This window comes from Planococcus sp. ANT_H30, assembly GCF_008369335.1.
Taxonomy (GTDB): Bacteria; Bacillota; Bacilli; order Bacillales_A; family Planococcaceae; genus Planococcus; species Planococcus kocurii.
In genome coordinates this window covers 115,344-173,014 of sequence record NZ_VOBJ01000004.1, presented here as the reverse complement: position 1 = coordinate 173,014, position 57,671 = coordinate 115,344, and the positions used below count along the sequence as shown (strand labels likewise).

The window sequence follows — 57,671 nt, the reverse complement described above, 5'->3', positions numbered from 1 at the left end:
ATTCCCCATGACTTCCATCGTTTCGCTAATGCTCACGAATGCCTGTGGATCAATTTTCTTTATCAATGGTCTGACAAATGCTAATTCATGACGGCTAATCACACTATAAAGAACTTTTACTTTAGTTGCTGAATATGCACCTTCACCGTCCACTACCGTAATTCCTCGATATAAATTATCGAGCAGCTCTTTTTTTACTGCATCTCCTTGATTGGTCACGACCATTAAGCTCAGTTTAATATGACGCGTGTGAACACGGTCAAGTACTAGACCCGAGATATAGATAGAAGCCATTGTGTACATCGCCAATTCCCATGAAAAAATAAAGCCCGATACAAAAACGACGACACTATTAAGTCCAAAAACGAGTGCACCTAATGGAATATCGCGTTTTCTCGACAACAACAAGCCAATCACGTCAAATCCGCCAGTCGAACTATAAAAGCGAATAATGATTCCAATGGCTGCTCCTGCAATTACCCCCCCGAAAACAGTAGAAAGTAATGCATCCTCTGTCAATTTAACGACAGGAATATACAACATCGAAACCGAAGTCACGACAACAGAAAACAGACTGTTTGCGATAAACGTCTTGCCGAGCTTCATCCAGCCCACAACAAGAATCGGGATGTTCAAAATGATCATCCAAAGCCCCGCGTTCAAAGGGGTTACCAATCCTAGCATCATCGCAATACCCGTTACTCCGCCTGCTAATACTTCATGCGGCAGTAAGAACATATTAAACGCAAATCCAAGAACAATCGAAGAAACAAAAATCAGTAATAATCTCGTCCATTTATTCATAACTAAACTCCAATCCTAAGGTGACCCTTAGTCATTCTATTTTGTTCACTCCACAAAAAAAGGGCGTGCATCTGCACGTCACCTTAAGACTATTTATCGGAATGTATTTTTTTACTTTTCAATAAAAACTACGACAATGCGAATAAATTGTTCTTTTTTATAGTGAACCAATGTTTCATATTATAGTAGCTTTCGGTACAAGAATGCAAGCCTTTGTTCTTTTGTTCACGGACTGTCCGCAAATAGAAAAAAAGAGCCAGAATAAATTCATCCTGACTCCTTATATGGCTATTCCTCTTTTTCCAATTGTCGAATTGCTTTTTTCAGTTTTTCTTTTTCTTCTCCCGTAATTTTCGGGTACTGCGGGTCTATCCGCTGCAATGCTTCGACCATCACTTCCGAAACGATGTAACGCGAATACCACTCATCATCAGCAGGAAGAGCATACCAAGGCGCATATTCTGTTGATGTATTAGTTAGTAAATCTTCAAAAATTCCTTGATAGCCATCCCAATGCTCACGTTCTTTTACGTCATTAAATGAAAACTCCCAGTTTTTTTCTGGATTTTTCATACGTTCAAGCAATCGACGACGCTGTTCATCATAAGACATATTAAAAAAGAATTTTACTACTGGAAAGCCGTTTTCCACCATATAGCGCTCAAAGTCATTGATTTGACGATAACGGGCATTCCAAATATTTTCGTCAATCAATTCGTCTGGAAGTGGTGTCTCTTCAAGCAAGTTATGAACTCTTGGGGCAATCACTTCTTCATAATAAGAACGATTTAAAATGCCAATCTGTCCTCTTGCTGGCATTCCTTCACGAAAACGCCACAAATAATCATGAGCAAGTTCTGTTTCAGTTGGCTTTTTAAACGAAGTTGTCTTTAGCCCTTGAGCTGTTAAATTCGAAAAAATATAGGTGATCGCTTCATCTTTTCCCGCGGCATCCATCGCTTGAAGGACAACAACAATCCCTTTCTCTTCCTGAGCATGGAGTTTCATATGCAGCTCTTTAAGCTTTTTGATACTTTTAGGAATCAACTCGTCTTTCAGCTGTGTTTCACTGAATTTGTTTTCATCAGTCGTTGGGTAATCGGAAAGCTTTATTTTCTCATCTTTTTTAACTGCGTATTTATCGGTATTCATAGTCATCCTCCCACATGCTTGTTCAGTACTGTAGTAAATCTACTGATCTCTGTTTCTATACCCTTCATCTGAATAAATCTAACAGCAAAAAAAAATCGCAATCCTTTATAGGGATTACGATTTTTAAACTTAGTTAACTTGTTTCACCTTCAACCGAAATTTGCCAATCGATTCCAAATTTATCCGTTAAAGTTCCAAACAGGGGACTCCAGAATGTTTTGTGTAACTCCATAGAAATGGTACCTTCTTCAGCTAGTTTATGGAAAACGGTTCGTGCTTCTTCCATGTCATTAAAAAATAACGTAAGTGCCATATTTGTGCCATGTCGAAATGCTGTCCCCATCTCCGGCACCACATCTGAGATCATTAATAGATCTCCATTTTCCAAATCGACTTGTGCGTTCATTATCATATCTCTTGCCGCTTCCGGCACACCTTCCATGTCTCCTTCATTTGCCTCACCGTATGTCAGGATTCCTGCTATTTTCCCGCCCAATGCATCTGTGTAAAAATGTGTCGCTTCCTGACCTTTACCTTCAAAATATAAATAGGGAAATAGTTTGGTAATCACACTGATTCTCCTTCCAAAAGATGTACTTACATATCGATTGAATTTAATTCTTTCGCTCTAAAACTTGATAATAATTCGTGAAGAGTCGCCTTTTGCTAACAGATCAAAACCTTTATTGATGTCATCTAGTGTAATAAAATCGGTAATCAGTTTATCGACAGGTAACCGGTCTTTCTGAAACAAATCCATGTAACGTGGAATATCGCGGCTCGGTACACAGCTGCCCACATAGGACCCTTTGAGTGTTCGTTCTTCCGCAGTTAACGAGACGTACGGAAAAGAAAATTGATTTTCTGGATGAGGTAACCCGGTCGTGACCGTAGTTCCCCCACGCTTCGTGATGCCATAAGCGACATCCATCGCAGGTACGACTCCCGCGGTTTCAAAAGCATAGTCCAAACCGCCACCTGTCACTTTACGAATTTGTTCAACAACGTCCGCATCCTTTGAATTGAAGACGTCTGTTGCGCCCAACTCTTTTGCTTGCTTTAGTTTGGTTTCATTGATGTCCACTGCTACTATGCGACTCGCTCCTGCAGCGATTGCTCCGAGTAATGCACTGAGTCCAACACCCCCAAGTCCAACTACGGCAACGGTACTGCCCAGTTTGATACTTGCCGTATTAACGACGGCTCCAACACCGGTAATGACCGCACAGCCAAACAAGGCTGCTTTTTCAAACGGAATTTCTTTATTTACTTTGACGACTGAGTTCCTAGATACTACGGCATATTCCGAAAAAGCGGATACTCCTAAGTGATGATTGATGATTTCCGTTTCTGTGTGAAGTCGATTTCCGCCACCTAATAAGGTTCCTGCCGTATTGGCTGCAGCACCTGGTTCACACAAGGCAGGACGTCCTTCTCGGCATGGACCACAATGTCCACAGCTTGGTACGAACACACAAGCAACGTGATCGCCAAGCTCTAAGTCGATTACATCTTCGCCTATTTCTACAACGACACCCGCTGCTTCGTGACCAAGAGCCATTGGCACAGGACGTGGCCGACTTCCGTTCATTACTGACAAATCAGAATGACATAAACTGGCTGCCTTTATTTGAATCAGTACTTCTCCCTTTTGCGGCGAATCTAATTCTAAGGTTTCAATTTTAATCGGTTGGCTTTTTTCGTAAGGAGTTTTAGCTCCAATTTCTCTTAATACTGCTGACTTTATTTTCATATACTCACCCGTTTCTCTTGTATTTTCAACACTCACAATTCAGTACGAATTAATTTCACTTCGGTCATATCTTTGATTGCCGAGATAACTTCATCTTTAAGCACAGCCTTAGCATCAACGCTCTTGTCAGAACCATTGATAGGATGATCGCCTGCACCTTCGTTGATATAGACCTTTTTTGATGTCAAGACATTACCTAGGTGTATAACTCGTTTCATATCACATGTGAATACGACTGCTCGTGAGCAGCAGTTGGATTCATTAATAGGATTAATTATTTCTTTTTCAGCACTAAACGGAATAATTGTAATGACTGGGGCAAATCGATCGGTACTACGTTGCTTTATATTAATCGATACATCACTAATAATAGTAGGTTCCATGAAAGCCTCTTTACGGTATCCACCTGCTGATAAAGTTGCGCCTTGTTCAAGCGTTTCTCTTACCCATGTTGCTACTCTTTCGGCTGCTTGTTCAGTAATCATCGGCCCGACATCAATTGTCTCGTCTAGAGGATTTCCTATTTTAAGTGATTTTACTTTTTGAGTAAGCTTTTCAAGAAAAACTAAATAAATTTCTCTTTCTACATAAATTTGCTGAACTGATGTATAGCTTACGTCTGCGTGTGTAATGCCCCCAATTACTGCAGCGTAAACTGCTGTGTCCAAATTAGCATCTCTAAAAACAATATGCAGTGTCTTGTAATCATGTGAGAGAATGACTTTTTTCCGTATGGTCATTCCGTCTGTTTTCAAGTTGTGATTGTCAGTAAAGATCACATATTTAGTTTTAGGGTGGGTTGTTATTATTCTCGCTAGGTTCTCGTCAGTCCCCATAACAATATTCATTACCCCTTTGGGCAATCCGGATTTTTCAAATAGACGGTAGAGCAAAGCAAAAGAAAGTACTGCTTTTTCTGATGGTTGCAAGATGACTGTATTGCCCGCTGCAATCGCTGAAGCAAGTTGATCGATCAATAAATTAAATGGTAAGTTAATCGACGTAAAGACGCCTACTACCCCAAGAGAAATCCGCTTTGTCATACCCATCTGAGTCAATTTTTCACTCGCACGAGTTAGTGGCATTCTTTCCGCGTAGATTGTTTTTGCGCCTTCTGAAGCGTAACGCAACACAGCTATAGCGTGTGCCACTTCTAAACGGTTGGTCTTTAACGGCTTGACTGTTTCTAAAGACAAGAAATACGCAAGTTGATCGATTTCGCTTTCTATTCGATTAGCTGTTTCCCTTAGTATTTCTGATCGTTTCTGAGCCGGCATTTTCTTCATGATTTTTGTGTAGACACGATGCGAACAAATAACTGCCTGAGTTGCATCTTCTGTTGTCGCACATGAAAAATTTCCGATTACTTTATGAGTATAAGGATCGTTCACGCTAATTTCTCTAAGACCTGCTTTAATGACTTTGTTCCCTTCAATAATCGAACCGAAACGGCACGTCCCAATTTCAAGCATGTTGGATTCTCCTCCTTTCAATTGGACAATCCTCTTTTACTGTAAATGCAACTGTTTGTTTACATGTTGTTACTTAATATAGTATTCTCTTTTCTATTATTGTCAATATTCCGTCAATAAACATTAGAGTAATAACACACTTACTCTTTTTTTCTTTAGTTAGTCAAAAAAAGAATTTCTTCACGAAATATCCGTGAAAAAATCCTTTTGAGTGGGTATAACTTAATTAGACTGCCTTGAGATTGGCGAAACGTTGTTGTCGGTCATCAAATAGTCATGGCAATTCATTAGAACGTCTTTAAGCGAATCTGAGAGTCGAGGAGCATCGTAAGCACAAACAGAAATGGCTTTAAGCTGTGGTACAAGTTGCTCAATTGCTTGTTCATATTCTTTAATATCGCTAATGATTTCTGTTTCATCACGCCACTCGATATGTCCCCAAGTACGAAAGCTCAAATCTTTTTCGAGAAAAGGATTGATGATTCGAGAAAAATAATCTAAAATCGTTGGCGGATGAAAATTTCCATTCTTCCAATAAAACGTAAAGCTATTAATATAATGTACATTTTCTAATTGTTCTTTAGATAGAAGTTTCTCTAGATGTGTCAATATCTTTGGGTAAAGACGTTCATTTTCAACAAGTAGAATTTGGTCTCCTTGCTCCATACCGTCCATAACAAAGGAAACAGCATTATCAATGTAACGCTCCAGTTCTTCCACATAATAAAAAACGTGATCGCCTTTAGATAATTGAAATTTGTCCTGAACACTTACGATTTCTTTTCCCAAATGTTTTTTCCCCTTTAACGAGCAAGTTAATGAATATTCAAACCGTCTTTTTCACTATATCTAGTATATATAAAAATAGGAGTAAAAGATACTGCACAGCCTTTCCATTCTAAGTCTTTCGTAGGGATAGATGGGCGATAAGAGCTTAGCACTAGCCAAGTTAGCGTTAGTATTGGATATAATAAAGCTAGGTGTTCTCAACTAGAGCAGGGAGGTCAAGTATGTGAAAAAGATCATTCGGCAATTAGGATTGGACGATTTGCATTATTTAAAAGAAATGGAGACCGGTATAGAAGATGATTATATTCTTCGTGTCTACAGCAGAATTTCTAGCGGTTCTAGTCGTTTGTATGGTTTGTTTGTAGACGACCGTCTTGCAAGTATCGGTGGCTATACGATTTTTGCCAAGCAATACATTATGCTTGGCAGAATGCGCAGTGATTTACGCTTCCGCGGAAAAAATTTGTCCACACAATTAATGTCTTATATTATGGAGCAAGCCTTCTCGCTTCCTGCTATCCAATGGATCGGTGCAAATACGCAGCAAGAAAACACATCCGCCAGACGTGTTATGGATAAGCTCGGTCTTGCCGAAGTATCCACACTTTACAGCGCTATTTCCATTGACGCATCTTCACTTGAGACTGGTGGTGCTATTTGGAAAAGCCTAACAACGCTTTCCCAAAAACAGGCGTGGGTCGATCAATTGTATATTCAGACAGGTGCTGTTTTTCCTTATGAATGCTACTATACGTTTCCAGCTTCTGAAGAGTTGTTTGCCGATGCTAAATTAGCACAATGGTCTTTTTTTGAAAACCCTCAGAAAGACCGTGTGCTCATAGCGAAAAAGGATTACAAACGAGATTATTATCTTCACATCGTCTACCCATGGGATGATTTAATGGAACAAGCCGGATTATGGGAAACTGTTTCACTGGCTCAGCGCGAGTTAAGTGAAACAGTAAAAGCAAAAGCTTTGCTGTGGATCGACTTGTCGCCTTCTCAAGTCAGTGCATTACCAACCCATCACATGTTTAACTTGCCTTCTCCATGGCTATTGTATGGTGTTAATCGCTAATTCGTAATTTACCTAAAAAAGTAAGCTCTCTTTTGAATGTTCAAAAGAGAGCTTACTTTTTTAGTTATCAAACACGAGATCTTAAACATTTTCTGTCAATTCGTTTTCATTATCCATTCGCTGCTGTCTTAATTTTAAATTTTTCACTTCTTCTTTTGTCAAAAATTGAACTTTATACCCAACTAGACCCATAATAATGCCGATAATTGGAACTGTATAATTGAGCACCGCATAAGGAGCATAGGCAAATGGATGAACGGCCAAAGTTGCTAGAATAAATACCCCACATGTATTCCATGGAACAAAAGGAGACGTTAAAGTTCCTCCATCTTCGAGCGCACGTGAAAGGTTCTTTGAATGCAATCCTTTATCTTGATAAGCTGTCGCATACATTCTTCCAGGAATTAGAATCGAAATATACTGCTCTGATGCCGTTGCGTTCGTGAAAAAAGCAGAAACGATTGTCGCTGCGATTAAACTACCAGCTGATTTTGCGACCTTCAAAATTTGTGTAACGATTGCTTTTAGCATACCTGTTTGTTCAAGTATCCCGCCAAGAACCATCGCGAAAATGGTTAAGGAGACAGTGAACATCATTGAAGCGATCCCACCGCGGTTAAACAATTCATCAACCATTTCGTTACCAGAAGCAATGGCAAAGCCGTCATGCAGCGTGTTAACTGCATCCCCAACATTGCCTCCTTGTACAAAAATCTGGCACATAAAACCAAGGAATACACCCACGACTAAAGCTGGCAATGCTGGTACTTTTAGTGCGACTAATCCGATAATCGTTGCAGGTACTAATAACAACCAAGGTGAAATCAAAAAGTTACTGTCTAGCGCGGTTAAAATTCCTTGAATATTTTCTTGGTCAATCGCCGATCCAGCAAATTGGCGACCGAGGAAAAAGTAAACGATTAAAGCAATGACTAGTCCAGGAACTGTCGTATACAGCATATGCTTGATATGTTCAAATAAATTTGTATTCGTAATACCAGCTGCAAGATTCGTAGTGTCTGACAGTGGCGACATCTTGTCACCAAAATAAGAACCTGAAATAACAGCTCCGGCTACCATTGCCGCTGGAATTCCCATGCTAAGACCAATTCCCATACCGGCTACACCAATTGTTCCCATTGTCGACCACGAACTACCAATAGCGAGTGCAACAATTCCACAGATCATACAAATGGTCATCAAAAACAATGAAGGCGTAATAATTTGTAAGCCGTAATAAATCATCGTTGCAATAATACCGCCACCAATCCACGAAGCGATTATCATCCCAACAACAATAATAATCAAAATAGCTGGAAGCGCTAAACGAATTCCTTTGTACGCTCCTTCTTCGATTGTTTCCCATTTGTAACCGAGACGCCAAGCAATCAATGCCGCCACAATAGCGCCTATAGCTAGAGGTACATGTGGACTTCCTTCAAAAACAATAATGGTAATTGCCATTACTGAAATCATGACAATCAATGGAATAAGTGCTAATGCAAATGGTATTTTAATCTCTTGTTGCTGTGTTTTCATTGTATGTATCCCCTTACATTTAAAGTATGACTTCATATTACAGCAAAATTTCAAATAATCTATATTTTTTTTGCGTAATTGGTCTATAAAATCATTTATTTTAACAAAAGATTTCGGTAATCCTATATAGACAGCACAAAAACAGTTATTTTTTTGAAAAATAACTGTTTGCTTATAGAAAACATAGTAGAAAATCGCGTTGGTGATTTATTTATATCTATTAATTGAGTGGGTCCCCCCTCCGCTCAATCGATTCTACTGTTGTATTTACATCTCTTTTTTTAAAGCCAAGTAAATTTCCGCTTCAAAAAATTTGCGACGGTGATCAGCTGATTTTCGTTTAGACAATGTACCGTTATCAAAAACACGACCACAGAAATAAAATGGAGCTTCCTCATTGTCTATAATCTGCCATGTGCCATGGAGAGCTTGCTGACTGCCAAAATCCACGAAAAATTTTTGTCCGTTAGGCAACACAGGATACTTACATTCTGCTTTAGCTGATGTATTTCCATTAAATTTATCCACAGTCATCGCTCCTTTATACGAACTAACTTCTTGTTCCTTTATTTCCTAGATACCCACAGCTTATTTACTCAAACTTTTGCCATGTTTTCGCAGGACTTTAAAGTGGTATTTATAAAGAACTGTATCATTTTGCAAAAAAAAATTTTGATTTGCAAAATAGACTAATTTATTTGGAGGTCTGTCATGAAATTTCCCGAGTATTGGATTTACCTGTTACTGTCTATTTCGAAGCTGTTTTTGTTTAGCGTGTATGCAGGGACTAATTTCTCTTTCAGTTTCTTTGTTCTTAATCTTGCTTCGATAGTGGTGTTGTCTAGTTGGACTTTGTTACTAAGTAGCAAAAAAAGACGATGGATTTTATTGCTATTGCTGTTTTTACATAGCACTCTTCTCATTTCAGATCTTTGGTACTATCGTTATTTTGATGATTTGCTATCTGTCGTGCTAATCGCAGACCTTACACAGATGAGTGATGTTGGCGGTGGATTTCTGACTTTAATCGAAATGAAAGATTTCCTCTTTTTTGCTGACTTGCTAATTTTTTCTATTGTTCTCTTTGCTACTCGCAACACACAAGAAAAAGTAACACTGGAGAGAAAAAGGATAGTAGCAGGTGGTGGCTTTGCGCTTGGACTTGCGTTGTTTGTGATTCCTATCGTGATTAGCTACTCTAACGAAGAACAATGGCTTGTAGATGAACCGATTTCGAATATGCGTGAATATTACCAGCTTGGATTTTGGGGCTATCACGGGTTAGATTTTGCCCAAGGTATTGGCTCTTTTTTTAAAGACACGAATGTAACTGCTGAAGAAGAGTCACAGATTCGCCAATTGCATCCCAACCACTCTTCAACTAATCCCGATTTTGAAAAACCAAATGTGATCGTTGTTCAATTAGAGTCTTTTCAAACATCCGTCATTGAACAGCAAGTGAATGGCCAAGAACTAACCCCTCACTTAAATGCGTTAAAAGAAGAAGCATACTTTTTCTCATCGTTTTATCATCAAACGCATGAAGGTCGGACATCGGATGCTGAATTTATTACATTAACGTCTCTATACCCGTTAAAATCCGGTTCAGTTTATACGCAATACGCCGACCACGAATTTGATGGCTTACCCGAACTGCTTAGAAATGCAGGATATGACACAGCAGCTATGCATGCGTTTGAAAAAGATTTCTGGAATCGTGATGATTTTTACAAGAATATCGGTTTTAACCATTTCTTCAGCCAAACAGATTTCCCCGACAATCAGGATATCGGCATGGCTTTGAATGATGAAGACTTTTTCACTTCTTCTATCGATTTCGCTGAACAGTTAAAAGAGCCTTATTTTGCTTTTTTAGTCGCATTATCGAGTCATACACCCTATGAAATACCCGAAGAACTAGAGCAACTAGAGTTATCCGGTTACGAAGATCCCCTGTTAAAAGGCTATTACGAAACAATTCATTATGTCGATGGCGCTGTAGGCGTGATGATCGAAGAACTAAAGAAAAGGGACATGTGGGACGATTCACTCATCGTGTTCTATGGTGATCATGATAGTGGATTGACTCAGGCCACTAGTGAAATGGCACAAAAACTCGATGCCAAAACGAAGGTGGAATTATTTGAACTTGATCGACAAGTTCCACTGTTTATTAAAGCACCAAACATGACCCGTGGAGAAACGTTTACTAATAACGGTGGTCAAATTGATATTGCTCCGACTATCCTTGACCTAGTCGGAATTGAGTCGTCTTATATGCTGGGACAGTCGCTATTAAACGATACTAGCAATTTGACGCTGTTCCGTGACGGTGCTTTTCGTTATGAAAAATTTTATTTTGAGCCTGATTTGACTGTAGCTGCTGGAAGCGGCACTTGTTATGAAACCGATTCGGGCGAAAAAGTTGAAGTTGAGCAGTGTAGCGAGCAGATTGACTCTGTCAGTGAGCGGCTACGGTTATCTGATTTGATTATCCAAAAAAATGCGTTACAAAAAATAGAAGAGAGCAAAAGTGACAAAAAATAGACTGCGTATCAACTAACGGTGATTTCTCATAGAAAACGAAGAGACCAAAATTTCTTTTATTGAATTTTCACTATATGATGGAATTAGATAAATTCGAACTGCTCGTTTACAGAAAAGGATGATGGCTATGAGAATATTACGAAACACCCTATTACTGTCCGTCCTTTTAGTGGCACTAAGTGGATGCACAGGTACTTCACAACAAGATGGAGCAAATGCTGAACAACTGAACGATGGCAATCCAGCGCCTAGTTTTAACTTAGTGGATTTGGAAGGAAATCAGCAAAATCTTGCCGATTACGCCGGTCAAAAGGTATACGTAAAATTTTGGGCATCTTGGTGTTCCATTTGTCTTTCCGGTATGGAGGAATTGAATACATTAGCGGGTGAAGACACCGATTTTAAAGTGCTAACAATCGTATCGCCAGACTCTAATGCTGAGAAAAGCAGCGAATCATTCGCCAAATGGTTTAAAGGATTTCCTGATGCCGAGAATATTACTGTCCTATTAGATGAAGGTGGTACTTTCTTTGATGAATATGGCGTCATTGGTTATCCAACTTCTGTTTATATCGGATCAGATGGCACACTGGTTAAAAGTCAGACTGGTCATTTCAGCAATGAAGAAATTAAAGCAAGCTTTGAATCAATCCAATAAGCAGTAGGTACTGCAATCAAAAAATGAAACAAGCTGCCAACGTTTTTTTCGTTGGCAGCTTGTTTTTACAACAAATAAAACCCGATTCCCATGATGAGATAAGCCGCGAGTAGCGTTAAGCCTTCGAACCAGTTCGATTCTCCATCATTCATGACGTTGATTGCCAGAAAGACTGCAGTAATCATTGCGACTAGTTCTGAAACGGTAAAAACCAATGGCATTTGTTGCGGCATGAAAAGAGAAATAAGCACTAAAACAGGTGCTACAAACATGGCAATCTGGAGCGTGGAGCCGATGGCAATTTCTACCGCCACGTCCATTTTGTTCTTCATGGCCATGATGAGCGCAGAAGCGTGCTCAGCCGCATTCCCAACAATTGCGACGATGATCACACCAATAAACAATTCAGACCAGCCAAACTGCTTTCCTACTTCTTCAAATGTATGAACCAAGTTTTCTGAAACGTAAGCAACGATTAACGTGGCAACGAGCAGAATAATCAGTGCCTTCTTTTTCGACCACTCTGGTTCTTCGTGTTCGGAATCTTGTGCTACGTCTGCATGGTTATAAACACCGCGATGTGTAACGAGCTTGAAGAATAATCCTGCCAAGTACAAAACAATCATGATAACGGAAATACCGACACTCAATTGAATGGTCTCGGTTTCGTTCATTGTCATCGAAAAAATTTCTGGAATGACAAACGCTACAACAACTGCAAAAATTAGTAAACCTGAGTTGTGTGTAGCGTCATGAACGTTGAACATTTGTCGCTTAAATTTGATGCCTCCTAGGAAAAAGGACAATCCGCCGACCAACAGTAAATTTCCGAGCACCGAGCCGGTTAAGGAAGCTAATACGACGCCGATCAAACCTGCCTGCAAGGCGAAAATAGAAATGATCAATTCTACGGCGTTTCCAAATGTTGCATTCAGCAAACCACCGATACGTGGACCGCTGACGATTGCTAGGCTTTCTGTTGCTCTTCCCATAAAACTTGATAATGCCACAACACTTATTGAGCAGATAAAAAACATGGCGATGCTTGGCCAGTTCTGGAAAGATCCAAGTACCGTTAAGGGTACTCCTACCGCCACCAAAACTCCGAATATCCGATTCATAACGTCCCTTCTCTCCTTTTTAATAATATTGGATACCCATTCCCCTAAATTTCCTAACACAAAAACGACATCCTTCTGTTATAAATAGGAGGTCGTTTCTGATTACTTTTTCTACTTTATTTATTAAAGAAAGGCAATTTTGTTCGCACGGTTCTATATAGCGGCCCTAATAGTTTGCGTAGTGCATAAACTGGCGGTACCGGACTTCTGCTATGCCATTGAATCCATTCAAGTGCAACCAAACTCAATATCAACCAAATCAATCCCGCAATGTAGCCACCCAGAACATCACTTGGGAAATGTGCACCGAGATAGATTCGACTGCTGCCAATCATAATAATGAGCATACCCAAAATGGCGACAAACAACCACCGAATCCAAGACCGTTGTCGTGTTCGGATGACCAAATATATGACAAAGCCGTAAAAAATTAACGACCCCATCGAATGACCACTTGGAAAACTGTAGCCGATCGCATCAATACCCGGATTAATACTCGGACGTTCCCGGACATATAGATTTTTTAATACGGTCGTTAATAGTGAGCCACCCCCCACTGCAATAACAAAAAACAACATGCCCCACTTGTCTTTCATTTTAACTCCAAGTACGACCAGTACGACGAGTGACAACACCGTTAAAAACCATACTGAACCCATTTCGGTAAAGATGAACATTACCTGATCCCACGTTTTGCTTGCTCCTGCTTCCATTCCATTAATAATAAAGTTATCAAACTGGGCAACTTCTTTTTCCACGACTTCTTCAGCTAATTCTGCAAATAATACAATAAACAGCACAGCTAGACCCAGTCCACCGATCAACAGCAAAAAAGCCAAGCCTGCTAGTTTTTCATTTTTCTCCATCTAATCGCTCCCGCCTATCGCTAATAGTGTACTTCTACCCTTTTTGAGTAGAACATATGTAACAGCAAAAAGTTCTTTAATCCTATCATTTGTTCCGTGAGCTATGGCGTGGTATTTTTATCGTACGACAAATAACATGACTCAGGAGCTGATTGTTTGAAACAGTTAACCGGAAAGACAGCCATTGTTACAGGAGCCAACAGCGGTATCGGATTAGAAGCTTCAAAAGTCTTTTCCGGTCTTGGCGCACAAATTATTATGGCCGTGCGGGACCTTGAAAAAGGCAAGGCGGCTCGTGAATTGATTCTTGATGTAGATAAAGACGCGCTCGTTACCGTCATGAAACTTGATCTAGCAGATCTTGCAAGCGTTCATGCATTCGTAGAAAGCTTCAAAAACAAGCACGATTCACTTGATTTGTTAATCAACAACGCTGGCGTTATGACACCCCCCTATTCAAAAACCAAAGACGGTTTTGAATTGCAGTTCGGCAGCAATCATCTCGGACATTTTGCATTAACCGGCCTTTTGATGCCGTTACTGAAAAATACGCCAGATTCACGTGTCGTGTCTCTCAGCAGTTTGGCTCATAAAGGGGCGAAAATCGATTTTGATAACCTTGATGGTGCCAAAGGTTATAAAGCGATGAAATTTTATGGCCAAAGCAAACTAGCGAATTTGCTGTTTGCTCAGGAATTAGACAAGCGCTTTAAAGCGTACGATTTGCAAACCGTCAGTATTGCTTGTCATCCAGGAATTTCCGCCACCAATCTTTTTAAATTTGGCAAGCGGGACGCACCGAAACTGATGAAGTCGCTCATGCATAACTTCTTGCAGCCGCCTGCTATGGGTGCTTTACCGACCATTTATGCAGCTACCGATTCACGACTGACAGGCGGCGAATATATTGGTCCAGATGGCAAAGGTCAACGTAAAGGCTATCCAACGCTAGACACGCCTCACGCATCAGCTGGTGACCAGGCAGTTGCTCAAAAACTCTGGGACGTGTCAGAAAAGCTGACCGGCGTCCAATTTGATTTCAGCAAAGTCTGATGACACTAGAAGCCACTTTCATTTTAATAATGAAAGTGGCTTTATTCATTACTTCCCGGCTGTTATCCCGGCTGGTTGGTTAGGTGGTTAAGATAGTCCTCGATTACTACACGGTGACTACCGACCATCCTGTCCGGCAAATCGGCTGGAGCAAAAAACTTAAAGCTTAGTGATTCTTTTTGATCAACAATCAATTCGCCATGAAATTTATTTGAATAATAACCCGTCGTGACCACATAAAATTCATCGCCATTTTTGGCCACTACAAAATGTTTCGGTCCGGAGTAGACATTGATCAATTTCAACTCGGCAATCGTCAAACCAGTCTCCTCCATAACTTCTCGTTTCGCTGTATCTTCTGTGGATTCGCCGAGTTCCATCAGTCCACCCGGAAGCCCCCACAAACCTTCTGGGAATTTCCTTTCTTCTAGCAGCAAACGCCCTTCTTCATCAACAATTACGACGACCGAACCAACAAGAATTAACGGTCTATGCCCCACAACCGCTCGCAATTCTTCTACATACCCCATCTACCTAACCTCATTTCTTCAGTATACGAATCGAAACTTCCATAGATCTCTCTCCATTCTACCGCTCAGCTCAAGGAATAAATAACAAAAACCACATACTTTTTTATTAGCAAAGATTCCAAATCGTTCATAAAACGGCTAAAATAATAAAGAGCAACTCCAGTCTTAGAAACAAAGGAAGTGTTACTTTGCTCACAGGGAAAACAGCTATCATCACAGGTGGCAATAGCGGTATCGGCTTTGAAACGGCAAAAGCTCTGCTAGCACTAGAGGCAGAGGTTATTCTGGCTGTCCGCAATACGAAAAAAGGAGCTCAAGCGCGCGCTACTTTATTGGCGCTTTATCCTTCTGCTCAAATCGATGTCATGAAGTTGGATTTGGCTAACCTTGAAACGATTCGGAAGTTTGCTGAACAATTCAGCAAAGCCTTCGATAAACTTGATCTGTTAATTAACAATGCAGGAATTATGGCACCCCCTCTTTCAAAAACGACAGACGGCTTTGAACTGCAGTTTGGCAGCAATCATCTTGGCCACTTTGCTTTAACGGGTCTGCTTTTGCCTTTACTAACAAACACTTCTGGTTCACGTGTCGTGACTGTTAGCAGCCGGGCACATAGCCGTGGCACAATCGACTTTGATAATCTCGAAGGAACCAAAGGTTATCAGGCAAAAAAATTCTATAACCAAAGCAAGTTAGCTAATTTATATTTTGCGTTAGAGTTAGATAAGCGCTTTAAAGAACATGGCTGTCAGACAATTAGCGTAGCTTGTCATCCAGGTGTTTCTGCCACCAACATTTTAAAGCTTGGCAGTCAAGAAATTCCAGCTGCTGTTAAACGTGTTGCTAACCTTTTTCTTCAACCACCTAGTATGGGAGCATTGTCGGCAATTTATGCTGCGACCGAACCCAGTCTTATGGGTGGGGAATACATTGGTCCAGTTGCCCAGTTTCAACGAAGAGGCTATCCTGCGCTAGGAACCCCTCACACCAATGCAACTGATCCTGAAATTTCTTGCAAGCTTTGGGACGTGTCGGAAAAACTGACGACTGTTGTGTATCCCTTTAAACGACTAGATTAAAAGCTGACAGTACGTATGGCCGATTTTTTGTACTTTTTTTGGGTGAGACATATTGTTTGTTATCCAGGGAATACTTAAAGAGAGTTTGTGATTTTTATTCTCTATCCCCACTTTTACCATAATGGAGGAATTTATAGCATGAGCAAAAAAAATATAGTTGTCGGCGGTATTGAATTGCAATGGGATTTGGAAACAGGAGAAACACTTTTTGAAGGTGGAGATGTTGTTTTCTTTTGGATTTCTGCCATGGAAACTTTTTTTGACACGATCAAAGACATTTCAGGTATTGAAGCAACACAACTCGTATTAGAAACAACTGGATTTCGTCAAGGCGTTATTGTCGGTGAAGGATTTAAAAACTTAAAGCAAATCGATACGTCCAACATTGTCGAGTGGATTTCCAATACTTATGCCCCTGCTGGTTGGGGAAGAGTTGAAATCATCAAAATGGACACTGAACACAACACCTTTACATTACATATCCAAAATGATTGGGAATATAAAATGAACTTACTAAAAAACAAAGGCACAGAAGGTATATTCGTCCCTTCTCATTATGCAGGTGTATTGACAGGTCTGTTTGGTATTAACTTCTGGTATAAAACCATTCAGTATCAAAACGATAGCACCCCTTATAGCATCGTCGAATATTTCCCTTCTGAAGTAACCGTCCAGCAAAATATTCGTGAGCTGTCTCGGAAACAAGAAGCCGATCAAATTCAAAAACTTGAAGCACTCGTAGATGAGCATACAAAATCGCTGCAAAATTTAGTCCGAGAGCTTTCTTCTCCGATTATTCCTGTACTTGAAGGCATTATTGTCGTACCGATGATTGGCAGTTACGATGAACAACGGACAGAAGATTTAATCGTTAAAACTTTAAGTGAACTTCCAAAACACAAAGCCCAATACCTATTAGTTGATTTGACTGGTTTAAATCAGCATATTACAGAACATACAGCTTCCTTAATCGATAAACTTGGGGCTTCTGCAAGACTTTTAGGAACGGAAGTCATTTTAGTCGGCATTTCTCCTGAACTGGCAATCATTATTGCTCAGTCACAAAATAGCTTGAAAACCTTCGAATCCCTACAAAGCCTTCAGCACGGCATTTATTATGCGTTAGGCCGCAGCGGTCGAAAAATCGTTTGACATGTTTAGTTACAAAAAAAACAGCGCGACCCGGATAAATTCCAGGGCGTGCTGTTTTTTTGCGAAGCGCACACCAAATTTCCCGCTTACATTTGGGTTACTCCTCGACTCGGAACCAGCCAGGTGCATTCGTTACCATATTCCACAGATTTTCAGGAATATCTAGCTGCTGTTTTCTAGTCAAATGGATTGCTTGGTAAATTTCCTCATCTCGACTTTCTTGAACTTTCGCGAGCCAGTCCGGATCCATAATTAATGCATGACCGAGAGACACGAGCGGAGTAACTTGTAATGCCTCTTTTACATGATCTAAGGTCTGCAAGCCACCTACTCCAATAACAGGTACACGACTCCCAATATGCTGTTGAATGATTTCCACACGCGAGCGGCTATCCTCTTCGCGAATCGAACCACCAAAAAATCGTCCGACTGATACATGAATATAGTCGATGCCCTGATCAGCAATAGCGGTTAAGAAAGTCAATGTATCGTCCATTGTAATACCAGGCTCCTCTTTTTCTTCTGGGCTAACACGATAACCGACCACAAATGGTTGACTGGCATGCTTGTTAACTGCTTGCTGGATCGATTTGATTACTGCCAGCGGAAAGTTCATACGTGAATCGACGTCGCCTCCCCATTTATCCGTACGTCTATTAGAATGCGGCGAGAAAAATTGCTGAATCAAATACGTATTAGCCCCGTGAATCTCCACCCCATCAAATCCTGCTTCAATTGCACGTCTTGTCGCTTCACCGAATGCCTCGATTGTTTTCTCAATTTCTTCAGAACTCATTTCTCGCGGTATAACGGCATTTGAACGTAGTGCTGCTACGGCACTTGCTGAAACTGGCTGATTGCCTTTTAATAAGTCTTCATTTGACATACGTCCTGCGTGATAAATCTGCAAAATGGCTTTGGCTCCGCCTTCTCGAATAGCTGTAGCCAGTCGTCTGAGGCTCTCGATACGGTCATCGCTGTCTGCCCCGAATGGACCTGGAAAGCCTACACCGAGTGGTTCGACATGTGCGCAGGCAGTAATAACTGCACCTAGTCCACTTTCAGCACGGCGTTTATAATAAGTCAGTTCTTCTTCTGTGACGTCACCACTGGGATCCGAAGATGAGGTAGTCATCGGTGCCATCAAGATTCGATTCTTAACGGTTAGTCCAGATGTAAAAGTAAATGGTTCGAATAGATATTGAGTTGTTATCGTCATCTAAATCCCTCCTTATCTAGTTCTTTACCCATCTGAAGACGCTTGCAAGCCTAGTTTCTCTTGCTCCATCCACTAAATAAGGAAGCGGTGATTTGCTTCACACCTGTATAAATTTATCTTTTTGTTGAAATGCTAAAACCGGCTAGTAGACTGCAAGTCTACTAGCCGGTTGATAGCGTTCTCGCTCTATTTAACAATGCTGTAATAAACTCGAGAAGTTAAGCGATAAATAATCCAGTAGCTAGCTGCAAAAGCAAACACTACTCCAATAAATGAGAGCAACCATGTAATCTCGTTTGTCACACCGAAAATCAGTAAAAGCTTTCGGACGATTGGATAGGCAAAACTAACATGGATTGTGGCAATAACAATCGGCAACAAGAACATCCAGACAATTTGCGCCCGTGTAGATTCTTCAATCAGTTCTTTATCTAGCCCAACTTTCTGCATAATCTGGAATTTCTCTCGATCATCAAAACCTTCAGATATTTGCTTAAAGTAGGTAATTAACACCGTACCCATCGTAAATAGCAGTCCCAAGAATACTCCGAGGAACAAGAAGCCCCCGTTCAAGCTGTACCATTCCTCGCGTTGAAGTAACCGAGATTCGTAAAGACTATTCTCGCCTGCATTCCACCCGTATTGGTTTTCTAGTTGTTTAGCTAGCACTTCTTTTTTCTCTTCAGTGCCAGAGGTGTTCCAACCAATGTGCGCATCTATTGTCAAATAGTTACTTTCTGGAAATTGTTCTTTAAGTTTTTTTGAGATTTCCAATAAATGCGAGACTTCTGGTACAACCAGTGCCAGTGATTCAGTTAACTCCATATTTCCATCGAATTCATTTTCTACTTGGGTGAGTTGATACGTTTCTGCTCCAATTGTGAGGCTTTCTTTTTTATCAGTAGTTGTCGAGTGGTAGTACAATGCTTCGCCATCTTCAAGTGTGATTGATTTCCCAGTCATTTCATTAAAATCTTCTAGCGGTAAAACCATAAGCAAGATTGATTTTTCCGGTTCTGCCAGATTTCCATCGAATACAAATTCGTTCTCTTGAAGACGACCGAATAAAGACAGCTGTCGATAACTTTTGTTTTCTGTGATTTCTAAACCATTCGCTTCTACGGTCTTCCACAAATCATCTTGAAACTCAAAAAAACGCTTGTTCATTTTTTCCAAATTTTCTACTTCACCAAACAAAGTCACATTGTTTTCAAAAGGATATCGGTTTTCCAAAGTTTCTTCTGAACCAATAAAAATTGTAACTGTTGTTGAAACCGCGATAATGACCATCGATGCCAAAATACAGATGTTTGCGAGTCCCACTGCATTTTGCTTCATACGGTAAAGCATCCCGGAGATGGAAATAAAAGCGCCAGGTTGGTAATAGATTCGTTTGTTTTTCTTTAAAGCTTTTAAGATAAAAATCGAACCCGAAATAAACAGTAGATAAGTACCCACAATAACAAGCAGCACCGCTAAGAAAAAATTTGAAATAGCGGCGAGCGGATCTGGAATTGTCACAGAGATGCTATAGCCCCATCCAAGAAAAACAAGTGACAAGACAAACAGAATCATTGATCCTTTTGGTTCTTTCTCTCCTTCTTGTTTGCCTTTCAGCAATTTGATTGGATTAGCAAATGTAAACTGACTAACGTTGTAGAGAAACATAATACCGAATATTCCACTAAATAATGCGATTGTTGCCAACATCGTTACACCTGAGGTTGAATAAGTAATATCTATTGGTAGTCTTAACAAGTAGTTCAATAGCATAAAAAACAGTCGTCCGAATATAAATCCGCTCAACAGTCCTGCCGCAATGCTCAACAAGCTAGTAAAGACCGTTTCGAAAAACAAAATTTTTGCAACATGCTTTTTTTCCAATCCTAAAATACCGTAAAGGCCGATTTCCTTTTTCCTTCTCTTGATCAGAAAACTATTCGTGTAGAGAATGAAAATAACCGAAAAAATTCCGATCACTACAGTACCGTACAGAAACAGTGTAGCCAATGAACTCGAACGTTCCTGTACGAATTTATTGGTCAACAAAGAAGCCATTAAGTAAAACATCATGATGATAATGGTCGAAGACAACAAATATGGAATGTACAATTGTTTGTTGGACTTGATATTGCGCAACGCTAATGACGAAAAAAAACGATTATTCATTCGGCTCACCTCGACTAGCCAAGACCTTCAATGATTTTGTAATACGATCCATAAATTGTTCATCAGGAGCATCGCCACGATAAATTTCATGATAAACCGAACCATCTCGAATAAATAAGATACGATTTGAAAAACTCGCCGCGCGGGCACTATGCGTTACCATAAGAATGGTTTGACCACTTTCATTGATGGCTTTGAGAATTTCCATCAAGTTTTGGGAAGCTTTGGAATCGAGTGCCCCTGTTGGTTCATCTGCCAAAATTATTTTCGGCTGTGTGATCAATGCGCGGGCTATCGCAACTCGCTGCTTTTGACCACCTGATACTTCGTAAGGAAATTTATCGATATGTGCTTCAATTCCGAGATTCCGCACAATCGGCATAAGCCGTGCTTCCATTTCAACGATAGGTGTTTTCGATAACACCAGTGGCAATAAAATATTATCTCGAATAGAAAAGTTATCTAATAGATTAAAATCCTGAAAAACAAAACCAAGTGTATTTCTTCGAAAAGCGGAAATTTCTTTATCTTTGATTTTCGATAATGGATGACCATCCAAGTAAACTTCCCCTGAAGTGGCATCGTCTAACGTAGAGATAATGTTCAAAAGCGTCGTTTTGCCCGAACCCGATTCTCCCATGATGGAAACAAATTCGCCTTCCTTTATTGAAAAATTGACGGTTGTCAACGCTTCTGTTTGCTGGTTTGAAAATCGTGCTGTATATACTTTCTTTAAATTCTTGATTTCTAATAAAGTCATTACTAACCCCTCCTTGCTTTTAATCATACGACAGGATAGAGCAAGTTGCCTGTACCTATTCTTACAAATAGAAAAGCAATCTTACGGTTTCGTAAGATTGCTCAGATTGTAGAAAAAGTCTAACCAAAAGGAATAACGGTATATAAACCTACCCGTTCTGCTCACTTCACCTTCCATGGACTTAAAATCTATAAACACCTCATCTACTGTACACCAGCAATCACTCAAGGAATCCGAGCGTCATCCGGCGAAGTGACTCCTGTGATGTCCAGTCGCAGGAGTTGCGTAACCCCTTTGCATTGAATACCTTTCGAACTAGTAATATTTATTTATCAGCTACTGTTAGTCAAAAACCTGCAAATCCGCACGCGACATGTCGATGGCGACACAGGTTCCTTTACCAGGTTGCGAGTCAATTGAAAATTGGTGACCAAGACGCTTACAGATTTTCTTACTAAGAAACAAGCCTAGTCCTGTCGACTTTTCTTGAAGGCGTCCATTCATGCCCGAATAGCCTTTGTTGAAAATCTTTGGCAAATCCTCAGAACCGATTCCAATACCCGTGTCCTTAATGATCACTGTCTCTGCATTTACTGGGTCTAGGTAAATAGAAATTGTTCCTTCCAGCGTGTATTTTAAGCTATTCGACAAGATTTGCTCCAATAAGTTCTGTAGCCATTTGCCATCCGATAATACTCGTATGCCAAGCGGTTTGTAATCGAGCTTAATACCTTTGTAGATGAACAAAATAGAATATTTTTTGATTGCTTTTTTGATAATGTCATCCAAATCGACCATTGCTAAATCCATATCAGCTCCAGGTTCTTCAAGCTTGATGTAATTGAGTACCATATGTGTATAATCCTCGAGGCGCACCAACTCTTGCGAAATCTGTTTAGCTTCTTTGGCACGAGAGCTTTGTGTCAAGAGACTGATAGCAGAGATGGGCGTCTTAATTTGATGAAGCCATAGTGTAAAGTAATCCAGTTGATCGGTTTGTCGCTCGGCATGCAAATTTTCTGATTCTCGCAGCTGTTCGAGTAAAGCAGCCATCTTTTCGATGTACAATTGATCTACAGAGTCGGTATGTTGCTGGAGTTCCTCCAGGCTTGAGGCATTCAACAACTCAAGCCTACTGATGAGCTTATATCGTTTAACATACCGAAAATAGGAGATAACCAAATAAATTAGCAGCAGAAATCCTGCTAACTCAAGGCTATAGAAAAATAAAGTTATCGGTTGTCTTCCTAAAATGTACACTACTCCAAAAATCACTGCCATTGCTACAAAAAGAAACAATTGATGACGAACAGATAGCAAGAAGCTTTTAAAAAGGATCCCCCTAGATACTTTAAGCATGTAATGTCTCCTTATTCAATGCATAACCCACATTCTTTTTAGTCAAAATAAAATCAGATAGCCCTACTTTTACTAGTTTTTTTCGTAGCCTCGCGATGTTGACGGCTAGTGTATTGTCGTCGATGAACGATTCATCTTCCCACAGATTAACCATGATTTCCTCTCTGGTGACGTAATTACCTTTCTGAAGAAACAAGAGTTCCATAATTTTCAGTTCTGTACGTGTTAAGTTGACTTCTTGACCTTTCGCAAACAGCTTCGATTCTCCAGATTTTAACAAGACTTGATTGAAACTTAAAAAATGATCCGATTCTTTAAAGTCATAAGTTCTTCTTAGAAGTGCCTGGGTTTTAGCGACTGCTACCGTCAAATCAAAAGGCTTAGAGATGAAATCGTCGGCGCCCATTTGAATGGCCATCACAATGTCCATATTTTCGTTTCGCGACGAAATAAAAATGATCGGCACTTGTGAAAATTTACGAATCTCCTGACACCAGTAATAACCATTAAAAGAAGGAAGCTGGATATCTAATAACACTAGTTGAGGAGTCTTATCTTTGAATTCTTTGAGTACTTGGTTAAAATCATCTATTAAAAATGCTTGGTAATTCCACTTCTCAAGTTCTTTTTTTAAAATGTTAGCAATCGTTAAATCATCTTCCACAATCATGATTTTGAACATTCTCTCATTCCATTCTTGTTCACTAATAACTTCTATTCGATCTATTTTTTACAATAGCTCATTTCAGTTTAGCGAAGTTCCTTATAGCCCACCATCAAAAATCACCTCTCCTTATAAAAGTACTCTCACAATGACAGCTGGTTTATTCAACTCGATCTATTGGTTCGTGTTCATGTTTTCGTGATAGCCTTGTTTGAAAAAACGATACCATTCGTCAATTTCAGCTTGCGGTGCCGCATTCAGCGCCTCAAGCACTTGTTTTCCAAACTCCAGAAATGCCGAACCGTTGGCAGTGATGATTTGTCCACTCCGAACGGCCTGCTGATGGAGATAGCCTGCCTCATTGCTGTAGTTCTCTCCAGCTGCCTCCTTCAAATCTTCTAGGTGATTGCTAGTATGTCGAATGTTGTTCAGGATTCCATTGTTCCCCAAAAATACAGTTGCGTCACAAATCGCACCAAGAACGACTCGTTTTTCGAGAGCTTTATCGACTAACTTCATGACCTGTTTGCTGTCTTTCTTTCTCCAAGAGTTTCCACCGATTAACATCAGTCCCACAAAATCCTTTGGTGCATCAGTCAATCCGTAATCCGGCAACACCGTAAAGCCCCCAATTGATTGAATCGGATTTGTCGTCAACGACACCGTCTTGACATTAAACCGTTGTCCTTTACCTTCTGGCTCTTCATTCAGCGCAGCTGCTAATGAACCCGCTTCCCAATCCGCATAGTCATCTAACAACACAAATAAAACGGTGTTATTGCTCATATAATCTTCTCCCTTTCGTTCGAATATTCACTTTCTCATTTACCGAATTATAGCACACGTAAATCACTCGAACAGCGGAGACATGTTCCTCTGTTCGAGAGGGTATAATGAAAGTAAATCCTACTTAAAGAAGGAGAATCGATAATGAATAAAAAAGAACTTACACATACCGGATGGCAACTGGATAATAGCTATTCACGTTTGCCTGAAATTTTTTTTAGCAGGTTTTCTGTTAATCCAGTGCCGGCACCTAAACTCGTGATGTTCAATGAACAATTAGCGGCAACACTGGGATTAGATTCTGAGGAATTAACAAGTGAAGACGGCATTGCCATTCTTGCAGGAAATGCCGTTCCAAAAGGCACGATCCCCCTTGCTCAAGCTTATGCTGGACATCAATTTGGTCATTTTACGATGCTTGGCGATGGCCGTGCTTTATTAATTGGCGAACAACTAACGCCTACTGGCAAACGCTTAGACATTCAGTTAAAAGGTTCTGGTAGAACGCCTTATTCAAGAGGTGGTGATGGTCGTGCTGCACTTAAACCTATGCTACGCGAATACCTCATCAGTGAAGCGATGCACGGGCTCGGCATTCCAACAACACGTAGCCTAGCTGTCGTCGAAACTGGCGAAACCGTTCGTCGTGAAACTATACTTCCCGGTGCAATTATGACGCGCATCGCCGATAGCCATCTGCGCGTTGGCACGTTTCAATACGCAGCCAGGTTCGGATCGACAGAAGATGTGAAGGCGTTAGCTGACTATGCATTAGAACGCCATTTCCCTCATATACAAGATGTTCCAAATCGGTATTTGGCATTGTTTCAAGAAGTGATCAAACGCCAGGCCGCGTTACTTGCCAAATGGCAAGTAGCCGGTTTTATTCACGGCGTAATGAACACCGACAACATGGCAATTAGTGGTGAAACAATCGACTACGGTCCTTGTGCATTTATGAATAGCTATGATCCGAAAACTGTTTTCAGTTCGATTGACGCTCAAGGTCGCTATGCTTACGGCAACCAACCGATGATTGCTGGTTGGAATTTGGCTCGCTTTGGTGAAAGTTTACTGCCTTTGCTGCACGACATACCGGGAGAGGCCGTCGAAATGGCACAGAGACAACTCTCTAACTACATCGAACTGTTCGAAAGTCACTGGCTTAACGGCATGCGCCGAAAACTTGGGCTCTTCAATGAAGAAGCAACTGATAAGATCTTAGTCGAAGAATTGCTCAATCTAATGCATGCCAACGTTGCAGATTATACCAATACCTTTCGCGCATTAACTTTCGATAAACTGCAAGGCAACAATTTTTTCACAACACCCGAATTCTCGGAATGGCATCGCTCATGGCAGACACGTCTCCACCGGCAAGAGGAATCCATAGAAGCCATTCAGCAATTGATGCGCGACAGTAATCCGGCTGTCATCGCGCGCAATCACCGAGTGGAGGAAGCTTTGGAAGCAGCTGAAGCACGAGGAGATTACCGTGTTCTCCACCAACTTCTGGCAGTATTGGCTAATCCGTATGCTCACTCACCCGAACAAGAAATCTATGCGCAGCCGCCGGGTCCTACGAGTGGACTTTACCAGACTTTTTGTGGAACTTGATAGCTAAGGGAAGTTTGCAACCGTTTATACAGGGAAACCCTTACGTATAGATCGATTAGTAAAAAATTTCTTTTTGTAGTTTCTTGTATATATTGTTACAATATTCAGTGAAAGAGTTTCTTTATAGTAAATTTTTTACGCATACTGATCGACTTTCTAAAAACTTATCTAAGGAGCTGGGATGATGAATCAGGAACAAATGGAATTCGTGAAAAACGGCAAAGGCTTTATTGCAGCACTTGATCAAAGTGGCGGCAGCACACCGAAAGCTTTAGCGCTATACGGCGTTTCGGAAGACCAATACTCGACAGAAGAAGAAATGTATGACTTGATCCATAAAATGCGGACACGCGTCATGACAGCACCTTCTTTCAGTTCTGATTCGATTATCGGGGCAATCCTTTTTGAACAAACGATGGACCGCAAAGTGGAAGGTCATTATACCCCTGATTATTTATGGCAGAAAAAAGGCGTCGTGCCTTTCCTAAAAGTCGACAAAGGACTAGCCGATGAAGAAAACGGCGTTCAGGTCATGAAGCTTATTTCAGACTTAGAAGATGTCTTAAAACGTGCCAACGAACGAAATGTTTTTGGTACGAAAATGCGTTCCGTTATTAAAGAAGCCAATTCTGAAGGCATCAAAAAAGTAATCGAACAGCAGTTTGACGTTGGCAAACAAATTCTTGCAGCTGGTTTAGTGCCCATTCTTGAACCTGAAGTAGATATCAATAGCAAAGACAAAGAACAATCCGAAACAATACTTAAAGAAGAAATGTTAAAGCAGTTAGACCAGTTAAAGGAAGACCAAAACGTCATGATCAAAATCACTATTCCTAACGTAGATAATTTCTTTAAGGAAATGATTGATCACCCACGTGTACTTCGAGTGGTCGCATTGTCAGGCGGCTATAAGCGAGACGATGCTAATAAGAAATTAGCTGCGAACGAAGGACTGATTGCTAGCTTCTCGCGTGCTTTATCTGAAGGTGTCAGCGCCAGTCAGTCAGATGAGGAATTTAATGCCCTGTTGGAAAACTCCATTAAGAGCATTTACGAAGCTTCTATTACTTAAACAAACAACACAAAAATGCCTAGCAGCTTAACTTGCTGCGAGGCATTTTTGTGTTGCCAAAACCTAATAACGACTCTCTGGAATTTTACGGAACCATTCAAATTCGCTAATATGCAATTCACGCAATTTATACTTCACAATTTTCCCAGCTCCACTGCGTGGCAGTGAATCCGCGATTCTGTATTTGCGTGGAATTTTGTATCCCGGAAGATGCTCTAAAAAATAATCCATTAATTTCTCTTCATCAATAGTTTCTCCTTGTTTAGGTACGATAACCACGCCTACGATCTCGCCCCACTCTTCTTCCGGCAAACCAACCGTTGCAGCTTCAGCCACTTGCGGATGGCTGTTAATAACCTGCTCTACTTCAATCGAATAGATATTTTCTCCGGCTGAAATGATTCGATCTGCTTTACGATCGACAAGTGAGATAAATCCGTCTTCATCAATTGTTGCTAAATCTCCTGTTAATAACCAGCCATTTTGAAAAGCTTCTTCTGTTTCCTGCGGTTTTTTGAAATATTCTTTCATGACGGTCGCACCTTTTATGACAAACTCTCCAATAGTTCCAGGCTGAACATCCCGAAACTCTTCGTCAACTACTCGTACTTCTGTGAAGTACATCGGCTTTCCACCAGAGCCTACTTTGTATTCATGCTGAGCTGGCAATAAAAAGACGCCTCCAGGACCACCTTCCGTTAATAGGCATAGATTGTAAAATTGTTGGTGTCCAAAAAAGGTCATTGCTTGCTTGACTAGATCCGCTTCGATTGGATCTGCACCATACATGCATTTGGTGACAGAAGATACATCAACTGTATCTGCATCTGGCATTTGCAGCAATGCACTGTACATATCCGGTAAACCAAAGAAAACAGAAACTTGGAATTCATTGATTGCTTGAATGGCTTTGACTGGCTCGAAGTCGCGAACAATAACATTAGAGGTCCCTAGTAAAATGCCGGTCACTAAATATAGATTTAATTGAACCGAATGGAAAAGCGGAACAGCATGAAGAATCCGATCTTCAGCTTTTAACTCCACTCCAAAAACAAAAGAAGCACTGACATTAGCGAGACGCTGATGATCAAACAACGCGCCTTTTGGTTTTCCGGTAGTACCAGACGTATACAGAATTTCGGCGTCATCGGTACTGAATACTTCAACGGAAGGTTCTAATGCATTTTCGCTTACCACGCTTTCCCAGCTAAGATAATCGTTATTGTCAGGTGCAGGATGAACGATAATTTGCTGAAGTGAGCTTGCTTGTGCTTTTTCTTCAGCTACGACAAGTTCAAATTCCGCATCACAAAAGATAAATCTACTATCAGATTGACCGAAAATATAGCCACTTTCATCTGAACTTAGCTGGTAGTTCACAGGTACAGCAACACCGCCGGCTTTTAGCACAGCAAAAAAAGCCAGGACGTAATAATCGGAATTTTTCATAAACAACGATACTTTATCGCCTTTTTGCAACCCGGTTTCCAACAGTCCATTGGCTAATCTATTTACTTCTTCATTAAGCTCTTGGTACGTATAGGATCTTCCTTCGCACGTAATGGCCATCTTATCTGAAAAGCGTTTCGCATTTTGTCTGAGTGATGTTGTAATATTCATTTGAATTCCTCCTCGTGTAATCGACTTATTATGCTTATAGTCGTTCCTCCTATATTGAAGATTTCTAGTATCTTCATACTCATTAGAAATTTCCATACGTCCTTAAATAGTCTATTTAACTTTACAGTATTCTGAAAACATAGTCAATTTGATTTATACAGAGCTAAGGCTAACAACGACGTCAAACAATAAAACCGTGCTCCATCTTTGTATAGATGTGCACGGTGTGGCGTATTTTCACACGATATATCATGTAATTAATCGAGTTAGTAGATGAATATACTTAATTTATGGTGGAATATTACGCTGTTGAGAGGTACTAGTGGTTTTCAGCTACTACTATATTTTTGCCAATTACTTGTCCTAGTAATTCCACGCCTTTGACAATTTCTTCTTCAGTAGCATAGCTAAATGATAAGCGCATATACTCAAGACCTTCTTGCTGCTCTAAGAAAAAGTATTTACCCGGCACAAAAGAAACTCCCGCGTCAAATGCTTCCGCAAGAATTTTTGACGTATCAACACCTGGAACTTTAACCCAAACGAAATAGCCGCCTTTCGGCACGAACCACGAGACTTCAGATGGCAAAAACTTTTCTAGCGCTAACAACATGGTCTGACATTTAGATGCGTAGACGTTTGTTAAAGCGTGGAGGTGCTGATCAAAATCAGTAACTTCTAGGAAAGAAGCCATTGTTGCTTGATCGAATGGATGATCAAGATCTTTCTTAAACCAGCTTAATGGTTCGATTAGTAGCTTATCGGCAACTACCCAACCAATTCGCATACCCGGTGCTACCACTTTCGATAATGAACCTACGTAAAGTACACGGTTAGTGGGATCCATCGCTTTTAGTAAATGCGGCACGTCTTGAAAGCCAAGCTCCCCATAAGCATCATCTTCTAAAATGACAAAATCGTATTGTTCCGCAAGTTCGAGCAAGTGTTGACGACGCTCAAGCGACAAAGTCGTACCGGTCGGATTTTGATAAGTCGGGATGGTATAGAGCAAACGCGGCAACGGTTGTCCTTTTTCTTTTCGGTCTTTCAACATGTCCGCAAACAGCTCTGTCTGCAATCCGTTCTCATCAATTGGAATGGTCATGTAATGCGGTGTATAATTCTGGAATATTTCCAAAGCTTCCATATAACTTGGTGATTCAATAGCCACGACAGCTTCATTATCTAGTAGTACGCGAGCAATCAAATCAATGGCCTGACAAGCACCCGAAGTGATGAGCAGCTCATTAAATGCTAATTCAACTCCGCGCTGTGCCATTCGTTTTTGAAGAAATTTCTTTAACTGCGGTATTCGTGGACTGCCCATATAATGAAGTGGCAAATCCCCTTCCTCTTCTAACAAGCGCGTTACCGCTAATTTTATTTCTTTTGATGGAACCAATACAGGGTCCGGATAACCCGAACTCAGACGCAAGCATCCTGGAGGTAAAGTAGAAAGCCACTGGCCAGGCGGATCATTTTTAAAAGCCATTTCAATATCTTTTGAAAAATGGAAAGCTGTTTTCACGTAGATTGTTCTCCTTTCGTGTAGCTAATGGCATAATATAAAATCTCTTAATGCTTATTCTACAGTGTGCAACACCTAATGTGTAGAACGTCGTGGAAATCCTCTTTGTATTCGATGTATTTATACCGGAAAATTGTAACTTTTCCAGCACTTTAACGTTCTTATGCTAAAGCGATTTACTTGTCTTTAAACCCATTAGGAGGAATCCACCATGAAAAAAATGATTTGGTTGGGCGCCTTTCTGATTCTGTTTGCTGTTTTCGTGTTAACAGCTTGCGGAACGAGAGAGAGTAACGATACAGAAAAAGATCCGGCAACTGAAGAAATCGATACTAACGGTGAAGCAGCAGAAAAGGTAGAACCTACTATCGAGCAAGTTAACGACAATACCTATCGTTACACTTTGGTCAATCAAACAGAAAAAGCACAGCTTTTTGAATTCACCAGTAGCCAGCGCTTTGATTTTTCGTTAACAAATGACAGTGGAGAAGTAGCTTTCCTCTTTTCATCAGTCAGTTTGTACCTACAAGCTTTAGGCGAAGAAACGATAAATCAAGGGGATGAGCTAAGTTATGATTTTGAAATTCCCGCACTTGAGCTTGAACCCGGAACATATAAACTGGCTGCTTGGTTAACGCCGAAACAAGGAAAAATGTATGAAGTGACCATGGACTACGTTGTAAAATAAGAATCGGTTATAGAAAAAGCATTCACACCGTATTGAGTTGGTGGGAATGCTTTTTCTATTTTATGCTATTTTTCTAACGCAGCAATATACTCTTGCACAAATTTGTAAACATATTCTTGGTTCGCTGCAGCTGTTTCGGGGTTATATGCACCCTCATTTGTTTTGTTATTCGACAAAATACGGATTGCCAAAAACGGTACATCGTACGCCTTTGAAATCATAGCGGACGATGCGGATTCCATTTCTTCGACTGACGTGCCATAGTTTTCATGAAACCAATGAATGCGATCAACTTCGTTATTCCATACGTCAGCTGAACCAATTGTTCCTTCAACCACTTTGCCTTGCGTGTAGCTATCTTTCACTCGGTTAGTTGCGGCCAATAGTTCTGTGTCACCTTCGTAATAACGTGCTTTTTCAGCATTTGGATCTTCCCCAGCGCTTCCTTCAGAAGCCATAACGTCCATCGGTTTCTATTCAGTTGCTTCGATGCCTTCACCTTCAGCACGGTCTCCAGTTTTCATAGAACCGATATTCACTGTTCGCTCGCCCAAAACAATGTCGAAAACATTAAGTGCAGGATCATGCCCCCCTGATGTTCCTTGGTTAATGATAGCTTTTCCACAAAAAATTAATTAGGTTCTTCGGGATCAAAAATATTTTACGCCACACACCCGGAGAGCGATAGCCAAATATGGTGTAAGAAAGCACGTTTTCATCGTTTTCATTTTTTACACAAATTCCGCTCGTTAGAAACACACTTATTTCCAATAATTCATTTGCTTTAATACCGTTTGCATAAATTCATCAAAAGAAGAGGCGTAGCGGTTCCAGTGATGATACCATTTCCTAATCGTATCCAGCAGCCAGAACGGCATCGGTCTGCCGTCAATAATCGCGTAATACTCTTCATATGCTTTTTTCAAGTGCTCCCATCTGAAATCATTGCCCGGCTTTATATACTCAGAAACGTCAAGCAGCTTCGCTCGACCGTTTTGTAATAAAATATTTTTCAAGTGAATATCTCGTGGATTTAACCCGATTTGACGGATGTATTCCCTTGCCGCTTCAACATCTTGTATAACTTGATCCGGGACATGAATTCCTTGCAAAAGACAATCAAATAAAGTTACTCCTTCTTCATATTTAATCACTAACAATCGATTGGTCACTCCATAGCAACTGGAGAAATAAGGAGACAACCCGATTTGTGCGTAAACCTTTGCCTCAGCTTCAAGTTTATCCTTTTTGTCTTTTGCGTATATTTTGAAGGCATATTCTGGTGCCTCTAAAAATTGAAATACTGCCGCATCCGTTCCTACTCCGATGCAGCGAAATCCATCCACATTTCCGTCAATACTGACGGGTTCGTTATTCGGATGGGCTACGACTTTAACTGCTGTCAGTAATTCTGCTAACTCTTGCCAAGATTGCTTCATATCAACTCTCCTTCATATTAAAATATCCTTACTGTAATAATAATCTGGACTTGACACATGATTCAAATGCCAAGGTCCTGTTTTGTAAATATGCATAAACACGAAGAAAACAAGTACTATTTCCCGCTAAAATATTGACAGTTTGTAGATTATCGACTAGTATTAACTACGCGATGAGCTCGTTTGCATAAGACGGACAAGCATTCCTTTTAGGAACACGTTGTGGAACGTGGCTTGAAACGCCGCAAACTATCAAAACCATCTTGCCCTCGGGCAAGGTGGTTTTTTTCTGTTTAAGTAGAGGATTTGTATAAGTCTCCTTGACTTTAAAGGGATTTATTTGAATAAACCTTGATTACTTAAGGATATGGTTTTTTGTGAAGCTTGTTTGCGTAAATAGGCTCGTTGTTTGCGGAATATCGCAGTTTTTTTGCACGATCTCACCCGTTGTTTGCGTAATCCAACTGGTTGTTTGCAAAATGACCGATTGGATCAAATAAAAAAGCCATGCCCTCAAGTAAATCACTTGAGGGCATGGCTTTAGCTTCACAATTCGTAAACGCGTGCTTCAAAAGGTAATAATTGTTTTGGGTCGCATTGCTGATAATTATGCAACAAGCAATGTGCTGTTTCCGGTTCGTCCCAGTAACAAGAATACTCGGTTAAATTAGTGATAACCAATATTGTCTTGTTTTTATTTGTACGTGTATAAGCGTAAATTGATTCATGACCGACGTCCTGCAACTCGTAATTTCCGTAAACGAGCACATCTTGCTGCTTACGTAACCAAATCATCTTCCGGTAAAACCACAGAACCGAATGTGGATCGCGAAGCTGTGCTGCTACATTAATTTTCTCATAATTCGGATTGACGCGCAGCCAAGGTTCTCCGCTTGAGAACCCCGCGTTCGGACTGGCATCCCATTGCATCGGCGTTCGTGAATGATCACGACTTTGTGCTTTGATGATGGTCATCACCGCATCGTGCTCCATGCCTTCCGAACGATTATTATGATACAAATTATGTGTTTGTATATCGTTGTAATGTGCAAGCTCTTCAAAGGGCGCGTTGGTCATGCCAATTTCCTGACCTTGATAGATAAACGGGGTGCCTTGCATGAAAAAATACATGCAGGCAATAGCCGTGGCACTTTCCCGCCAGTACTGTTGGTCATTGCCCCAAGAAGAGACAATTCGCGGCTTGTCGTGATTTTCAACGAAAAGCGCATTCCAACCTTGGCCTTCCACCGCTTTTTGCCATTTGGTCAATACTTCTTTTAACTTAGGCACGTCGATACCGGTTGTTGAATCCGTATCCCATAGCCCCATGCTTTCAAATTGAAATACCATATTGAATTTCCCATCGTCCTCTGAAATCCACTCGTTAATATCGCTTGCCTGGACCCCGTTCGCTTCGCCAACTGTCATAATGTCACGTTTCGCAAACGTCTCATCACGCAGTTCCGCAAGCAGCGGTTGAATGCCTTTGACATTCATCATTTTCTCCCAAGCCGGTACATACAAATTTTGTTGGGGGTCTTCAACGTCGCTCACGTCTTTTTTGATGTGGCTAATTGCATCTACACGGAAACCATCAATGCCTTTGTCTAACCACCAATTGATCATATCGTACAAAGCTTGTCGCACTTCTGGGTTTTCCCAGTTCAAGTCCGGCTGTTTTTTAGAGAACAAATGCAAATAATACTGCTTAGTTGCTTGATCGTATTCCCAAGCACTACCACCGAAAATACTTTCCCAGTTGGTTGGCTCATCGCTCCAAATATACCAATCACGTTTGTCATTATCTGTTGATGAACGTGATTCCATAAACCACGGATGCTCATCGCTTGTATGATTGATCACCAAATCAATAATAAGTTTCATGCCTCGTGCGTGTACTTCTTCAAGCAAGCGATCAAAATCCGCCATCGTCCCAAACTCATCCATAATTTCCTGATAGTCGCTTATGTCATAGCCATTGTCATCGTTGGGTGATTTATACATCGGACAAATCCAAATCACATCAATCCCAAGGTCTTTCAAATAATCTAGCTTGCTGGTTACGCCGTTGATATCACCTACTCCGTCTCCAGTTGAATCCTGAAAACTTCTCGGATACACTTGATACGCAACTGCTTCTTTCCACCATTTTCTGTTCATAACTGATCCCTCACAAAGACCTTGGTCATTCTCCCCATCAATCGGCCTTGACCTAATCTGAAGATGTCCAAACGCCTATCTCAACTTTTTTCTATTCCATCGTCCAGCAACATTTTTCTAGAAAAATTAATTATAAGTTGATAGTGTAGCAGAATTCGCAAAAAATTACCAAGGCAGTAAACCGAACGTTTCATAGATATTGTCTCGTGCGCTCACCTTCTTTCCTTTAAATATCTTCTTAATATAACCGCTGTGGTCATATCAAAACTTAGATTCCGCTATTTTTTCTCTATTAATTGAATGAACCCGTTATCATTTAACGATATAGCTGATTTGTGACCAGACTTTCGCTCTTTTAAGTTAATGATTGATCAGAATCCATAGTTGAATGTTATTTCTTTCTCACTGTATTTGATTAGAACAAAAATTCCTTTAGCTAAAATAAGGACATTATTACTGACATCGCTTTTAACTTCTCGTAATTCGGGAATAGTAAAGTATCTGGAAAGGATGATTACGAATGAAAAACAAATTAGCGGCCGCATTACTCGCTATTTTCCTTGGCGACTTTGGGGCACATAAATTTTATCTTGGGAAGCCGGGCATGGGAATCCTTTATCTGTTATTCTTTTGGACAGGTATCCCTGCAGTAATCGGGATTATTGAAGGCATTCTATATCTTCTGCAATCTGAAGAAAACTTTCAAGAGAAACACGGTAGATCTTAAAGGAGGATATCTCGTTTGCACTTAGAACCGATTCCTGACCATATAAAAAAAGAGTTGAAGATTTTGTTCGTCGGGTTTAATCCGAGCATTCGATCTTCTGAAACCGGCTTTCACTACGCCAGTCCGAATAACCGATTTTGGAAGATTCTTTTCGAAGCTGGCTTGACACCGCGGAAATACCTACCTGAAGAAAACAGTAAGCTGCTGGCTCTCGGCTATGGTTTAACAAATATTGTGGCACGACCGACCAAAGAAGCGGCAGAGATTTCAAAAGAAGAATATGCACAAGGGGCTAGCTTACTAGCAGCAAAAATTAAACAGCTGCAACCAAAAGTTGTCTGCTTTGTCGGCAAAGGTGTCTACCAGCAGTTTAGCCAAAGAAAAGCCGTTTCGTGGGGTGCTCAAAAAGAACCGGTCATTCCGGGCATTGTCGAATATGTAGCACCATCTTCGAGCGGACTCGTCCGTCTAAAGATGAAAGACATTGTCGAAATATACAGTGGCTTGAATACCTACACATAAAAACGACCTTTCTCTTATGACAAGAGGAGGGTCGTTTTATTCGTGCTCCATTTTCTATAACAGCATTAAAATTTTTCGGACCGTGTTGACGTTGCGAACAGTGACATGGCGATAAAGGGTCGTTCCTGCAACCTTGACCATTCCACTAGTTGAAACTTTGTCTTTATTAACCGACCAAAGAATGGCCCCCGGAACGTAAAAGACGCGGTCAACTTCCTTATGGATTGTCAGTCTGTCTAGCACTGCTTCATGATCAACATCCTGCCATAGAAACAAGACATCACTTTTCATCTGTGAATCGTTTGTCCACTGTTCCGGAATGGCTTGCGCAATTTTCCGGAACGCTTCTGCACTGTAAATCAATAGATGGATTCGCAAATTGAAATGGCTATAGATTGTTTCCTCTAATCGTTCTGCCAGTTGTTCTTCGGAATGAGTAGGATTGGCAAAAATGATATTGCCTGAATTGATATAGGTCACAACCGATGACATGCCTAGTTCTTCAAAAGCTTGCTTTAACAGCTTCATCTCTATTTTGTTCTTGCCACCCACATTGATTCCTCGTAGTAATGCCACATATAACACCGCATTCCTCTCCTCACATGCTACTCATGAAAACCGGTATCTTTCATAATTTTTATAAATGCGTGCTCTTGAATCGATTTTTCAAGCGTCTCAATCAATCGATTTAATTCTGTAGAAAACTGGCCGTAATCAGCTTGTGAGAGTACTAGTTTTAATAGGCGACTCACAGAAAAAACGGTCGCTCCACTCAAACTGCCTTTTGACATGGCCAGTCTTTCTTCGAGAGCACCTAGTTCTACAGGATGCGGAAGGCGGAAGCGGTAGAGTACTTCTTCATGTGCAGATTTATTGCGATACGGAAAAACAATACGCAAAATAGCATCTAATTCGTTTGCCTCTAAATGGATTGCTCGGTATTCTTCACTGTATTCATTGGCAAAATCAGCTGCAATTTGGTCACGTAGTTTTTCGTCAATTACTGTGTAAAAATGTGTGGTTTGTCCAAGTGACAAGAAATTGACGAGCACCCATAGCGGTACATTTTTGTGCTTGTCATAAAATTCACGGATGGCTGGATACCTTACTTTGTCTCGCTTTTTATGACTTTTGATTAGATTGGCGAGTGTTGAAATAATGCGGTCACGCTCGTGATGATGCTGGCTGTCGTGACTATAATTGACAGGGTTAAGAAAACTTTCTTTCTCTCTAAACTTCTCTGAAAAACGATATGCCACTTTTGATTTTATATTTTTTTCAAACTTCAACAGTTCGTTTAGCAACAGCAACCGTAAATTCCGATCAAAACTGTGCAGTGCTTGAAGATGACTAAATTTTGTACCTTCTTTGTAACGTTCAAGACCGTATGGATTGAGTCGCTCATCATGCTCCAAAAACGGTTCTTTATAGCCATCAACCAATGCGTAATAATTTTCACGAGACAAAATTCGTTTCGCAGCTGCTTGATCAGATACGTCCAAGCCTCGTTCCTCAAGAATTTTCAACTGCTCGCCGTGTGTAGCAAAATCTTTCATATGTCTCATCCTTTGCGTATTGTTCTTATGCCTAACTATAAGTGAAGCGGCCACATCTATAAATACCTTCCAAATAAAAAAACAGCTATTCCCCAAATTTCTACGTTAGGAATAGCCGTTTGTTGTTCGTTCTGCTTACTCATGTTTAATTTAATCCGTGGCTAACCATAGCATCTGCTACTTTTTTAAAGCCCGCGATGTTAGCTCCGACAATCAAGTTGCCTGGCGAACCGTATTGCGCTGCTGTCTCTGTGCACGTTTGATAAATACTTTTCATTACCTGTAACAGTTTTTCATCAACTTCTTCAGCCGACCAGGAATAACGCATGCTGTTTTGAGACATTTCCATAGCAGACACCGCAACTCCACCTGCATTAGCGGCCTTAGCCGGTGCAAATAACACTTTGTTATGCGTCAGCACACGAACTGCTTCTTCTGTACACGGCATGTTAGCACCTTCTCCTACAGCCTTCACTGAGTTTTCGACCATCACCTGGGCACTTTCTCGATCAATTTCATTTTGCGTGGCACATGGTAAAGCAATATCACATGGGATTTTCCAAATTTCTGACTTGTCTTTGCCATATTGAGCATTTGAATGATGCTCCAAGTAATGGTAAATTCTTTTTCTTTCCACTTCTTTTAACTGCTTAACCGTTTCAACATTAATGCCATCAGGATCGTAAATATAACCTTCTGAGTCACTGCAGGCAATAACGGTCGCACCAAATTCGATTGCTTTTTCCATCGCGTAAATTGAAACATTTCCAGAACCGGACACGATGACTTTACTGCCTTTAAATGAATGTCCCTGATCTTTTAACATTTCTTCAACAAAATACACCGTTCCATAACCCGTTGCTTCTTTACGAATTAAGCTACCGCCATTCCCTGGATTTTTTCCAGTAAAGACACCCGCTTCTGAGGCATTCCGAAGGCGCTTGTATTGTCCAAACATATACCCGATTTCTCTTTTTCCGACGCCAATATCTCCAGCTGGAACATCAATATCAGGTCCGATGTGGCGTGTAAGTTCTGTCATAAAGCTTTGACAAAAACGCATAATTTCACGATCTGTTTTTCCTTTCGGATCAAAGTCAGAGCCCCCTTTACCGCCGCCGATTGGTAACCCAGTCAATGCATTTTTGAAAATTTGTTCAAATCCAAGAAACTTCACGACGCTTGCGGTTAAAGAAGGATGAAAACGCAAACCGCCTTTGTACGGTCCGAGAGTACTATTAAACTGGACACGGTACCCACGATTAACATGGACATTTCCAGCATCATCTTCCCAGGTCACACGAAACGCGATAAACCGTTCTGGCTCTGAAATGCGTTCAAGAATTCCTTGTTCAACATATTCAGGATGTTGTTCGAAGACCGGCTGCAGCGTATCGAATACTTCCCAAGTTGCTTGTAAAAATTCGGATTCTCCTGGATTTCGATCTCGAACTTTTTTATGTATACTTTGTATATATTCATAAGATGATTGCTGCTTAATCGGATTTTCCTGCCGTATAAATGTCAATTGCATTCAATCTCCTTTTTAAAAACAGCAACTAACTGTATAATTATTCGCTATTTTTAATATTTTCCTTTCATTATACAAACAGTTTTAAGCTAGCGCAAATCAATATTTCACTATAGTAGCCCATTAATTAGCTTCTTATCGATCAAGTCCAAAAAAGAAAACGCTATCATTCGCATTAATTCGACGTTTCTATTTTAAAATTATTTTTGAAAATAAAAATTATTTCCTGTGAAGTTCTTGTTTTTTAAAAGGGATTTTTAATAGTATTCAGCAAAACGGGTATACCTTAAACAAAGCTGTGTTGCTCCGGATGATGACCACTTTTGATGCATGAGTCGGTGAATACGCACAAAAGGAGTGAGCGTGTTGAAGAAATTATCAATAGGTACTTGTTTAGTTTTAATGCTTTCCTTAGCAATTCCTGCTCAAGCTGCTTCCGATTTAGCGACGTCTCATTTGTTTTATGAAGAAATCAGTTACTTAGTAGATCGTGATGTTTTAAGTGGGTACCCTGATGGTACGATGCGTCCCGATACAGGCGTAACACGTGCAGAAGCTGTTATTATGATGGGTCGCTTGAAAGGATTTGATCGTACACAACGGCATACAGGATTTTCAGACGTCCCTTCTTCCCACAAAGCCAGTGGTTACATTGCAGCAGCTACAGAAGCGAAGTTGGTCAAAGGTTATCCAGACGGCAGCTACGGTCCGAACAACACCCTCACACGTGCCGAAATGGCGTTTATTCTATCTCGATTGTTTATTGTACCGTTCCGGACAGATATTAGTTTTACCGACGTTTCACGTAATATGAGGGTATACGAACCTGTACAAAAAATACTAGCAGCCAACATTACCATCGGTTACCCAGATAATACATTCCGTCCAAACGATACGGTCACGCGTGGCCAATTTGCTGCATTTTTGGCACGGGGGCTCGAACCGAAGTTTAAAAATGACGCAACGATCAAACAGTCTTATTTAAGAGACAAAACAAAAACCTATGTGTACGATACAGAATTTGGTGTCGAACGTCACGTTTACAATTATGTGCCTGCCCGAAATGGGTTAGCGTTGGGTTATGTTTGGAGCATTAACACAAAAGACAACTTGCTCTTAACAGATTCAGTGGAATTCGAGACCTCCACTCACTATACATTTGGCATGCCTTATTCAGAGTCCTATACCGAGCTTGAGTATCCTGTTAAAATCGGACAAAATTGGTATATGAACACGATGTACGCGGCTCCACGCGAAGTTACCAATATCGGAGTTACAGTCAAAACACCTTACCGAATGTTTACCAACGCTGTAGAAGTGACCGTTGCGGCTAATTCTGAGCTTTTGGAAAAAGGTCATATCTACTATATGGTGGAAGGTTTTGGAGAAGTAAAATCGGTGGACTTGGACGGCACCGTAACAAAAGAATTGATTGCGATTGAATGAAAATCGGACATTGAAAAAGCCAACTGCTCGCTTTGTGTCGATTAATTGCACGGAGCTCAGGACGGAAAAACGACAATCTCGCTAAAGAAGAGCCTACGCTAAAAACAGAAGTTCTTTAAAGTCATAAAAGCTCGCAGACAACTAGTTGTCTGCGAGCTTTTTTATAGCTGTATGTTTTCTTATTTAAAATCCACTGTATCGTTTATTTCTTTACGGTCTTTTTCTGTGTCCTTATTGGTCAATTTCTTCACAAACGTTTTAACGGACTTTACCGTATTGCCAGAGTCCCAATACTCAGCTGAATCAGCATCAACGCGAATCAACACGACATTCGGATCGTCATAAGTAGTATCGAGCATCTTATCAAAAATCGGATTCCAGTATTCCTTTTTCTTCGCTGCATCTTCAATAAACTCAGCAGTTCCGCTAATAGATACATAAGATTTCCCGGCATAGGCTAAATTGATGGTTGGATTGCTAATGATTTCATCGTATTTTTCCGTATCTTTCATTGTGAGGAACCACAAATTACCATCAAATTCTACTTCCTGTGTTTGCATAGGACGTGAAATGATTTTGTTATCAGTAGAAATGGTTGTGAACATCGCTACCTTAATGTCCTTAATCAAGTCATTAACTGTTTTGATGGCCTGTAGATCGTTTGTTGTGTCGTTTACCATATTATTTATTCCTCCTACATTTAAGTTGAATTAAAGTTAGATGGTTATACTTCTAGATTTCCCTGTATTCGGTTCTCTAAACGTCATTGCCTTTTTCGTAAGTATTCTAGTATGTAGAAAAACTAAAAATGAATTTATAAAAATACTCATTAACTTATAAGAATTCCTCACACTTGTTTCGTCAAACTATCAACACCAATATGGTTATCTCTTATAAAATCAATAACTAACTAAAACTATTTAAAAATATTTTATTTTTCTCTTGTAATTTAATTATTCAATAATGTATAGTCTATACAAGAATGAATAAAGGAGGACAGTCATGAATACTTTATTTCTGCTTCCCAATACGAACGAAGAAATTATCAACACTTATGATGAAGACATTATTGTTACTACACGAGAAGGTCGTATTATCAAAGCTTCTACCTGCAGTGGTGAGCACTATGGAGTATCTGCTGATGAACTACTTGGAAAATCGGTCTATGATTTAGAAGCAGCTGGAATCTTCTCTCCTGCCATTACGCCACTCGTTTTAAAGCAAAAGAAAAAAGTTGTTTTGCGCCAAAATACACCTTCTGGGAAAAAGGTCTTGATCACTGGTATTCCACTTTTTAATGATAATGGCGATGTAGAGTTTGTCGTCAGTTATTCTTACGATATGTCACAGTTGATGGTTATGAAGGAATATTTAGAGAATCTGGAATCGGAAATGTCCAAGGTAAAAAGGGAACTGGCTCACCTACGAAACCAACAGCTTCATGTTGAAGGTTGTATCATGGAAAGTCCTTCTTCTAAACGTGCACTCCAAACAGCTATCAAAATGGCGCAACTTGAAGTTCCGGTTGTTATTTACGGTGAACCTGGCACCGGTAAAACATCGTTAGCTAAGTTTATCCATGCACAAAGCGATCGACGTGAAGAAGCATTTATCGAAGTCCATTGCAGCGCTATCCCCGAATCGGTGTTTGAAATCAGTTTTACCGGACTTGACGGAGAAGGCTACATAAACTTGGCTGCTCGAGGCACGCTTGTGCTCAATGAAGTGGAACAGCTCTCAGCTGCTTCTCAGGCCATACTGTTTAACGTTTTGCAGCAGCCACACGAGGCACGCATAATTGCCATCAGCACGGTTTCAATTGAAGAGGCCGTCATTGCAGGGAACTTCCGTGAAGACTTATTTTACTTTTTGCATTTAGCTTCGATTGAATTAAAAGCGCTAAGAGAACGTCCAGATGATTTAGATCAGTCTATCCATCGCGTTCTTGAAGAACTCAATATCAACTACAAAAATCAAAAAACGATTTCTGATGACTTCTACTTTCATGCGCTACAACTTTCTTGGAAAGGCAATTTCCGAGAGTTGCGCAATGTACTAGAACGCAGCTTTATCGAAAGTGAATCTGCACTGATTACGCTCGATGACCTCCCGATTACTTATCAGCCAGATTCCAGTGAACGCATCGGCTTTGAACTTGATGGCCAGACGCTTCCACATATTTTAGAATCTGTCGAAAAGAAAGTGTTACTCAATGCACAAAAACGCTACAGAACAACGACTGAAATGGCTCATATTCTCGGCATTAGCCAGCCGTCGGTTGTTCGTAAACTAAAAAAATACACAAACATCACTTAAGGGGGAAATTATATGACATTGCTTCAAAGCGAAAAAAAGAAAATTGAATCTGTCGACACATGGAAATTCTTAATTCCTTCTAGTATAGGTGCGCTATTATTCTTATGCCCCATCTCTTACAACGATGAAATCACGATTGGTGTCGGTATTTTGGCATCTTTCCTCTTAACAACATTCGGTGATGTAATTCCTGCATTTATTGTTTTTTTACTTGGTTTTTCCGCACTTGCTAGCGTACTTGCAACGATTACAAAACCTGCTTTCGTTCAAAATTCACCTTTTTTGCGCACTACTTTTATTAATGGACCATTTGGTTTAATCGTTCGTGTTCTTGCTTTTGCATTTGGCTTTATGACTTTTTATGAAATTGGCCCTGAAATCATTTCTTCAAGAGCTACGGGAGGCGTTGTGCTTTATGACTTAGCCCCTGTCCTACTCACTTGGTTTTTGTTTGCTGGAATTTTATTGCCGTTACTAGTTGAATTTGGCTTAATGGAATTTGTCGGTACCTTGCTCAACAAATTCATGCGTCCTGTCTTCACCTTGCCTGGCCGTTCCTCAATCGATGCGATGGCATCATGGATGGGCGCTGCACCTGTTGGAGTTTTGGTAACAATGAAGCAATACGATGAAGGCAATTATACCGGACGTGAAGCTTCGGTCATTGCCACTACGTTTTCAATCGCTTCTGTGGCGTTTAGTTTAGTAGTTGCCAATGTCGTCGGCATCGGACATTTGTTCTTTCCTTTTTACCTAGCTGTATCGGTTGCTTGTTTAGTAGCTGCCATCATTATGCCGCGCATCCCACCTTTGTCTCGTAAAAAAGACGACTATTATGCGCCAGTTGGCAAACAAATTGACGATACCATTCCTGAAGGTGCACCGCTTTTACAATGGGGTTTTGACGAAGCTCGTCGTAAAGCAAGCAGCGCGGCAAGCCCGAAAAAACTTGCACAAATCGGCATTGAGACGGTACTGGATATATGGCTAGCGCTAATCCCACTCGTTATTGCTCTTGGTACTGTGGCATTGATTGTCGCAGAATACACACCATTATTCAAAATCATTTCTTATCCACTGATTCCCGTACTGACTTTATTCGGCTTACCCGAAGCCGCCGAAGCCGCTCCTACGTTCTTAGTTGGATTCGCAGATATGTTCTTGCCTGCTGTACTAGGTGCAGGTATCGAGAGTGAATTGACTCGCTTTGTGCTAGCTGGTGTTTCGTTAACGCAAATCATCTATATGTCTGAAATCGGCATTTTGATTTTACGTTCGAACATTCCAGTGAAATTCTGGGAACTGGCTGTAATTTTCGTATTACGTACCATCATCACTTTACCAATTCTTGTGTTGTTCGGTCATTTGTTTGTTTAATAAAAAAGCGCTACTCCTAGAAATGTACATTCCTAGGAGTAGCGCTTTTTTACTCACTTTGCCCAATGATGAAAGAAGAAATAAGACAAGATGAGCACAATGACAATGATGGAAAGGATGAGCATGGGCACAAAACCAAAGGTAGCTTCCATTAGAACTCCTCCTCCTTTTCCCTTTAGCATACTCTCTTTTTATCGAAAGTCAAAGTAATTAGCAGACTATTCAGTTATTAAGATGAAATTACATTTCTACCTAACATAAAACCGACACTAGGATCTTTCACCCCAATGTCGGTTTTTTGTTTATGAAACTAGCTTTTGCCCGCAATTCGGACAGAACTTGGCCCCTTCGTTTTTCTGACCGCAGTTCGGACAGAATTTTGGTGCTGGCTTATCGTTAGCACCTGGTTGTGTTGCTGAATCCATAGAACCTGTACCCGCTGTGTTTTGCTGCTTTCCGGACTCTTGTTCTTTCTGACCGTCCATCATTTCTTTGGCAATGTTCATTCCCATCATCATGCCTGCCATGTCAGAGGCTGCATTGGATCCAGATGACTTGCCCATGGCATCGGCCACTGAAATCTGTTGGTATTTGGCGACATCCCCGACCATTCCGTGTGATGCGCTTTTGTTAATCATATCCTGAATTTCCTTCGGATAATTAAAGCTCATCACTTGGAAGCCTGTCACTTTTAAGCCATCTTCCATCAATTGCATATTCAAATCGTCTTGAATGCCTTGTCCAATTTCATGCGCATTGGCTTGCAAATTGAACATGTCCTTGCCTTCTTTACTTATCCATCTCATCAAAAGTTGATCCAAAATCGCCGTAATCCGGATTTTCACATCGTCAACGATGTAGCTATCTCGAACGCCTGCAATTTTATCGATCAAGCCGATATAATCGCTTACTGTAAACTGGAACGTTCCATTTGCACGAATTGGCATACCGCCTGGCAACTGTGGGGATGGGATATTAATTGGATTTTGCGTCCCCCATCGAACCGTAAATTCTTTTGTATTGACGAACAATACCTCTACACGCATACCGCTATTAAAGCCAAAACGAAAGCCTTTTAAGGTCGACAAAAATGGCACGATTTGTGATTCGATATCGTACTCGCCTTCCTCTTCAAAAATCCCTTCGATTTTGCCATTATTCATAAAGACGGCATCCTGACCTGGACGAATAATTAACTTACTCCCTTTTTTCACTTCATTATTCGTCCACTTCCAGAAAATCTGATCTTCCCTGAATTCTTCCCATTCCACTACATCCGAAAATTGGTTGCCAAAAAAACCCATTCTTCTTTTCTCCTCCTTTTCTATCATCTGTTTTTAAAATTTACGACCGCCTCCACTGAAAGAAGCGCCGCCTCCCGTACTTCCGCCCCCACCAAAGCCTCCGCCGCTTCCACTGTTAGCCTTCGGAACTTTACGGCGGGAAACGGTTTTGTTGCGAAATTGGTCACGCGTGCCGGTCACTTTTGTATGATCCCCATCAAAATAAGTACTAGCAGTCGTTGTTACACGTCCACCAGAATTGTATAACATGAATCCGACAACACCTGTCGCCAGTAACAGCGCAATTAGCAGCTGAAACCAGCTTTTAAGAAGAATGTTTTCCGGATTGACACCTGGTCGATATTCCATATAGCGGCTTGATGTAGTGACGGTCTCCTGAAAAGCATCTGCATAGTCGCCGTTTTGCATTTCGGGAACAATTCGATCTAGTACCAAATCGACCCGCTTGTTATCTAGTGATGTTTCTGCCGTACCAAAGCCCGCTAAGTAAACATCGCGCGTGGCAATGTTCATCGTCAGCAGCACCGCATTTTTTTGATTGTTTTCTACAGACCATGCATCATAAAAATCACCCATGTCCTCCATAATCGACAACGATTTTTCATCTGCCAAAGTTAAGAACAGGAAGTCTGTATCTTGCTCATCGCTGTATTTTGTTGCAACAGTTTCTAATTCTGCGATTTCTGATTCACTAAGCAAATTAGCGTTATCGTAAACATGTTGATCCACTGCAGCAAATGCAGTGACTCCAGTTATAGTCATCAGTATTAGCAATAAGCAAAGAGTTTTAAGCCATGTACTTTGAAAAGCCTTCACCATAGAACACCTCCTACAGCGAACGCAACCACTTTCATTACTGCAAAAACGGAAGCCGCAATACCGGTAAACCAAGCTGCAACTTTAAATCCACTAATTGGCGGTTTACCGACTACCTTACCGGTTTGACCGTTCATCGCAAAAGTATGTTCCTTATTGTCGAAATCATAATAAACCATCCACACAGGAAACAACGTATAGTAGACGTTTTTCTTATTCGTCAGAATTTGCTTATGGGTATAGCTGACAGTCGAATAGCCTGAAATGGTGCTGCCTATATACGAATCGATATAAGGAACGATCTTCGACTCGATCCGTGAGTACAGCGCTTCTTCGTCATAATCGTATTTTTCAGCAAGAAAGCCTGCCAAATAAGGCATCTTGAAATCTTTCAATTCTTCGTAATTATAAGGTTCCAGCTTATCCATCAATTCGTCGTCCATTTTTTCCGAGGCATCTGCTGGAACTTTTAAATAGCTAAGATCTATTTCTCTACGAACGTCATAAAAATCAGTCTCTGTGTAGATCGTATCGCCCGACGTATAGCTATGCACTCTAGTCGCAAGCGCCGCTACATCCGCTGTGCCATCAATGTCGTACAGCCAGAACGGCACATACATACCGGTCATTTTTTTAATGCGGTCACCACTGGTAAAACCTCTTGGTGTCAATCGCCCATTATTCGTCCATTTTCGAAATGCAGCGACAGCTTCATCTTTGCTAATCGTAAAAGGAATTACTTTGGCCGGAGCCAATTCACCTGTTAACCTGTCTGCAAGTAACACGGGTGCTCCGCAAAAACTGCAATGTGTCGCAGTAGTTTGTGCTTCGGTCAAAATAACGGCGCCGCAGTTTTCACAGTGATATTCTTTCGCTTCTTGTGGATCAAATTTTCGTAAGATATTGGTTTCAGGAAACGTCTCAATGTTGTCCTGTCTGCCACAGTTCGGACAAGACAGGTGCCCTGACTCACTATCAAACGCCATGTCTGAACCACAGTTCGGACATTTATACTGAATGACCATCTTTTACGCCCCTTTCAACTTAAAGGAACTTCTTACACTGCACATATCATTCATTTTTGCCCAACTGACTTTTCAATGCTTCTAGTTCATCGTCTACATTAATGCCTGCTTTTAGCGATTCCAATTCATCGTCGACAGATGTGTCGCCATCGTATTTCGAAGCTAAATCTTTAATATCTGTTTCCGATCCTTTGTTGAGTTCGGTCATAGCAATAGCTTCGTCAAGTTCTTGGTTGATCTTCTGCTCCATTTTATCAAAAGCAGAAATCCGCTCGCCTGCACCGTCTACCGAAGAAGCAAAATCGTTCATGCGTTTTTGTGTCTTTGCAACTGCAGCTTTGCCTTTTAGCTCTGAACGGCGAGATTCAAGTTCTCCAATGTCCGACTCTAACTTGTCATGCATTTGGCGCATTTGTTGTGTATTGGCCGCTGCGAGTTCAACGGCTGTTCCTTTGTCTGTTACTCTTTCAGAAAGCTCTGCTTTTCGTTGCAAAAACTTCCGCGCATCGTCTTCATTGCCTGCTTCTAAAGCTTTTACGGCATAGCGCTGCATGTCGTCAATCTCTTGTTCAACCTCTGACAGTTCGCGACGTTCGCGTTTTTCAGCTGCCATAATTGCGGCTGTTTCCGATTTCACTTTTCCTAAATCACTGTTCAAATCACGTAAATACTGATCAATCATTTTCTCAGGATCTTCTGCTTTGTCTAGTAAAGCGTTAATATTACTCGTCATAATATCTTTAAAGCGTTTTAAAATTTCCATCATCATTCTCCTCTTTGTATAGTTTTTCTTTACTTCCAATATTCACTGTAGCTATAGCGATGAAAAAACTTCTCCATTCTAGTATAACGCATTAATCGACTCATTTAATCTGTAACGAAAGAGAATTCAGTCTTTTCTATTTTTTAAAACTAAACTAACCTGATCAAAAGAAAAAAGCCGGTAACCCCCTCGCAAAACTTGACTGCCATTCGCTTAGGGGCTTCCAACTTTAAAACAAATTCTTAGCGGCTAGTTGTCGGATCGGCTTGATGCTCCCAAGCAGGTAAAGTTTTCGACAACGCCTTATCTTCTTTATAACCTAAAGCATATTCTGCTTGCATGATTGTATGAATTTCTCGTGTTCCTTCGTAAATAACAGGTGCTTTGGAATTGCGCAAATAACGGCTGACTGGATATTCATCGGAATAACCATAAGCTCCGTGTATTTGGAAAGCATCGTCCGCTGCTTGATTGGCAAAATCACAAGCCTGCCATTTTGCTAAAGACGTTTCACGTGTATTGCGTTTTCCTGTATTTTTTAATTCACCTGCACGGTAAACGAGCAAACGGCTCATCTGGAATCCTGCTTCCATTTTAGCAATCATTTGTTGAACCAACTGATGTCTACCGATTTCTTTACCGAATGTCTGACGCTCGTGACAATAACTCACACTTGCCTCAAGACAGGCCATGATTTGCCCAACTGCTCCAGCGGCAACCGTAAATCGACCGTTATCTAGTGCCGACATCGCAATTTTAAATCCTTCGCCTTCTTGCCCTAACAAATTTTCTTTCGGTACTTTAACATCCTCAAAAAACAGTTCTCCTGTATTTCCTGCTCGTATGCCGTGTTTTCCTTTAATTGCCTTCGAGGAAAAACCTGGCCACGTACGTTCAACAATAAAGGCAGAAATCGCTCCATGCTTTTGTGATTGGTCGCCCGTGTAAGCAAAGACGAGAAAATAATCTGCCACATCACATAAAGAAATCCACGTTTTCTGGCCGTTTAACACGTAATGATCGCCTTGTTTCACAGCAGTCGATTTCATAGCTGCAACATCCGATCCGGCTTCTGGTTCCGTCAATCCAAAAGCACCCATCTTTTCCCCTTTTGCTTGTGGGATTAAGTACTGCTGCTTTTGTTGTTCTGTTCCCCATTGAAGAATGGTTAAGCTATTTAATCCCGTATGGACAGAAACGGCAGTACGGAAAGCCGTGTCTCCACGTTCAAGTTCTTCGCAAACGATTGCTAGCGAATTGTAATCCATGCCACTGCCCCCGTATGCTTCGGGAATACAGACACCCATCAATCCGAGCTTTGCCAATTTTTCATAAATCGCCGGATCTGATTTACCTGCTCGGTCCCAGTCCTCAATAAATGGCATGATTTCTTTGTCGACAAAGTTTCGTGTCGTGCTGCGCAACATGTCTTGTTCTTCTGTGAACGAAAAATTCATCGTCAATCTCCCCTTACTAATAAAGTGAATTACGTAATAGAATATTGCCCTAAAATCTCTTCATTATGTTCTCCTACATTTGGCGGGTGACGTTCCATTTTGACCGGTGTCCGCGACAACTTTAGCGGACTGCCTATCAATTTAATTTTTCCAGCTGTCGGATGATTTTGTTCAATGAACATATCACGTGCTTGAAGCTGTGGATCATGGATCATTTCCGCTATCGTCTGAATGGGTCCGGCTGGGATGTTATTTTTTATGCATATAGCCTGCCAATACACTGTTTTTTGTGTCAACAAAGCTTCCTGCAATAATGGCACAAGGCTGTCACGGTTCTTTACTCGTTTCGGGTTGCTGTCGTAACGTTCGTCCACTGCGTACTGGGGTTTCCCTAAAACCGTACACAGTGCCTGAAATTGCTGATCTGTGCCAACAGCAATAACCATTTCTCCATCAGCTGTTCGGAATGTCTGATAAGGAACGATGTTGGCATGCGCATTGCCTAGAGCTGTCGGTATGTGTTCGTCCATTAAATAATTGCTACCGATGTTCACCAACGCACTAACCGCTGTATCATACAAAGAGATATCTAGCTTTTGTCCTTTTCCTGAGTGAACGCGCTCGAGCACTGCCGCCTGTATACCAATGCAGGCGTACAATCCAGTCAGTACGTCGACAATCGCAACTCCTGATTTTTGAGGCCCTGACTCGTTCGTACCCGTTATGCTCATAAGTCCGCTCATCGCTTGGATAATGAAATCATAACCTGGTAAATGTCGGTTAGGTCCTGTTTCGCCAAAACCCGTGATCGAACAGAATACGATAGCTGGATTAATAAGTGATAATGTCTCATAACCGAGTCCCAAGCGTTCCATCGTACCGGTCTTGAAATTACTAACGATCACGTCACTTTCTGCTACAAGATTTTTAATAGTAGCGACACCTTCTGCCGTTTTCAAATCAACAGTAATGGCTTTTTTGTTGCGATTGACGCTCAGGTAATAAGCACTGACCCCTTTTTGAAAAGGAGGACCCCATTTACGGGTTTCATCGCTGCCACCGGGCGCTTCCACTTTGATTACTTCTGCCCCAAGATCTCCTAAAATCATCGTGCAATAAGGACCAGCCAGAACACGTGATAAATCGAGTATCTTCATGCCTGCCAATGCTCCTGCCACGTTCACCTCTCCTTTCCCTGCAACTGCCATGCAAAAAAGCCAGCCAAAAAAGACAACAGCAAAACTGCTTGTCTGAATGGACTGGCTTTTATCTACGTATGAAACTCCTGAAAAGAAATTTCAGCAGACTAGGCAGCATAATTTTTTTCGTATCGTACAGATCGTGCGAGATAAACGCTGTAACGTTTTAACACGACTCTTAGTATCACTGTAATACAGAACACAGGGTTTGTAAATCGAAAAGAGTGATTAATCTGACTATTCACCACTTTCTCCAGACTAACTAAATAGTCCGGTTTTCTCCATTTCGTTTATGGGGCGCCTCTTTAGAATAATCTTTCGCTTTCTCCATTTCATCTGTAGCGTCTTCGTAATTAGTCGCCTCACTGTCGCTGTCGAACGCTTCTTTTGTTTTCTTGACAGCTTTATCAATTACCGATTGTGAAGGAGCCGATTGTTGTTCAGGAGTTTTTCCTGCTGTCCCTTTTCTCGCCATTGTGATCACTCCGATTCCAAAGATTTACTTGTTGTTTACCCTGTGTGCTCGATACTAATCACGCGCCGTCAATTGATTTGGTGCCAGGCACCCAAACAATTCAAAATAAACGCGAGTTTTCTTGATAGCCTTCGTAATGCTTATATAAATCTTTCAAAGCAGAAGCTAACGCATTTCCAGCTTTTCCTAAGTAATGGACTTTGATATCAGCCAGCGGTTTTTCAATGCCGTCTTGTAGGCTATGTCCTCTTAGTAACTGATGAACAAATTCTTGTCCATGAGTAGTGGCCAGCGTACAACTCGCTGCGACAATCACGCTATATTTCTTATCAATTTCTGCAGTAATGGTTAACGTTTCGTACATATTTTGAGCTGCCATTCCAGCCGGAAGTCTTGCATGCCCAGCGATAAAAAGTGTGTTCATCAATAACTCTCCCCCTTGCTATTTCGAACGTTTCACTTATTGAAACTCAATATTGTTACTGACACAAGACTTTTTTCAGAAACTAGATTGTCTCTATTATTCTCTATTCTGTAGAACATGCGAATAGTCCTTTTACTAAAAAGTCATATACCTAACGCAAATGAACTATGAATTTATACAAACGTTCAATTCTTCAATGAAAAACTTAAAAATCTCTCCTTCTACTTCTATTCAAGTACTTGTATATAGATTTTTTACTTTTAGAGGACTATGCTATGAATATCTTTTAAGATAACTTACAAAGAATGGCAGGTGGGAATTATGAATACTGCAAAACAAAGCAATATGAAAGTCGTAATCGGGGGGTTGCTACTAGCGATTTTGGTAGCTGCGATGGACAATACGATCGTCACAACGGCCCTACCGTCCATTGTCGGTGAACTCGGTGGAGTCGACAAATTCGTCTGGGTAACTTCTGCATATTTGGTCGCACAGATGGCCGGCATGCCGATTTTCGGTAAATTATCCGATATGTATGGACGCAAACGATTTTTCATTTTTGGATTGATCGTCTTTATGATTGGTTCCGTTCTTTGCGGTACAGCCGATACGATTAATGAATTAATTATTTTCCGAGCCATTCAAGGAGTCGGTGGCGGTGCCTTAATGCCGATTGCATTTACCATTATGTTTGATGTCGTGCCGTTAAAAGACCGTGGCAAAATGAGTGGCATGTTCGGCGCGGTTTTCGGTATTTCGAGTGTCTTTGGACCGTTACTCGGTGCTTATATAACAGAATACATTGACTGGACGTGGGTTTTCTACATCAATATTCCACTTGGCTTAATCGCTTTTGCCATGGTCGCATTCTTCTATAAAGAATCACTCGAGCATTCCAATCAAAAAATTGACTGGCTCGGTGCTTTTACGTTGGTCGGTGCTGTCGTGTCATTGATGTTCGCAGTCGAACTTGGCGGCAAAGAATTTGCTTGGGTATCCCCACAAAGCTTCGGCTTATTTGCGAGTTTCATCGGATTAACTGTTCTCTTCATCATTGCAGAGCGTCGTGCTGATGAACCGGTTATAGACTTCAGCATGTTCAAAGAACGTTTATTTGCAACAAGTGGTCTCATTTCCATTTTTAGTGGAGCCGCTTTTATTACTGCTTCTGTTTACATTCCGTTCTACATCCAAGGCGTACAAGGCGGCGACGCAACAAATGCAGGATTCGTCTTATTACCAATGATGGTCGGTTCCGTCGTTAGCGCTTCTATTGGAGGAGCTTTAATGACCAAGTTCCGGTATCGCTCGTTCCTCATTCCAACACTTGCTTTACTAACTGCTGGCATGGCGTTACTGGCCACTTTGTCCGTCGACACTTCAAGAATTTGGGTTGTCGTATTTATGATCCTAGTTGGTCTTGGAATCGGCGCTTCGTTTTCGGTCATTCCGTCAGCGGCCATTCATCCATTTTCAGTTCGCAAGCGAGGTGCCGCAACCTCTACTGTTAGTTTCTTGCGTACATTCGGGATGACGATCGGGATCACAGTTTTTGGTATTGTTCAAAGCCAGCTATTCACACGCAACATAACCGATAGTTTTGGTGCAGGAGCGGCTAGTTTTTCCGGGGATCCTCGTGCATTGCTATCTCCTGAAGGACGTGCCAATATTCCAGCTGAAGTGTCAGACCAATTGATTGCTGCATTGTCTTCTTCTATTGCTAGCACTTTCTTTTGGGCTACCGTTCCAGCTGCTTTGGCCTTACTAACAGCATTTTGGATGAGCAAAGAAAAACTTAGTGATAAGTTGGATTAAAAAGGCTACAACCTGAGAAACTTAAACTAGTACACCGCTATTAATAGAACTCAAAACAACCATTTTTTAGTAAACAATGCTCTTTTTACACTAGTGAACATTCTAAAATTCGTCTACTCACACTATGACAAAACAGTGAATTTCCACAAAGCTTCCAACCCTTGAGATAAATCATTGGTATACTAGACAAAGAAAATCACTTGCTTCACCCTTTGTACAGCTTGATTTACTCAACTATCTTTTGGAGGTTTTAATTTGGAAAAAACATGGAGTCTTCGTTTAATACGCTTTTCAGCTATTTTCGGATTGTTTGGCACTTTTCTTGGTTCGCAAATGGCCGGTGAAATGGATTATTCCCTGCGCCCAATTCACGCCCATATCTTGCTTGTCGGGTGGTTGTCCGTTTTTGCTTGGGGTATCTTTTACCGCGTCTATACCATCCGTTTCAAAAAATTAGTAGCGATTCACAGTGTGCTCGCAATGGTTGGAGCTTTCACGCTTACTGGGGGTATGTGGCTATACACTATCAACCCATTTAATTGGAATGAAACCTTGGTCATGATTTTATTCATTGTAGGTGGCAGTTTGTTGTTGCTCGCATTCTTGCTGTTCTTAATCATTACCTTTTTAACAGAAAAAGAATAGAAAGCAAAAACCCCTGGCAGAAAAGCACGTTTTTCTGCCAGGGGTTTTATTTTTAGATTATCCAAAAATCGCTTTCCCACTTTCCATGTCAATCGGCAGCGACGAATGTTCATGAACAATACGCCAAGAATCGTCTATTTTTTCCATAACAAAAGTAAACCGATTGCTCATCTTTCTCAATTCCTTACCTGTCTGGTCTAAAGCTGCAAAGCTAACAGAGCCATGAACATAAGCCATTTCTGCATTTTCTTTTCCTACTTCTTTGTGAATTTCTACCCCAAGCTTCATCTCTTCTTCAGCCAATCTACGAAACCATTCTGTCACCATCGTACTCCACTGCTCTATTCCATGGTATTCCCACTCTTCCCAGCAATCAAAAACATGAACATTTGGTGCATAGCTTAAAAGGAATTTCTCTACATCTTGCTCGTAAACAGCATCCCGGTAGTTTTGAAGTACATCTTGAACATCAGTGAACATAAAGCCCCTCCTCTAGTTCGTTTTCTAGTTAGTATCTTTCGCTAAATTCAGTAAAATGTCCTGCATGGATCAGTTTACTTTGCGTAAAATCATCTTTTCAAGCACAAAAAAACCCACGAACTTCCTTAGAGGAATTTCGTGGGTGTAATCACCCTTCTACTGCTACATTGCTAGTTTTAGCTGCGTTCTTTTTATAAAGTATGGTCGCTACAATCAGTATGACCAATACCAACTGACCGCTCAGCGTTTCTACAGATGGATAAAATCCGATGACGTTAATGACAGGCAAATCAGCAAGAATATGAGTTGGCAACACATTGGTTAATTGCAAGGTATGAATACTCGCGCCAATAATTTTAAATGCTAACAGGTAAATGAAGACAGTTGCTACACCAAAAAATAAGTGCATCGGGATCTTTTTACTGGCTTTTGCAAAAAAGAAAGCTGCTGCTACTAGTATCAGTAGCGCAAGGACGATTCCCAAACTAAAATCGAAGGTCGACATTTTCGGTGCAATGCCCATATAAAACACGACCGTTTCTGCCCCTTCTCTAAATACCGTCAAAAAACTCAAGACCGTCATGGCCAAAACGCTTTGTGTGGATAACGCTTGGTTCATTTGTTTTGCAATGTATTGATTCCATGCAGTGACAGTCGATTTCCTGTGAAGCCATACACCAACACCTAGCATCATCGCTGCCGCGAGTAGGCCGATATAGCCTTCCATCACTTCGCGACTGGCATCAATGGTTCCGGACTGAAGCAGCGTAGACATCAATACTGCAGCAAGGATACTCACCGCAATGCCCGCTGCCGCTCCGATATAGACATAATGCTGCATATGTTGCTGACCCGCTTTTTTCAAGAACGCAATCAACGCAGAAATAATGAGCAACGCTTCTAATCCTTCACGTAACAAGATCAAGGCAGAGTCCCAAAAACTGTATTCCGTATCTTGTTGGATAAAATTGATTTGTTGTTTTAAAGAAGCAATCTTCTCAACAACTGCAGAAACTTGTACTTCGTCACGGGTCAAATCACTCACAAGAAGAGGGAGTTCCGCTTCAATTTCGCTGTACAAGCCGGCGTTTTTTGTGCGAATTTCGCCTTCGACACTTGGCCAAATTGTGATGAATTTCTTCAACGCCTCTGCAGCTTGGTCAAACTCTTTTTCTTCAATAGAAGCTTCACTTTTTTCTAACAAGCCAATCAAAGTTGCTAAAGAATAAGTAGTCGTTGCAGTTGATTCTTTTATTTTTCCAGCAGCAAAATTTTGAATCGTTTGATCAAGTGCTTCAACCTGCTCACTAAATGCCGCAACATCAAGATTATCTTCAGCTAAAGAAATCCGCATAAAGGACATTTGTGTTTCTACTTGCCCATAGGCTGCAATGCTCTGCTCTTGAACAACTCGCTCATTTTTCGACCAACCCCCCAGAAAAACTGAATACGCATCTTGAATTTCTTGTGTGTTTCCAGAATCGACTGCTGTTTTTAAGTCAACGACAAATGGCTCTATTGCTTGCAAAAAATCCTCTCGTCCCGCTTTTTCGTCAACGGGGTTTTCAGCTTTTTCGTAGGCAGTCAGTGCTTTTGATAGTCCGGTTAATGCAGTTAATCGCTCTTCACTGGTTGTTGCAACCAAAGCTTTTTCAAGCGAGTTCGTTACTGCTTGGGATTCCTCCCCTTCCGTAACACTTAGCTGTTGCCATTCTTTTTGAAAATCTTCAATGGCTTCAACAGCTTTTACATCATCATCATTTTGAGTGCTCATAATCGCGTCGGTAATCGAAACATAGAAAAGACCAAAAGATTGTTCGGCAGAAGCATGATTATGAGCCGGAACCAATAGTAATACAATCGCTAGTAGAAGAATTTTAAAGTACGTTAAAAAGTTTCTCACCAATATAGCTCCCTTTTTGTATACCAGGGAAGCAAGCGAAAATACCGCTACCTCGATGGGTAATATATTCATTCAGTTTATCCGCACGTCCTAATGCATTTTGAATATTGATAAACTGCTTTGGATTTTTCTGAAACGAAATGAATAATAAGCCTGCATCATATGCGCCTGTTTCATCGATCAATCCACTGGAATAAGAAAAGCCTCTTCTCAAAATCCGATCTTTCACTTTTCGCGCAAGTGCCATATGTGAGTCGGCCGGAATATGCGGATTGCCACTAGCATCTTTCGCATTTAAATCGACTTCGTCAAATTCTTTCTTTTTACCAATTGGAGCGCCGCTGTCACGATGTCTTCCAAAAGTTGCTTCTTGTCCTTGCAATGAAGTTCGATCCCATGTCTCTAAATGCATCTGAATTTTGCGGACGACTAAATAAGTTCCGTTAGTCATCCAGCCTGTTGATTCATTAGGTTGCACCCATACAACTTCCTTCATATCAGCAGCGCTTTTCGGACTTGGGTTGACGGTTCCATCTTTAAAGGCAAATAAATTTCGGGGCGTTTCTTTTTTATCTTTTACTTTAGGTGTCGATGTAAATCCTGTCTGTGTCCATTTTAATGTCACTTTTCCTGTAGCAGCACGCACTAAATTACGGACGGCATGAAACGCGACTTGTGGATCATCAGCGCATGCTTGTATACAAATATCTCCGCCTGCAAATTTATCGTCAATTTGGTCTTTAGAAAAATGAGGCAGCTCAGTCAATTCAGTTGGTCTCTTAGATCCAAGACCAAGCTTGTTGTTGTCGAATAACGATGGGCCAACGCCAAACGTAACGGTTAAGTTAGCAGCATCTAACCCCGCTGATTCACCGGTGTCTTTCGGTGGCGTAAATACCCCTTGAGAACTTTCTTCCAATCGTTCTCCGTTCATTAAACGTACGGCCAGAGGAGTCCACATCTTAAACAAGTCCTGTAACTCACTTTGTGACTCCACCAATACATTCAACGAAGCAAAGTAAATGTGCGTGGTGGTATCAGTTGTTATGCCTGACTGATGTTTTCCGTAAAACAAAACTTTGTTTTCAGCCGTTTGATCGTCATCAAGAATGTCAAAGCCAAAAGCTTTTGCCACGCCACCCATTCCAGAAGCAAGCACAGCAGCTCCTGCTGCACTTGCTCCTGTGATTTTCAGCATATGGCGTCTTGAAAT

General features: G+C 40.9%; 52 protein-coding genes and 1 pseudogene (2 of these 53 cut by a window edge). 16 read left to right on the top strand and 37 right to left on the bottom strand.

Going from position 1 to position 57,671, the window contains the following annotated elements; translation table 11 throughout:
• The 6 genes from FQ085_RS11120 to FQ085_RS11095 form a co-directional block, all read right to left on the bottom strand.
• Positions 1 to 804 carry the 5' portion of a YitT family protein gene (locus FQ085_RS11120; protein ID WP_058386114.1) on the bottom strand. Its footprint begins 39 nt before the window's first position, so only the first 804 of its 843 coding nucleotides appear in the window; the start codon lies at positions 802 to 804; its stop codon lies beyond the left edge, outside the window.
• A 288-nt stretch (positions 805 to 1,092) separates the two neighbouring features.
• On the bottom strand, positions 1,093 to 1,956 hold the full coding sequence (locus tag FQ085_RS11115) for a PPK2 family polyphosphate kinase (RefSeq protein ID WP_058386115.1): 864 nt from the start codon (positions 1,954 to 1,956) through the stop codon (positions 1,093 to 1,095).
• Between the two features lie 133 nt (positions 1,957 to 2,089).
• On the bottom strand, positions 2,090 to 2,527 hold the full coding sequence (locus FQ085_RS11110) for a VOC family protein (RefSeq protein ID WP_058386116.1): 438 nt from the start codon (positions 2,525 to 2,527) through the stop codon (positions 2,090 to 2,092).
• A gap of 57 nt (positions 2,528 to 2,584) precedes the next feature.
• Positions 2,585 to 3,709: a zinc-dependent alcohol dehydrogenase family protein gene (locus FQ085_RS11105; RefSeq protein WP_058386117.1), complete on the bottom strand. Its 1,125-nt coding sequence runs from the start codon at positions 3,707 to 3,709 to the stop codon at positions 2,585 to 2,587.
• A 32-nt stretch (positions 3,710 to 3,741) separates the two neighbouring features.
• A complete protein-coding gene (locus FQ085_RS11100) occupies positions 3,742 to 5,181 on the bottom strand; it encodes an aldehyde dehydrogenase family protein (RefSeq protein WP_149456603.1) in 1,440 nt (479 codons plus the stop codon).
• Between the two features lie 222 nt (positions 5,182 to 5,403).
• Complete coding sequence (locus FQ085_RS11095) at positions 5,404 to 5,970, bottom strand: MEDS domain-containing protein (RefSeq protein ID WP_149456602.1); 567 nt, start codon at positions 5,968 to 5,970, stop codon at positions 5,404 to 5,406.
• 223 nt (positions 5,971 to 6,193) lie between these two features.
• On the opposite strand from FQ085_RS11095, the gene FQ085_RS11090 reads away from it, so the two are divergent.
• Positions 6,194 to 7,048 carry a GNAT family N-acetyltransferase gene (locus FQ085_RS11090; protein ID WP_058386120.1) on the top strand — a complete coding sequence of 285 codons (855 nt, stop codon included), beginning with the start codon at positions 6,194 to 6,196 and terminating at the stop codon, positions 7,046 to 7,048.
• Positions 7,049 to 7,129: 81 nt separating this feature from the next.
• Here FQ085_RS11090 and nhaC read toward each other — a convergent pair whose 3' ends face one another.
• The gene (nhaC, locus tag FQ085_RS11085; RefSeq protein WP_058386121.1) at positions 7,130 to 8,587 is read right to left on the bottom strand and encodes a Na+/H+ antiporter NhaC; all 1,458 of its coding nucleotides are present in this window, start codon (positions 8,585 to 8,587) and stop codon (positions 7,130 to 7,132) included.
• Positions 8,588 to 8,854: 267 nt separating this feature from the next.
• Complete coding sequence (locus FQ085_RS11080) at positions 8,855 to 9,121, bottom strand: hypothetical protein (RefSeq protein ID WP_058386122.1); 267 nt, start codon at positions 9,119 to 9,121, stop codon at positions 8,855 to 8,857.
• A gap of 177 nt (positions 9,122 to 9,298) precedes the next feature.
• Here FQ085_RS11080 and FQ085_RS11075 point away from each other — a divergent pair, with 177 nt between their 5' ends.
• Positions 9,299 to 11,134, top strand: coding sequence for an LTA synthase family protein (locus tag FQ085_RS11075; RefSeq protein WP_149456601.1), 1,836 nt, complete (start codon positions 9,299 to 9,301; stop codon positions 11,132 to 11,134).
• Positions 11,135 to 11,261: 127 nt separating this feature from the next.
• Positions 11,262 to 11,792 (top strand): TlpA family protein disulfide reductase, encoded by a 531-nt coding sequence (locus FQ085_RS11070; RefSeq protein WP_058386124.1) that lies wholly within the window; start codon positions 11,262 to 11,264, stop codon positions 11,790 to 11,792.
• 65 nt (positions 11,793 to 11,857) lie between these two features.
• On the opposite strand, the gene cax is transcribed toward FQ085_RS11070, so the two are convergent.
• Both cax and FQ085_RS11060 read right to left on the bottom strand, forming a co-directional pair.
• Positions 11,858 to 12,940: a calcium/proton exchanger gene (gene cax, locus FQ085_RS11065; RefSeq protein WP_427694812.1), complete on the bottom strand. Its 1,083-nt coding sequence runs from the start codon at positions 12,938 to 12,940 to the stop codon at positions 11,858 to 11,860.
• Positions 12,941 to 13,029: 89 nt separating this feature from the next.
• The gene (locus FQ085_RS11060) at positions 13,030 to 13,779 is read right to left on the bottom strand and encodes a phosphatase PAP2 family protein (RefSeq protein ID WP_058386126.1); all 750 of its coding nucleotides are present in this window, start codon (positions 13,777 to 13,779) and stop codon (positions 13,030 to 13,032) included.
• Positions 13,780 to 13,935: 156 nt separating this feature from the next.
• Here FQ085_RS11060 and FQ085_RS11055 point away from each other — a divergent pair, with 156 nt between their 5' ends.
• Positions 13,936 to 14,832 (top strand): oxidoreductase, encoded by an 897-nt coding sequence (locus tag FQ085_RS11055; protein WP_058386127.1) that lies wholly within the window; start codon positions 13,936 to 13,938, stop codon positions 14,830 to 14,832.
• A 62-nt stretch (positions 14,833 to 14,894) separates the two neighbouring features.
• On the opposite strand, the gene FQ085_RS11050 is transcribed toward FQ085_RS11055, so the two are convergent.
• The gene (locus FQ085_RS11050; RefSeq protein WP_058386128.1) at positions 14,895 to 15,362 is read right to left on the bottom strand and encodes an NUDIX hydrolase; all 468 of its coding nucleotides are present in this window, start codon (positions 15,360 to 15,362) and stop codon (positions 14,895 to 14,897) included.
• A 188-nt stretch (positions 15,363 to 15,550) separates the two neighbouring features.
• Here FQ085_RS11050 and FQ085_RS11045 point away from each other — a divergent pair, with 188 nt between their 5' ends.
• The gene (locus tag FQ085_RS11045) at positions 15,551 to 16,444 is read left to right on the top strand and encodes an oxidoreductase (RefSeq protein WP_058386129.1); all 894 of its coding nucleotides are present in this window, start codon (positions 15,551 to 15,553) and stop codon (positions 16,442 to 16,444) included.
• Between the two features lie 138 nt (positions 16,445 to 16,582).
• Positions 16,583 to 17,596 carry an STAS domain-containing protein gene (locus FQ085_RS11040; RefSeq protein WP_058386130.1) on the top strand — a complete coding sequence of 338 codons (1,014 nt, stop codon included), beginning with the start codon at positions 16,583 to 16,585 and terminating at the stop codon, positions 17,594 to 17,596.
• 97 nt (positions 17,597 to 17,693) lie between these two features.
• Here FQ085_RS11040 and FQ085_RS11035 read toward each other — a convergent pair whose 3' ends face one another.
• The 6 genes from FQ085_RS11035 to FQ085_RS11010 all read right to left on the bottom strand — a co-directional run bounded on the left by FQ085_RS11035 (position 17,694) and on the right by FQ085_RS11010 (position 24,553).
• Positions 17,694 to 18,815 carry an NADH-dependent flavin oxidoreductase gene (locus FQ085_RS11035; RefSeq protein ID WP_058386131.1) on the bottom strand — a complete coding sequence of 374 codons (1,122 nt, stop codon included), beginning with the start codon at positions 18,813 to 18,815 and terminating at the stop codon, positions 17,694 to 17,696.
• Between the two features lie 186 nt (positions 18,816 to 19,001).
• Positions 19,002 to 20,984, bottom strand: a complete 1,983-nt coding sequence (locus tag FQ085_RS11030) for an FtsX-like permease family protein (RefSeq protein ID WP_058386132.1) — start codon at positions 20,982 to 20,984, stop codon at positions 19,002 to 19,004.
• Positions 20,977 to 21,744, bottom strand: coding sequence for an ABC transporter ATP-binding protein (locus FQ085_RS11025; protein WP_058386133.1), 768 nt, complete (start codon positions 21,742 to 21,744; stop codon positions 20,977 to 20,979). Before FQ085_RS11025 ends, FQ085_RS11030 begins: the two co-directional genes overlap by 8 nt.
• A gap of 342 nt (positions 21,745 to 22,086) precedes the next feature.
• Entirely contained in the window at positions 22,087 to 23,103 is a 1,017-nt protein-coding gene (locus FQ085_RS11020; protein ID WP_179946128.1) for a sensor histidine kinase, read from the bottom strand.
• On the bottom strand, positions 23,096 to 23,785 hold the full coding sequence (locus FQ085_RS11015) for a response regulator transcription factor (RefSeq protein WP_058386134.1): 690 nt from the start codon (positions 23,783 to 23,785) through the stop codon (positions 23,096 to 23,098). The genes FQ085_RS11020 and FQ085_RS11015 overlap by 8 nt, the downstream gene beginning before the upstream one ends.
• A 156-nt stretch (positions 23,786 to 23,941) precedes the next feature.
• Positions 23,942 to 24,553, bottom strand: coding sequence for a DJ-1/PfpI family protein (locus FQ085_RS11010; protein ID WP_058386135.1), 612 nt, complete (start codon positions 24,551 to 24,553; stop codon positions 23,942 to 23,944).
• 144 nt (positions 24,554 to 24,697) lie between these two features.
• Between FQ085_RS11010 and FQ085_RS11005 the strand changes: the two genes are divergently transcribed.
• Both FQ085_RS11005 and FQ085_RS11000 read left to right on the top strand, forming a co-directional pair.
• Complete coding sequence (locus FQ085_RS11005; protein WP_058386136.1) at positions 24,698 to 26,170, top strand: protein adenylyltransferase SelO; 1,473 nt, start codon at positions 24,698 to 24,700, stop codon at positions 26,168 to 26,170.
• Between the two features lie 184 nt (positions 26,171 to 26,354).
• Positions 26,355 to 27,242 carry a fructose bisphosphate aldolase gene (locus FQ085_RS11000; RefSeq protein ID WP_058386137.1) on the top strand — a complete coding sequence of 296 codons (888 nt, stop codon included), beginning with the start codon at positions 26,355 to 26,357 and terminating at the stop codon, positions 27,240 to 27,242.
• Positions 27,243 to 27,305: 63 nt separating this feature from the next.
• Here the strand turns inward: FQ085_RS11000 and FQ085_RS10995 are convergent, their stop codons facing one another.
• A complete protein-coding gene (locus tag FQ085_RS10995) occupies positions 27,306 to 28,862 on the bottom strand; it encodes a class I adenylate-forming enzyme family protein (RefSeq protein ID WP_058386138.1) in 1,557 nt (518 codons plus the stop codon).
• A gap of 319 nt (positions 28,863 to 29,181) precedes the next feature.
• Complete coding sequence (locus FQ085_RS10990) at positions 29,182 to 30,390, bottom strand: aminotransferase-like domain-containing protein (protein ID WP_082707498.1); 1,209 nt, start codon at positions 30,388 to 30,390, stop codon at positions 29,182 to 29,184.
• A gap of 211 nt (positions 30,391 to 30,601) precedes the next feature.
• Here FQ085_RS10990 and FQ085_RS10985 point away from each other — a divergent pair, with 211 nt between their 5' ends.
• Entirely contained in the window at positions 30,602 to 31,078 is a 477-nt protein-coding gene (locus FQ085_RS10985) for a BsuPI-related putative proteinase inhibitor (protein ID WP_058386139.1), read from the top strand.
• Between the two features lie 65 nt (positions 31,079 to 31,143).
• On the opposite strand, the pseudogene FQ085_RS10980 reads toward FQ085_RS10985, so the two are convergent.
• From FQ085_RS10980 to FQ085_RS10970, 3 genes and pseudogenes are all read right to left on the bottom strand, one after another.
• Positions 31,144 to 31,695 (bottom strand): annotated as a pseudogene (locus FQ085_RS10980) (5'-methylthioadenosine/S-adenosylhomocysteine nucleosidase); the annotation flags it as partial.
• 144 nt (positions 31,696 to 31,839) lie between these two features.
• Positions 31,840 to 32,517: a protein kinase family protein gene (locus tag FQ085_RS10975; protein ID WP_058386140.1), complete on the bottom strand. Its 678-nt coding sequence runs from the start codon at positions 32,515 to 32,517 to the stop codon at positions 31,840 to 31,842.
• Positions 32,518 to 33,063: 546 nt separating this feature from the next.
• Entirely contained in the window at positions 33,064 to 34,677 is a 1,614-nt protein-coding gene (locus FQ085_RS10970) for a glycoside hydrolase family 13 protein (RefSeq protein ID WP_149456600.1), read from the bottom strand.
• Positions 34,678 to 35,197: 520 nt separating this feature from the next.
• Here FQ085_RS10970 and FQ085_RS10965 point away from each other — a divergent pair.
• Positions 35,198 to 35,404, top strand: a complete 207-nt coding sequence (locus tag FQ085_RS10965) for a TM2 domain-containing protein (RefSeq protein ID WP_071154516.1) — start codon at positions 35,198 to 35,200, stop codon at positions 35,402 to 35,404.
• A gap of 15 nt (positions 35,405 to 35,419) precedes the next feature.
• Positions 35,420 to 35,926, top strand: a complete 507-nt coding sequence (mug, locus tag FQ085_RS10960) for a G/U mismatch-specific DNA glycosylase (protein ID WP_149456599.1) — start codon at positions 35,420 to 35,422, stop codon at positions 35,924 to 35,926.
• A gap of 54 nt (positions 35,927 to 35,980) precedes the next feature.
• On the opposite strand, the gene FQ085_RS10955 is transcribed toward mug, so the two are convergent.
• The 3 genes from FQ085_RS10955 to gdhA all read right to left on the bottom strand — a co-directional run bounded on the left by FQ085_RS10955 (position 35,981) and on the right by gdhA (position 39,010).
• The gene (locus tag FQ085_RS10955) at positions 35,981 to 36,511 is read right to left on the bottom strand and encodes a DUF1697 domain-containing protein (protein WP_058386144.1); all 531 of its coding nucleotides are present in this window, start codon (positions 36,509 to 36,511) and stop codon (positions 35,981 to 35,983) included.
• 20 nt (positions 36,512 to 36,531) lie between these two features.
• A complete protein-coding gene (locus tag FQ085_RS10950; RefSeq protein WP_058386145.1) occupies positions 36,532 to 37,482 on the bottom strand; it encodes an Abi family protein in 951 nt (316 codons plus the stop codon).
• 145 nt (positions 37,483 to 37,627) lie between these two features.
• Positions 37,628 to 39,010, bottom strand: coding sequence for an NADP-specific glutamate dehydrogenase (gene gdhA / locus FQ085_RS10945; RefSeq protein ID WP_410477400.1), 1,383 nt, complete (start codon positions 39,008 to 39,010; stop codon positions 37,628 to 37,630).
• Between the two features lie 369 nt (positions 39,011 to 39,379).
• Here gdhA and FQ085_RS10940 point away from each other — a divergent pair, with 369 nt between their 5' ends.
• Positions 39,380 to 40,459 (top strand): S-layer homology domain-containing protein, encoded by a 1,080-nt coding sequence (locus FQ085_RS10940; protein WP_058386147.1) that lies wholly within the window; start codon positions 39,380 to 39,382, stop codon positions 40,457 to 40,459.
• 179 nt (positions 40,460 to 40,638) lie between these two features.
• Here FQ085_RS10940 and FQ085_RS10935 read toward each other — a convergent pair whose 3' ends face one another.
• Positions 40,639 to 41,139, bottom strand: coding sequence for a pyridoxamine 5'-phosphate oxidase family protein (locus tag FQ085_RS10935; protein WP_058386148.1), 501 nt, complete (start codon positions 41,137 to 41,139; stop codon positions 40,639 to 40,641).
• A 322-nt stretch (positions 41,140 to 41,461) separates the two neighbouring features.
• On the opposite strand from FQ085_RS10935, the gene FQ085_RS10930 reads away from it, so the two are divergent.
• Positions 41,462 to 42,775, top strand: coding sequence for a sigma 54-interacting transcriptional regulator (locus FQ085_RS10930; protein ID WP_058386149.1), 1,314 nt, complete (start codon positions 41,462 to 41,464; stop codon positions 42,773 to 42,775).
• A 12-nt stretch (positions 42,776 to 42,787) separates the two neighbouring features.
• A complete protein-coding gene (locus FQ085_RS10925) occupies positions 42,788 to 44,152 on the top strand; it encodes a YjiH family protein (RefSeq protein ID WP_058386150.1) in 1,365 nt (454 codons plus the stop codon).
• Positions 44,153 to 44,454: 302 nt separating this feature from the next.
• Here the strand turns inward: FQ085_RS10925 and FQ085_RS10920 are convergent, their stop codons facing one another.
• The 8 genes from FQ085_RS10920 to FQ085_RS10885 form a co-directional block, all read right to left on the bottom strand.
• Complete coding sequence (locus FQ085_RS10920) at positions 44,455 to 45,456, bottom strand: SPFH domain-containing protein (protein WP_058386151.1); 1,002 nt, start codon at positions 45,454 to 45,456, stop codon at positions 44,455 to 44,457.
• A 33-nt stretch (positions 45,457 to 45,489) separates the two neighbouring features.
• Positions 45,490 to 46,275: a TPM domain-containing protein gene (locus tag FQ085_RS10915; protein WP_058386152.1), complete on the bottom strand. Its 786-nt coding sequence runs from the start codon at positions 46,273 to 46,275 to the stop codon at positions 45,490 to 45,492.
• Positions 46,269 to 47,297 carry a TFIIB-type zinc ribbon-containing protein gene (locus tag FQ085_RS10910; RefSeq protein ID WP_058386153.1) on the bottom strand — a complete coding sequence of 343 codons (1,029 nt, stop codon included), beginning with the start codon at positions 47,295 to 47,297 and terminating at the stop codon, positions 46,269 to 46,271. Before FQ085_RS10910 ends, FQ085_RS10915 begins: the two co-directional genes overlap by 7 nt.
• Positions 47,298 to 47,343: 46 nt before the next feature.
• Positions 47,344 to 48,060, bottom strand: a complete 717-nt coding sequence (locus FQ085_RS10905) for a PspA/IM30 family protein (RefSeq protein ID WP_058386154.1) — start codon at positions 48,058 to 48,060, stop codon at positions 47,344 to 47,346.
• Positions 48,061 to 48,302: 242 nt separating this feature from the next.
• Positions 48,303 to 49,517 carry an acyl-CoA dehydrogenase family protein gene (locus FQ085_RS10900; RefSeq protein ID WP_058386155.1) on the bottom strand — a complete coding sequence of 405 codons (1,215 nt, stop codon included), beginning with the start codon at positions 49,515 to 49,517 and terminating at the stop codon, positions 48,303 to 48,305.
• 29 nt (positions 49,518 to 49,546) lie between these two features.
• Entirely contained in the window at positions 49,547 to 50,695 is a 1,149-nt protein-coding gene (locus FQ085_RS10895) for a CaiB/BaiF CoA transferase family protein (RefSeq protein WP_149456598.1), read from the bottom strand.
• A 283-nt stretch (positions 50,696 to 50,978) separates the two neighbouring features.
• Positions 50,979 to 51,191, bottom strand: coding sequence for a hypothetical protein (locus tag FQ085_RS10890; RefSeq protein WP_058386157.1), 213 nt, complete (start codon positions 51,189 to 51,191; stop codon positions 50,979 to 50,981).
• Between the two features lie 100 nt (positions 51,192 to 51,291).
• Positions 51,292 to 51,615: a DUF3870 domain-containing protein gene (locus FQ085_RS10885; protein ID WP_058386158.1), complete on the bottom strand. Its 324-nt coding sequence runs from the start codon at positions 51,613 to 51,615 to the stop codon at positions 51,292 to 51,294.
• A 321-nt stretch (positions 51,616 to 51,936) separates the two neighbouring features.
• Here FQ085_RS10885 and FQ085_RS10880 point away from each other — a divergent pair, with 321 nt between their 5' ends.
• A complete protein-coding gene (locus FQ085_RS10880; RefSeq protein ID WP_058386159.1) occupies positions 51,937 to 53,430 on the top strand; it encodes an MDR family MFS transporter in 1,494 nt (497 codons plus the stop codon).
• Positions 53,431 to 53,685: 255 nt separating this feature from the next.
• The gene (locus FQ085_RS10875) at positions 53,686 to 54,075 is read left to right on the top strand and encodes a hypothetical protein (protein WP_058386160.1); all 390 of its coding nucleotides are present in this window, start codon (positions 53,686 to 53,688) and stop codon (positions 54,073 to 54,075) included.
• A gap of 57 nt (positions 54,076 to 54,132) precedes the next feature.
• On the opposite strand, the gene FQ085_RS10870 is transcribed toward FQ085_RS10875, so the two are convergent.
• From FQ085_RS10870 to efeB, 3 genes are all read right to left on the bottom strand, one after another.
• The gene (locus FQ085_RS10870; protein ID WP_058386161.1) at positions 54,133 to 54,555 is read right to left on the bottom strand and encodes a YybH family protein; all 423 of its coding nucleotides are present in this window, start codon (positions 54,553 to 54,555) and stop codon (positions 54,133 to 54,135) included.
• 148 nt (positions 54,556 to 54,703) lie between these two features.
• Positions 54,704 to 56,458: an FTR1 family iron permease gene (locus FQ085_RS10865; protein ID WP_058386162.1), complete on the bottom strand. Its 1,755-nt coding sequence runs from the start codon at positions 56,456 to 56,458 to the stop codon at positions 54,704 to 54,706.
• A protein-coding gene (gene efeB, locus FQ085_RS10860; protein ID WP_058386163.1) for an iron uptake transporter deferrochelatase/peroxidase subunit crosses the window boundary here: on the bottom strand, positions 56,433 to 57,671 show its 3' portion. The gene runs 36 nt beyond the window's last position; 1,239 of the gene's 1,275 nt are visible here — the last part of the coding sequence; its start codon lies beyond the right edge, outside the window — the gene reads right to left on this strand; it ends in the stop codon at positions 56,433 to 56,435. The genes FQ085_RS10865 and efeB overlap by 26 nt, the downstream gene beginning before the upstream one ends.

Coding starts and splice junctions, on each gene's coding strand:
- FQ085_RS11020 (WP_179946128.1), bottom strand. CDS start 23,103: ATGCTTAAAGTATCTAGGGGGATCCTTTTTAAAAGCTTCTTGCTATCT.
- FQ085_RS10950 (WP_058386145.1), bottom strand. CDS start 37,482: ATGAAAGATTTTGCTACACACGGCGAGCAGTTGAAAATTCTTGAGGAA.
- FQ085_RS10920 (WP_058386151.1), bottom strand. CDS start 45,456: ATGGGTTTTTTTGGCAACCAATTTTCGGATGTAGTGGAATGGGAAGAA.
- FQ085_RS11050 (WP_058386128.1), bottom strand. CDS start 15,362: ATGGGGTATGTAGAAGAATTGCGAGCGGTTGTGGGGCATAGACCGTTA.
- FQ085_RS10890 (WP_058386157.1), bottom strand. CDS start 51,191: ATGGCGAGAAAAGGGACAGCAGGAAAAACTCCTGAACAACAATCGGCT.
- FQ085_RS11040 (WP_058386130.1), top strand. CDS start 16,583: ATGAGCAAAAAAAATATAGTTGTCGGCGGTATTGAATTGCAATGGGAT.
- FQ085_RS11100 (WP_149456603.1), bottom strand. CDS start 5,181: ATGCTTGAAATTGGGACGTGCCGTTTCGGTTCGATTATTGAAGGGAAC.
- FQ085_RS11075 (WP_149456601.1), top strand. CDS start 9,299: ATGAAATTTCCCGAGTATTGGATTTACCTGTTACTGTCTATTTCGAAG.
- FQ085_RS10905 (WP_058386154.1), bottom strand. CDS start 48,060: ATGGAAATTTTAAAACGCTTTAAAGATATTATGACGAGTAATATTAAC.
- FQ085_RS10870 (WP_058386161.1), bottom strand. CDS start 54,555: ATGTTCACTGATGTTCAAGATGTACTTCAAAACTACCGGGATGCTGTT.
- FQ085_RS11080 (WP_058386122.1), bottom strand. CDS start 9,121: ATGACTGTGGATAAATTTAATGGAAATACATCAGCTAAAGCAGAATGT.
- FQ085_RS11025 (WP_058386133.1), bottom strand. CDS start 21,744: ATGACTTTATTAGAAATCAAGAATTTAAAGAAAGTATATACAGCACGA.
- FQ085_RS11070 (WP_058386124.1), top strand. CDS start 11,262: ATGAGAATATTACGAAACACCCTATTACTGTCCGTCCTTTTAGTGGCA.
- FQ085_RS11060 (WP_058386126.1), bottom strand. CDS start 13,779: ATGGAGAAAAATGAAAAACTAGCAGGCTTGGCTTTTTTGCTGTTGATC.
- FQ085_RS11035 (WP_058386131.1), bottom strand. CDS start 18,815: ATGACGATAACAACTCAATATCTATTCGAACCATTTACTTTTACATCT.
- nhaC (WP_058386121.1), bottom strand. CDS start 8,587: ATGAAAACACAGCAACAAGAGATTAAAATACCATTTGCATTAGCACTT.
- FQ085_RS11010 (WP_058386135.1), bottom strand. CDS start 24,553: ATGAGCAATAACACCGTTTTATTTGTGTTGTTAGATGACTATGCGGAT.
- FQ085_RS10975 (WP_058386140.1), bottom strand. CDS start 32,517: ATGAAGCAATCTTGGCAAGAGTTAGCAGAATTACTGACAGCAGTTAAA.
- FQ085_RS10995 (WP_058386138.1), bottom strand. CDS start 28,862: ATGAATATTACAACATCACTCAGACAAAATGCGAAACGCTTTTCAGAT.
- FQ085_RS10900 (WP_058386155.1), bottom strand. CDS start 49,517: ATGAATTTTTCGTTCACAGAAGAACAAGACATGTTGCGCAGCACGACA.
- FQ085_RS11105 (WP_058386117.1), bottom strand. CDS start 3,709: ATGAAAATAAAGTCAGCAGTATTAAGAGAAATTGGAGCTAAAACTCCT.
- FQ085_RS10985 (WP_058386139.1), top strand. CDS start 30,602: ATGAAAAAAATGATTTGGTTGGGCGCCTTTCTGATTCTGTTTGCTGTT.
- FQ085_RS11015 (WP_058386134.1), bottom strand. CDS start 23,785: ATGTTCAAAATCATGATTGTGGAAGATGATTTAACGATTGCTAACATT.
- FQ085_RS10925 (WP_058386150.1), top strand. CDS start 42,788: ATGACATTGCTTCAAAGCGAAAAAAAGAAAATTGAATCTGTCGACACA.
- FQ085_RS10930 (WP_058386149.1), top strand. CDS start 41,462: ATGAATACTTTATTTCTGCTTCCCAATACGAACGAAGAAATTATCAAC.
- FQ085_RS11000 (WP_058386137.1), top strand. CDS start 26,355: ATGAATCAGGAACAAATGGAATTCGTGAAAAACGGCAAAGGCTTTATT.
- FQ085_RS10910 (WP_058386153.1), bottom strand. CDS start 47,297: ATGGTCATTCAGTATAAATGTCCGAACTGTGGTTCAGACATGGCGTTT.
- FQ085_RS11005 (WP_058386136.1), top strand. CDS start 24,698: ATGAATAAAAAAGAACTTACACATACCGGATGGCAACTGGATAATAGC.
- FQ085_RS10880 (WP_058386159.1), top strand. CDS start 51,937: ATGAATACTGCAAAACAAAGCAATATGAAAGTCGTAATCGGGGGGTTG.
- FQ085_RS11115 (WP_058386115.1), bottom strand. CDS start 1,956: ATGAATACCGATAAATACGCAGTTAAAAAAGATGAGAAAATAAAGCTT.
- FQ085_RS10970 (WP_149456600.1), bottom strand. CDS start 34,677: ATGAACAGAAAATGGTGGAAAGAAGCAGTTGCGTATCAAGTGTATCCG.
- FQ085_RS10885 (WP_058386158.1), bottom strand. CDS start 51,615: ATGAACACACTTTTTATCGCTGGGCATGCAAGACTTCCGGCTGGAATG.
- FQ085_RS11030 (WP_058386132.1), bottom strand. CDS start 20,984: ATGAATAATCGTTTTTTTTCGTCATTAGCGTTGCGCAATATCAAGTCC.
- FQ085_RS10915 (WP_058386152.1), bottom strand. CDS start 46,275: ATGGTGAAGGCTTTTCAAAGTACATGGCTTAAAACTCTTTGCTTATTG.
- FQ085_RS10965 (WP_071154516.1), top strand. CDS start 35,198: ATGAAAAACAAATTAGCGGCCGCATTACTCGCTATTTTCCTTGGCGAC.
- FQ085_RS10935 (WP_058386148.1), bottom strand. CDS start 41,139: ATGGTAAACGACACAACAAACGATCTACAGGCCATCAAAACAGTTAAT.